Genomic DNA, 55,795 nt, shown 5'->3' with positions numbered 1-55,795 from the left:
AGGAGCAGCTGAGCTACGAGGAGTACAACGCGTTCAAGGCGTGGCTCATCAAGGTCGGGGAAGACGGCGAATGGCCGCTCTTCCTCGACGTGTGGCTCGAGCACTCCGTCGAAGAGGTCGCCAATGCCGACCGGGAGGGGTCGAAGGGGACGATCGAAGGGCCGTACTACCTCGGCGGCTCACCGGAGCTGGAGTGGAACGGCACGATCCCGATGCGCGAGGACGAACCGGGGACACCGCTCGTCTTCAAGGGCCAGGTCACCGCGGTCGACGGCACTCCACTGCCGGGGGCGAAGCTCGAGCTCTGGCATGCCGACAATCTCGGCTTCTATTCGCAGTTCGCGCCGGGACTGCCGGAGTGGAACCTGCGGGGGACGTTCACGGCCAATGACAACGGCGAGTACGAGATCCACACGATCCGGCCCGCGCCCTATCAGATCCCCACCGACGGGGCCTGCGGCCAGCTCATCGCGGCCGCCGGGTGGCATGCGTGGCGGCCGGCTCACCTGCACTTCAAGGTGCATGCGCCGGACCACCAGCTCATCACCTCGCAGCTCTACTTCCCCGGCGATCCGCACAACGACGACGACATCGCCTCGGCGGTCAAGCCCGAGCTCCTCCTCGATCCGCAGCCGAACCCCGACGGCGAGGGAGAGGTCACCGTCTACGACTTCGTCCTCGATCCCGCCTGAGGACTCCTCGCGCGCTGAGCTGACGGTCGCCTCGGCGGGGAATATCGCCGAGGCGGCCGTCAGCGTCTAGAAGCGCGTGATGATCGAGCGGATGACCTCGCCCTTCCTCAGCTTGTCGTAGGCCTCGTCGACGTCGTCGATGGAGATCTCCTGGCTGATGAGCCCGTCGAGGTTGAGCCGCCCCTGCATGTAGAGGTCGGCGTACATCGGGATGTCGCGTTTGAGGTTCGTCGATCCCATGCTCACGCCCTGCACACTGGCATGGCTGACGAGGGCGGCGAGCGAGGTGTCGAGGGTGACCGTGGCATCGGGCTTGGCGATGCCGATGAGGTAGGCGTGCCCGCCGACGCGGCGCAGCGCGATCGCCTGCTCCTGGGTGGCCGGCAGTCCGATGACCTCGAACGCGTGGTCGACCCCTCCCCCGGTGAGCTCCCTGACGGTCTCGACGGCGTCGACCTGTGAGGAGTTGATGACCTCGGTGGCGCCGAAGCTCTTCGCGACCTCGAGCTTCGCGTCGATGATGTCGATGGCGATGACGTGCGTGGCTCCGGCCAGGAGCGCGCCGGAGATGACGTTGAGCCCCACCCCGCCGGTGCCGATGACGGCCACGGAATCGCCGACGCGCACACCGGCGGTGTTGATCGCCGATCCGGCCCCGGTGACGACCGCGCACCCGATGATCGCCGCCTGCGGGAACGGGAGATCGTCGCGGACGACGGCGAGCTGGTTCTCGTGGACGAGCGCCTGGGAGGCGAAGCCGCCGAGACCCCACCCCGAGGCGATCGCCGTGCCGTCCTCGGCGCTCAGGCGCGACGGCTCGTTAGGTCCGCGCACCGTCGCCTGCGGGTTCGGGCACTCGTAGGTGCGCCCGGACAGGCACGTCGTGCACACCCCGCAGAACTGGATGAGGCAGCCGACGACGTGGTCGCCGACTTCGATCGTCGTGACCTCGGATCCGACCGCCTCGACGACGCCGGCGATCTCATGGCCGAACACGGCGGGAAAGGGGAAGCCGTAGCCGCTCTCGACGATGTGGAGGTCGGAATGGCAGAGACCCGACGCCCTGACATCGATGAGGACCTCGCGCTCGCGCGGTTCGTCGATGTCGACGTCCCGCGTGGTGAACGGTGAGCCGACTCCCTCGGACACAGATGCTCGCATGGTTGCTCCTTTGCAATCGTGGCGGTGATCGAACCGGTGGCGATGACGTCCGCCGGTTCGCGGTGACCAGCCGACGATCACGCAGGCAGAGCAGTGACACAACGGTCGGCACCCGATTTTGAGCGTACGCCCGATCAGGGTCAGTGTCGATGAATTGCCGGTGATCAGTCGGTGCGCGGCCCCTGCCGCGGGGCGATGGGCTGGCCGGGCCGACCGAGGACTTACTACCGATCAGTCGTTCTGTTCGGTAGGATGTGTGGCGCCGGTCACCATACGGGCACCCCGTCCTGGTCGACCCCCGCGGCTCCACCGAAGCCCGGGCGGTCGGCTGTTCGCGCACTCTCACCGCCGAGATCCACGACAGAACAGGAATGCAGACCTATGAGCACACGTCGACCGACAATGACTCCGCCCCTGCGACGACTGACCACGATGGGCACCGCCGCAGTCGCCGGCCTCGCGCTGGCGGTGGGCACGATCGCGACCCCGGCCCACGCCGCCGACCCCGTTCCGACGACGGACGCCGAAGCCGAACGCCTCAATGACGAGCGGGCCGCCGAGGATCCCGCCGAACTCGATCGCAGCAGCGTTCCCGCCGGAGTGAGCGTCGAACAGGCACGGTCGGTCGTCGAATCCTCCGACGAGATCACCGTCGCCGATGTCGAATACGCGGCCGCCGTCGAGGAGCTCCCGGCTTCCGGTGTTCCCGCGGACTTCTATGAGACTCCCGCCACGCTGCCGGAGGAGAACGGCGCAGTCGTCAGGCAGGCCGAATCCGACTTCTACCTCGACCCCGTCCGGCTCATCAGGCACAACGCGGAGACGACGACGTTCATGTACCGCACCACCGACGAACGCGGCACTGCCCGTGCCGCCACCGCCACCCTGCTCAGCCCCGCGAACTCCGACGGCCCGGCGCAGGACGCCGTCGTCATCGCCCCGGGCACGCAGGGCACTGCCGACAAGTGCGCTCCCAGCCGACAGCTGAGCATGGGCACGGAGTACGAGGGCATCGGGGTGACCTCGGCGCTGGCCGCCGACCGTCCGGTCATCGTCGTCGACTACATCGGACTCGGCACCGAGGGTCCGCACCGCTACCTCAACCGCGTCGAAGAGGGCCGAGCCGTGCTCGACGCCGCCCGCGCCGTCCAACAGGTCGAGGGAAGCGGCATCGATGCGGAGACGCAGCTGCAGCTGCGCGGCTATTCCCAGGGCGGGCAGGCGACGGCGGCGGCCCTCGAACTCGCCGCTGAGTGGGCTCCCGAGCTCAATCTCACCTCCGCCTCGGCGGGGGCCGCTCCGACCGACCTCAACGACGCTGTCGGCAGCCTCTCGGGCGTCTACACGGGTTTCCTCCTCTTCGGGGCGGATTCGTTCGCGGAGCAGGCGGGCATCGACCTCAGCGAGCACCTCAACGAGAAGGGCCAGGAGACGGTCGAACGCGCCGCAGGCCAGTGCACGGTCGAAGCCGTTCTCACCAACGCCTTCGTCGACACGAGCACGCTGACGAAGAACGGCGGGGACTTCCAGCAGCTCGTCGAGGAGGAGTTCACCGCAGTCCTCGACGAGCAGCGGTTGGGCACGGCGGCGATCCCGGACATTCCCGTCCTCGTCAACCACAGCCGCCTCGACGACGTCGTGCCCTTCGCGCAGGGCCGGGGGCTCGCCGCGGCCTGGTGCGATGCGGGCAGGTCGGTGACCTTCGCCGACAATCTCGCGCCCACGCACATCGGCGGGTACCTCGCCTCGCTGCCGCGCGTCGAGGCGTTCACGTCGACGACCTTCGCCGGTCGGTCACCGCTCAACAGCTGCTGGCGGCTCTGATCCCGCGGGCTCAGCCGAGCATCCGAGCCGGCCGGAGGCTCGGCTACGCTCCATGACGTAGGAGAGGATCATCGACACGAGTGTGGCGACGACGACGGAGTTGAAGGCGAACGCGACGATGACGTTGGTGCGCACGAGTCTCCACCCGGCGCGGGTGATGGCTCGGCCCGGCAGCGCCGCCGTCATCGTCGAGGTGAGCACGGAGAACGTCAGGTAGTCGCTGAAGGCCCGATCCTCTTCCATGTCGAACTCGAGGTGGCGTGCCGCCTGGCTTCCGCCGTCCCGCAGGTCGAGGCGCATGTAGTCGAGGGCGAACGAGTAGACCATGACCGCCCACGAGGCGATGACGTTGGCGACGCCGAGGGCACCGGCGATGACGGTCTCCACGCTCGATCCGAGGGTGACGAGGTAGACGTTGAGCATGATGGCGACGAAGGCGGCGACGAGCGTCCACGACACGGCACCGCCGCCGCCGAAGAGGATCGACGTCCAGCGGCGCCTGCGTGCGATGGCCCAGCGCGAGTGGACGGTGAGCTCCGTCTCCGTGAGGTCCTGCAGTCCGGCATGGGTCCAGAGGAGGTAGACCAGCGCGTACACCGGCCACGCGACGAGGAAGACGGCGATGAGTCGCTGCGTCGCATCGACGAAACCGGCTGAATCGGCGCCGAAAGGGGAGAATCCGAGACCGACGATGACGACGACCCCGACGAGCAGTGCGGGGATCATGCTCACCGATGAGCGCGTGTCATCGGAGATCGTGATGATCTGGCTGTGGCGGGGTCGCAGGCGCAGGACGGCTCCGGTTCACTCGATGTCGGCTGGTCACCTCACCCTAGTCGACCAGCGCCCGGTGGTTCCGTCGGGCGAGCACCCCGGGTCGCGTCCGAACGCAGGGCGTCAGGCGGTGGCGAGGAGACGCTGCAGGGCGAATTCGTAGATCCCGGCGGTGGCATCAGGGTCGATTGCGCCCTCGACTGCGAGGCCGTTCGAGAGGGCGAGGATGACGACCGCAAGCTCTTCGGCCTCAGCGATGCCGGCGGCGCTCAGTTCCGCGGCGATCGCCTCGCGCAGCTGACGCCTGCTCGCCTCGAGGTCGGCGGCGCCGGTGCCGCCCTCGCGCATCGCCGAGGCCCAGAACTCGAGGAACGCCCGGTGCCAGGTCGGGTCGTCGGTGGTGAAGCGCGCCAGCCGCGTCGCGAGCCCGCGGGCGAAATCCGGGGAGTCCGGCTCCCCGGCCGCGCGGGCGGCGGTGACGATCGAGGAGATCCGCTCGGCCGTCCGCGCCTTGAGCACCTCGAAGAACAGCTGGTCCTTGCTGCCGAAGCTCGAGTAGACCGCGCCCTTCGTCAGCCCTGCCGCCCCCGCGACCTCATCGACCGAAGCCTGCGTGAAGCCCCGGGCGGAGAAGACGTCGGCGGCTGCGGCGAGTACCCGGGTGCGGGTCTGCTCGCGGGTCGGGCGCTGTCGCTGACGCGCAGTCGAGGAAGTGGTCTTCGCCATGCCCTCGACAGTACCACTGGTATTGGATACCAATGGTATGCAATACTGACGGTATCGAACTCGGGAGAACGGACACGCATCATGTCAGCGCACGCCTTCGTCACCGGAGCCGCCGGTTTCCTCGGTCGCCACCTCGTCGAGCGCCTCGTCGACGACGGGTGGTACGTCACCGCCTTCTGCCGCCCAGAGGACCGGTCCGACCTGCTGCCGCCGGGAGCCGACGTCCATCTCGGCAACCTCCTCGACCCACCGTCGCTGCAGGCCGCGCTCACCGGGCTGCGGCACCCGGTCGTCTTCCACCTCGCCGGCAACACCACGACGTGGTCCCGTCACGCGCAGGCACAGTTCCGCGACAACGTCGACGGCACCCGCGAGCTCCTCGCCGCCGCCGAGCGCGCCGGGGCCAGACGGCTCGTGGCGACCTCGTCGATCTCCGCCTACGGGTATCAGCCCGGCGTCCGCCTCGTCGAGTCCTCGGCGTCGAACGTCGCCGTCAAGGGCGACAACTACGGGAAGAGCAAACGGGCCGCCGAAGAGCTCATCACGGCGGCTGACCGTGACGGACGGCTGTCGACCGTCATCCTCAACCCCGTCAACATCATCGGCAGCTACGATGCCGCGAACTGGTCCCGGCAGCTCATCCTGCCGCTCGCTTCCGATCGCCTGCGGGTCGTCCCACCGGGGGCGGCGACGTGGATCTCGGTGCACGATGTCGTCGCCGCCCACCTCGCCGCCGTCGACGCCCCGGTCGAGGGCGGCAACATCATCCTCGGCGGAGTCGAAGCCGGCTTCCTCGAGGTGGTGCAGACGATCGCCTGGCTGCTCGGCAGACCTGCGCCCACCCGCGCCACTCCCGCCTCGGTGATGGCCGCACTCTTCGCCGCCAGTCAGGCCAAAGCCGCCCTGACGCGAACCGAACCCGAACTCAGCCTGGCGAAATATCGGCGGGCGACGGGAAACCTCCTCGTCGACGATTCGCTTGCCCGCACGACCCTCGGACTGGGACGCACCTCGCTGACGACGATGCTCGCCGAGACCATCGCCTGGCTTCGCACCGTCGGTCTGCTCACGGACGCCGGGCGCGCAGCGGTGCGACCGCCTCGGCGCCGGTGACCGCTCACCGCCCCTGATTCATCGGTCGGCAGAGATGCATCGGTCGGTAGAGCTATAAGGAAGCCTGGTGGTCCGATGCGCGGCCCGTACACTGACGACCATGAGCGCCGATGTCATCATCCTCGCCGGACCTCCCGGAGCCGGGAAGTCGACGACGGCCCGCGCCCTGGCGCACGATTTCCCACGGTCCGTCCACCTGCACACCGACGACTTCTGGCATTTCATCGCCTCCGGTGCCATCCCGCCCTACCTGCCGGAGTCCGAGGCGCAGAACCACACGGTCATGGAGGTCATCGTCCACGCTGCCGCGATCTACGCGCGGGGCGACTACACCGTCATCGTCGATGGGATCGTCGGACCATGGATGCTCGATCACTTCCGGGTTCTCACCCGGCACCCTGATCCTCTGCCCGTCCACTACCTCGTCCTCCGGCCGAGCCGAGAGGTCGCGCTCGACCGCGCCACCGCGCGCACCGGCCCCGATGACCTCACCGACGAGGAGCCGATCACGACGATGTGGGATCAGTTCAGCCACCTCGGCGAGCTGGAGGACCACGTCATCGACAGCAGCATTCAGACCTCGGCGCAGACGCTCGCCGCCGCCCGCCACGCCGTGGAGACGGCGACGTTCCGCCTGCGGTGACGACACCGCCCCTGGCTCACCCGGCCTCGACCCAGTCGCGCAGTTTCGTCAGCCCTTCGATGATGTCGTCCTCGCCGATGCCCGAGTAGGCGAGCCGGATGTACTTCTGCTCCTCCCCCGGCTGCGGGCGACCGAAGTGCTCGCGGGTGCAGAACGAGACCCCGGTGTCGTGGAGGGCCTGGGTGGAGAAGTCGGAGAGGGTCGCGATCCCCTTGCTCGCCATCGCCTCGGTGACGTCGGGGAAGATGTAGAACGTCGATTCCGGCACGGCGACCTCCATGCCGGGGATCGCGTTGATGAGCGAGCACGCGGCGTCGCGGCGGGCGCGGAGCACGTCGAGCATCTCCGCGACCGGCTCCTGCGGTCCCTGCAGCGCCGAGATCCCCGCCCACTGGACGTAGTGGGTCGTGCACGATTCGTCGTTCGTGTTCATCGTCGAGATCGCCTCGGCGACCTCCTTCGGGGCCACCGCGCACCCGAGCCGGGACCCGGTCATCGCGAACTTCTTCGAGAACGTGTAGAGGATGACGGTGCGCTCGCGCATCCCCGGCAGGGCGGCGATCGACGCGGACTCACCGCCGTAGCGCATCTCGAAGTACGCCTCATCGGAGAGCACCCAGAGGTCATGCTCGGCGGCGATCTGCGCGATCGCCTCCCGCTCCCCCGGCGTCGACTCCGCGGAGATGGGATTCTGCAGATCGTTGTAGATGATCGCCACCGTCGTCTCGTCGATCGAGGCCCGCAGATGGTCGAGGTCGATGGCGAACCCGTCGGCGGTCGGCACGTACCGGTACGGCAGCGCCCGCCCGCCGAGGTATTCGATCTGCGACTCATAGATCGGGAACCCGGGATTCGGGTAGAGCACGGACCGACCGGGATCCATGACCGCCTGGAGGAACTTCGTGATGACCGGCTTGCCCCCGGTGGTCACGACCACCTCGGCGGGATCGATGTCGAGACCGCGCCGGGACCCGATGTCCTCCGCGAGCGCGGCCCGCAGCTCGGGGATCCCGGGCCCCGGACAGTACCCGGTCCTGCCGTCCGTGATCGCCCGGTTCATCGCCTCGACGATGTGCGGGGCCATCGGAAAATCGAGATCGCCGAGGTGGAACGGATAGACCCGATTCCCCTGCGCCTTCCAATCGGCGGCGGCCTGGGCGACCCGGAAAGCGGTCTCCGTGCCGAGGTCATTCAGTCGCTGGGCAGTCTTCATCGGCGGCTCCTTCGAACGCCCGCTCCCCGGCAGCGGTGCCGCAGGGAACGGTGGTGCAGCTGGTGGGAGGCGACGCTTTCCGCGCGGAGCGGTGGGCGGCGTCTTCCTCACACGATAGACGACCGCGTCAAGGGGTCCTGCTCCGGCTCACTCTGTGACGCCGATGAAGACCTTCCGCGTCGGTTCGAGCGTCACCCAGCGCCCGGCGAAGCCCTGCGGGATCGTGAACGCCTCACCAGGGCCGTACTCGAAGCGCTGGGCGCCGTCGCGGCTCTCGACGGCGACCCGACCGGAGACGATGACGCAGAACTCCCGGTACGGCCACGAGTCGAATTCGACCCAGCCGGGTTCGCCCGCCCAGCGTCCGGCGACGCTGGTCGGCCCGGTCTCGACCCGGAACTCCGTCTCCGTCCACCCCTCGGAGTGGGCGTCGTAGTCGGCGAGGTCGGGGATGACGACCCGGTCGGCCGCCTCGGTGAGCGTCTGGACGGTGGTGGTCATGAGGTCTCCTTCTCCGATGCGGTGTGGTCGGCGGCGGGGTGGGCGGCGCCGGTGGTCCCGGCGGCGATGAAGCGGTCGAGGACGTTGCGGGTGATCGTCGTGACGAAGGGGTCGTTCGCGGCCAGGCCGTAGGGCCAGTCGGTCGTGCCGGCGCAGTAGACCTCGCCGTCGCCGCGGGTGAATGCGGCCATCATCGCCGAGCCGTAGCCGTTGCCCTGGTGGTGCGGGGGCGGGCCGTCGGGGTAGATGCCGGCGAAGAGATCGGCGAGTTCGGCCGCGGGTGCCCCGATCGGCACGCGTCCGCCCCACCGGTCCTCCCCGCCGGAGACCGCGGGGGCCATCGCGATGATCTCGAGGTTCTCCGGCGCCCCGTCCTCGCCGGTGGCATACGGGAGGCCGTGACGGAACGTGTAGTCGCAGCCGTCGACCTCGAAGGCCGCGATGCACAGGGGCGCTTGGCCGAACACGTCGCCGTAGTAGAGGTCGGTGCCGGCCAGCGACCAGTGGTTCTCCCGGTAGACGGTGAAGCCGCCGCTGCCGCGGGGCACCGCCGAGCCGTACCGGATGTACGCGCCGCCGAGCCCGGTCAGGCCCATCGTCGCCGCCCCCGGCCGGCCGATCGCCGGGGCATCCCACGCCGTCGTCAGCCGGCTCGGGTCGGTCTCGGCGATCGGGTCGGCCGTCGGGTCCTTGAAGCACGTCTGCACGCCCTCATCGAGGTCGAGGCGGACCTGCCACACGTAGTTGCCGCCGAACCGGGCGACGTGGCCGCCGGAGTCGACGTAGGCGTCGAGGGTGTCGCGCATCTCCCACGACCAGTACTCATCGTGGCCGACGATGACGACGCAGCCGTACCCGTCGAGCACGTCGGGTTCCGCGTGGAGTTCGACCTGGGTGATGTGACCGACCCGGTAGCCCTGGTCCTCGGCCCACACCGTGAACGGACGCTCGTAGTTCGCCCAGCCGGCGTCGTTGTGGTGGCGGGAGTACCCGCGCTGCCACGCCCATTCGTACGTCGGATGCCGCGGCTCCCAGCCGATCGGCACGCTGACGTCGAGGTGGGCGTTGCGGGGTGCGCCGACCGGTTTGCGCAGCATGCCGCGGGCGATCGGGCGCCGCATCGACGAGTACGGGGAGGGGATGTCGTTGCGGTCGCCGTCGGGCAGCCCCCGGTAGTGGTTGCCGCCGCCCCAGTCGTTGTAGGCGAGCAACGTCGAGGTGGCGTGGACGAGGAGGACGTCGACGTCGGCGGGACCGGCCGGGCGGACGATGAAGAAGGACTCCTGCTCGACGTCGCGACCGTGGTCGTCGGTCGTGGAGAAGACGACGAGGTAGTACCCGGGAGCGAAGTCCGCGCTCAGGTCGACCTGCAGCGAGCTCGACCACCCGCACCCGCTCGCGTAGGCGTCTGCGGGGGTCTCCTGCCGCGTTCCCGGCAGGCCGGTGGCGGTGAAGACGGTTTCGGGGCGGGCGCCGTCGCGGATGATCGCGACGTCGAAGGCCTCCGCCGTCGTGTGCACCCGGAGGTCGACGGTCTCTCCGGACCGGTAGGCGAACCGGTCGCTGTAGCCCCAGAGTTCGGTGGTGCCGGGGTATTCGCCGGGGCGTTCGATGAGCCCTCTCGGGGTCGACCAGGCGTAGTCGAGGCGTGCGCTCATGGGGTGGGGTCCTTTCGGTCGGGGTGGGGGTCGGGGCTGGAGTCAGGGTTGGAGGTGTCGGAGTCGATCGCGGCGTCGGCACCGAGGGTCGCCAGCGTCGCCCGGGCCGCGTCGATCCGGCTGGCCCGGAGGAGACCCCAGGCCGCGGCGAGGACGAGCGGGGCGATGACGCAGGCGTTGCCGGCCGGGCCGAGTCCGGTGAGGGCGCCCATCTGGGAGATGAGGAGGATGAGCGCGAGGGTGAGGAGGACAGCGGAGGCGAGCGGGGCGATCATCCGGTTCCACGCCCGCTCTCGACCGCCTCGGCGGCGGAAGAAGACGACGACGGAGAGCGAGGTGAGGATCTGCAGGAGGAGGACGGCGATGATCGTCGGCGTGTTCGTCCAGGTGACGATCTGCGTGTAGGGGTCGGCGCCGACGGCGGCGAAGAGGCAGAGGACGATGAGGACGAGGCCGGTCTGGACGAAGTTCGCCGTCAGCGGGCTTCCCGAGGACGCGAGCCGGGACAGGCCGGCGGGCATGAGGCCGCCGCGGCCGAGGTTGACGAGGTAACGGGACGAGGTGTTCTGCAGTGCGATCACTCCTGCGAAGAAGCTCGTGACGACGAGCACGAGCATAATCGGCGTGATCGCCGTGCCGACGAATTCGTCATTGAGTGAGAACACGAGCTGGGAGGGATCGCCGGTGAGCAGGGAGGTGATGCGGGACTGCCCGGCAGCCTGGAGGATCACCCAGGCGCCGACGGTGTAGCCGAGGAAGAGGACGGTCACGGCGAGGTAGGTGGCGCGGGGGATCGTGCGGTTGGGGTTGCGGGTCTCGGTCCGGTAGACCGTCGTCTGCTCGAAGCCGACGAACGCGACGAAGGTGAGGACGAAGACGCCGGGCAGGGCCGCACTCACCCATTTCTCCGGCGCGAAGGCGGTGAGCGTCAGCCCCTCGTGACCGCCCTGGACGAGGACGGCGACGGCGAAGATCGCGAGGATCGCCGCCTCGGCGACGAGGAGGACGGCGACGGTCATCGCGCCGACCCCGACCCGGCGCAGGCCGAGGATGAGCACGGCGCCGGTGATGACGAGGGCGATCGGCAGCCACGGGACCGCCAGACCGGTGAACCCCTCGATCGTCAGGGACGCGAAGACCGACGCCGAGGCGGTGAATCCGATCTGTCCGCCGAGGTAGCCGACGTAGGCGACCATTCCCGCCACTGACCCGGTGCGGGCGCCGAGGCCGGCGGCGATGTACGTGAGGAAGGCCCCGCCGCCGGGCACGTGGCGGGCGATCGTCGTGTAGCCGACGGCGAAGAGGAGGTAGACGAGACCGGGGTAGAAGAAGCCGAGGACGACTGCGTCCCCGCCGGCGAGCATGCCGAGGGGCACGAAGCCGGCGAGGATCGTCAGCGGCGCGGCGGCCGCAAGGACGAAGAAGACAAGTCCGGGAGTGCCGATGCCGCGAGTGCGGACAGTCGGGTTCGGTGCCGTGTCGGCGGGAGGGAGAGCCACGGTGCGTCCCTTCGGAAGGAGATGGGGTGCGGGGCGCGGCGCTGCGCCCGGCGAATTAACCTATCAGTCGATAGGTTAAACGACAATCTATCACTCGATAGATTCCCTGGGAAGAGCCGTTAGGCTGAGTCGAGACGACGACCACGAGAGGACGGCGATGGCGCGGCCGACGAATGCGAGCAGCACCGGCGACACGAGGGAGCGCATCCTGCGCGAAGCGGCCCGCCTCTTCTCCGAGCTCGGCTTTCAGGGGGCGAGCACGCGGGCGATCACCGAGGCGGTCGGCATCCGGCAGCCCTCGCTCTTCCACTACTTCGCGGGCAAGGAGGCGATCGGCCACGAGCTCATCGTGGCCCGCGTGTCGGCCTCGCCCCTGCTCAGCGGGGGATTCGCACGGTCCGCCGACGATCCGGCCGTCGACCTCTTCCGACTCTTCCGCGACGAGATGGCCATCGAGCTCGGCGGGGAGTTCGACACGCGCTGGCTCTTCCGCCTGCCGCCGGCGCTCGGTGAGAAGTTCCCCGCCTGGGGTGCCGCCGTCGACGTCGCCCGGCGACGATGGACGCGGTCCTCCGGGACGGCATCGCCGCCGGCCAGTTCATCGCCGAGGACCCCGACGCCGTCCTCGAGCTCTTCGACGCCGTGGCCAACGAAGCGATGTTCTGGCCCCACGACACCCCCGACGTCCCTCCTGAGACGATCGCGAAGGTGCAGCTCCGCCTTGTCATCTCCGACCCGCAGACGATCGCCGAGGTGGTCGCCCGGGCGGGTGGGATGTCGGGCGGGCCTGCGCGCGGGTCGGGGTCGCCCGACTGAGGTCGCCGGACGATTCTCCGCGGCTCAGGGGCGAGCGCCTCAGCCGCGCAGGCGCCTGAGGTCGGCGAGGTAGGGATTGCGGGCTCGCGCCTCAGCGATCTCCGCGGCGCTGATCACGGTGACGGCGACGCCGGCACCGCGGTCGAGGAGATCGACAATGCGGCCGTTGGGGTTGACGAGGCAGCTGTGGGCGGTGAAGCCCTCGCCGCTGTGGTTGGCATAGGCGATCGCGAGACCGTTCTCGAGGGCGCGCGGGCACGAGCAGCGTCGAGGTCTGTGTCGGCGAGAACGCGAGGGCCGGGTCCCGGGGCTCGTCACCGGAGGATGAGGGCACGGCGGTCGGCACGAGCAGCACCTCGGCCCCCGCCTCGGCGAGTGCGCGGGCGAATTCCGGGTACTCGATGTCGTAGCAGATGCCCATGCCGAAGCGCATGCCCCGCCAGTCGACGAGGTCGCCGCAGCGGGCGGCCGGCGTGAAGAACTCGCGTTCGATGTCGAAGAGGTGACGCTTGTGGACCCGGGCGAGCTCGGTGCCGGAGTCGTCGAGGAACGACGCCGCGATGAACCGACGGGCACCGACCTCGTCGACGCTTGAGGCGACGAGCGCGACCCCGAGGTCACCGGCGATGGCGGCGAGGCCCTCCCGCACCCGGACCCCATCGTGGGTCCAGGCCCGGGCAGGGTCGTAGCCGGTGGCGAAGAGCTCGGGCGTGACCACCACCTCGGCGCCGAGGTCCCGTGCCTCTGCGACCCCGCGCCGCAATGTCGACAGATTGCCGTCGATGTCGTCGATGCGGGCGGCCGCCTGGACGATCCCGATCGCCACCGCCGGACCCGCGCCGGCCGGACCCGAACTGGCCGCACGTTCCGGTGTGCGCTGTTCGCTCATGGAGCATCCCCTCCTCCGCGCGGAAGTTTTCCTCCCGACACCATTGACGGCACCTTCGCCGGTCAGTGACAATTGTAAACCAAATCGGATTTGGTTTATTGGCCGTCCGGTTCGTCGAGCGCATCGCAGCCGCTGCCCTCGACCCGACCACCGAAAGCCCGAGGAGTCACCGATGACACCGCACAGCGAGTTCGCGTCCACCATGGCCGCGAACGGCACTTCACCCGCCGTCGCCGAGGAGATCGAGCGCAGAATCGCGATCGTCGAATCCACCGAGGCGGCCGATCCCTCGCGTCTGCCGCTGTCGGCGACAGAGCTCACCGTCTACACCGGGTCGGCCGTCGCCGCCTGCCTCATCGGCCTGCTGGTGGTGGCGCTGTGAACGGGGCACCGGATCACACGGTCGGCGCCGCGACGGCCGACGAGGACCCGGTCAGCCGCGAACTGCAGCAGGAGCGCATCTACGGCACGTTCCCGCTGCTGAAATCCGAGCGGACCTGGTCGGGCTGGGACTTCACGTGGGTGAACACAGCACTGGCGATCGCCACGTGGGCGTTCCTCGTCGGCGGCTCGACCGCCCTGCTCGTCGGATTCGCCGACGGTGTCGCGGCGATGATCATCGGCAACGCGATCGGCCTGTGCTTCATGGTGCTCGCCTCCGTGCCGGCCTCCCAGCGCTACGGCTCCGAGCAGTACACACTGCTGCGCGGCGCGTTCGGCGTCGTCGGAGTCGGCCTCATCGTCTTCACGATCATCCTCGTCACCGAGATGGGCTGGTCCTCGCTGCTGGCGGTCATGGCCGGGCGCGCGACGAGCCAGGTCGCGGGCACACTCGTCGGAGCGGAGTTCGATCAGTACGGGCCGCTCGTGACGATCGGCGGCCTCGTCGCCATCGGCATCGCATGGTTCGTCCTCTCCCGCGGTCCGGTGACGATCGGGAAGTTCAACAAGTTCGTCGCCCCGGGGCTCGCGATCATCACCGTCGTCATGATGATCGTCCTCGTGGCGACCACCTCGTGGGACACCCTGCGGGACGCGTCCCGCTGGCGCCGTTCGACGATCCGACGCTCAACTTCATGGTCGCCGTCGAGTTCAACGTCGGCGTCGGGGTCTCGTGGTACCCGGTCATGGGCTCGCTCGCGCGGATGACGAAGAGCCGCCGAGCAGCCGTCTGGCCCGCCTTCGGCGCCCTGTTCTTCGCCACCCTCATCGCCCAGGCCGTCGGGATGGCCGCAGCCCTGACGATCGGCGATTCCGATCCGACGTACTGGATGGTGCCGCTGGGCGGGCCGATCCTCGGGGTCGCGGTCCTCGCGTTCATCGGGTTCGCCAACATCACGTCGATGTCCTCGATCGTCTATTCGACGATCCTCGCGATCCGCCAGTCCGCCGGTCACGCGCTGAGACGGGTGCCGTGGAAGGCGCTCACGGCGGCGTTCTTCGTCCTGCCCGCGATCATGACGTTCTTCCCCCAGTTCATGTACGAGCAGTTCATGGTGTTCGTGTCGTTCTCCGGCGCGTTCCTCACCGCGATCTGCGGCGTCGCACTCGCCGACTACTTCGTCCTCCGCCGCCAGCACATCGACCTGCGCGAGCTCCACCTCGGCGGGCACGGCCGACTCTACGCGTACACGGGCGGGGTCAACTGGGCGGGCATCGTCGCCGTGATCGCCGGCGCCGCGTTCTACGTCTGGCTCTACAACCCCGTCACGCTCGAGACCGCCCCGGCGTTCTCGGTCATCACCGCCGCCCTGCCCGCCGCATTCGTCGCCGGCCTCATCTACCTCCTCATCTTCCGGGTCGCCTACGCCTCCCGGCATCCGGCCCGCTGAGGACCGACCGCCTCGGCGAGCCTTCCAGCCCACTGCACCGCGCACCATCACCAAGGAGAGACATGCCCACCGCTTCACGTGCCGCCATCCACACCGCCGGACCCGACCTCACCATCGCCGAGGTGGTCGTCCGCGACCCCGGCCCCGGCCAGGTCCTCGTCAAGCTCGGCGCCTCGGGGGTGTGCGGCTCCGACCGGCACGTCCTCGACGGCGACTGGAACCTGCCGAGTCCCACCGTCATGGGCCACGAGGGAGCCGGCACCGTCGTCGCCACCGGCGAGGGCGTGACCGACCTCACCGTCGGCGACCACGTCGTCCTCAGCTGGTTCTACCCCTGCCTGCACTGCGCGGCCTGCCGCGCCGGCCGCATGTGGGTGTGCACGGGCAGCGGCGCCTCGGCCGGACTCCTGCCCGACGGGACGACGGCGTTCGCGCAGGACGACGCCCCCGTCTACCCGTACCTCGCCGTCGGGTCGATGAGCGAGTACACCGTCGTCGCGCAGCAGGCGGCGGTGAAGATCCCCGACGACGTCCCCTTCGACGTCGCCGCCCTCATCGGCTGCTCGATCGCCACCGGCTTCGGCGCCGTTGTCAACGACGCCGCGGTCGAACCCGGCCGCTCGGCGCTCGTCATCGGCGCCGGCGGGGTGGGACTGAGCATCATCATGTCCCTCGCGCTGGCCGGAGCGAACCCGATCATCGCCGCCGACATCTCCGACGAGGCGCTCGCACTCGCGTCATCGTTCGGCGCCACGCACACGCTGACGTCGGGACCCGACCTCGCCGCCGAGGTCGCCGCGCTCACCGGGACCGGCGTCGACTACGCGTTCGAGGCGATCGGCCGGCGCCAGACGATCGAGCAGATGCCCGAGTGCCTGATGCCCGGCGGCACCGCCGTCGTCGTCGGCCTGCCCCCGGAGGACGATCCGGTCTCCGTCGACGCCCTGCTCCTGGCCGAGGAGGGCAAGCGGATCGTCGGCTCGAACTACGGATCGACGGTTCCCGGCCGCGACTTCCCGCTGCTCGCCGAGCTCTACCGCGCGGGGAAGCTGCCGATCGACCGCCTCATCACCGATCGGGTCGGCCTCGACGAGGCCAATGCGGCCTTCGACGCGATGCGCGCGGGAGCCCAGGGCCGCACGGTCATCGTCCACTGACCGCCTCCTGACGGGAGGGGATGCGCGACGCTCTGAGAGAATGACGCCATGGCGCGACCGAGCAAGAACATCCTCTCCCCCAGCATCATCGCCGAGGCGGCCCTGACGATGGTCGAGCGCGATCACGATTTCACGATTCCCGGGATCGCGAAGGAGCTCGGGGTCAACCCGTCATCGCTCTACCACCACGTCCGGGGCGGTCGCGACGAGATCATCAACCTCATGCGCGAGGCGCTCTACGGTCGCATCGACCTGCGTGCGGCGACCGCGGAGGGCGCCCCGTGGCAGGACCGGCTGCGGGCGTGGATCCGCAGCTACCGGGCGAACATGGCGAAGCTGCCCGCCGCGATGCCGCTGCTCGTCGGCTCCCCGGTCGACGACCTGCCGACGCTGCGGATCTACGAGGTCGCGTTCGCGATCCTCGACGAGATCGGCATCCCCGCCGAGGACCAAGTCGACGTCGTCTCGATGCTCGACGCGGTCGTCCTCGGATCGGCGCTCGATCGCGGTGCCCCGGTGCCAATGTGGCAGCCGGGCGATCATGCGGTCCCGCACCTGCAGCGTGCGGCGCCGTTCGGGGATGACGACGACCGTTCGGCCAGGGGTCTCGAGCTCGCGATCACCGGTGTCGTCGCCGCGATCGAATCCCTCATCGCCGAGGCGGCCTGAGGCTCGGCGCCGTCCGCAGCCTGAGGGTCGGCGTCAGCCTCGTCCGCGAGCAGGGCTCGGCGTCACCCCTCGTTCGGGGCGATGAACATCTTCCGCAGCGGGGCCTTATCGATGTACCACCGCGTCTTCATCCCCGCGGTCAGGCGGACGAGGGAGCCGGGTGCCAGCACGACCGGCTCCTGCGCGGGGTCGTCGAATTCGATGCGACCGGCACCGGAGATGACGAGGAAGACCTCGTCGCCCTCGACATCGCGCATCGCGCCCGGGCTCATCTCCCACAGTCCGTAGTCGACGTCGCCGATCGTCCCGAGCTCGGCGAACGCCGTCGTCGTTTCCGCGGCGGGCGGCGTTGCCTCTCCGCCCGGCGCGACAGCCTCGGCGGGGTCGAGGCGCTGCCACTCCTCGATCGGCTCGTGGTCGAGAGGGTAGGTGGTCGTGTCGATCGGCTCCGTTGCGCTCATGCGCCCAGTGTAGCGAGCGGAACCGGAACGCGAGCACGGAATCCGGAGCCGCCTCGGCGATTTCATGATCCTGCACGAGAACGAACGACTGTTTACAGCAGGACTGGTCATGGGATAGAACTGAATCCGTACGCTCGCAGCGGGCGGGCGCACTCGATCAGGAGAGCTCCATTGACCTACCTCAACGGTGAGGCGTCGTTCTGGCTGGCGCAGTCGCCGGCCGCGCCCATCCCCACCCCACTCCCCTCTGCCAAGCAGGACCTCGTCATCGTCGGCGGCGGCATGACCGGGCTGTGGTCGGCCTACTGCGCCCGCCAGGCCCACCCCGACTGGGCGATCACGGTCATCGAAGCGAAGACCGTCGGCTACGGCGCCTCGGGCCGCAACGGCGGGTGGCTCTCCACACTCATGCCCGGCAATCGGGCCCGCTTCGCCGAGGCGGTCGACCGCGCCGTCATCGACGACCCGGACGGCCTGGTCGGCTCGGCCCGGCGGACCGGCGTCGAGAGCGTCCGGGCCTTCCAGTCCGCGCTCTTCGACTCGATCGACGAGGTCCTCGACGTGCTCGAGACCGAGGGCATCGACGCCGAGGCGGTGCGCGGCGGGCACATCGACGTCGCCCAGTCCGCGGCCGGGATGGCCCGCCTCCACGACCTCGTCGAGGGCAACCGCCGGTTCGGCTACGGGCCCGAGGACATGCACGTCCTCGACGCCGCCGAGACGCGGGCGAGGATCAACGTCGACAACGCGCAGGGCAGCGTCTTCGTGCCCGGCACCGCGCGCATCGACCCGGCGCTCCTCACCGAAGGACTCGCCCGCGTCCTCCGCGAGCGCGGCGTGACGATCTGCGAGGGCACGCGGGCCCGGCACATCGGCACCGGCCTCGTGTCGACCGAACGCGGCCCGGTCAGCGGGGAGACGATCTTCGTCTGCCTCGAAGGGTATTCGGACACCGTCGCCGGTGACCTGCCCGGCCTCGAAGGCCGCCAGGTCATTCCCGTGTTCTCCTCGATGATCGCCACCGAGCCGCTGCCGGCCGAGACGTGGGAGCAGATCGGCTGGGAGGGCCGGGAGTGCCTCGGCGATGCCGCCCACACCTTCATCTACGCCCAGCGCACCGCCGATGATCGGATCGCCCTCGGCGGCCGGGGTGCGCCGTATGCGTTCGGCTCGGGCCTGCCCGGTGATGGACGGGTCCCCGCCGAGGTGGTCGACCTGCTCCGCACGCGGCTGTCCTCGCTCTTCCCGACGCTCGACGTCGAGGTCGCCCACGCGTGGCGGGGTGCGCTCGGGGTGACGCGCGACTGGTGCGCCGGGATCTTCTTCGACCCCGCACAGCGCATCGGCGTGGCGCGCGGGTATGCCGGACACGGGGTGACGGCGACGCATCTGGCGGCGAAGACGCTCCTCGACCGGGCGGCCGGCACGCCGACGCCGCTGACCGCCCTGCCGTGGAACGATCACGTCTCGGGGCAGTGGGAGCCCGAGCCGATCCGGTGGCTCGGCATCCGGTCGATGTACAAGATCTTCAACCTCGCCGATGAGTGGGAGCGCATCACCGACGCGCAGCGGACGAGCCTCCTCGCCCGCTTCGGCGCGCGGCTCGCCGGCCTCGCAGAGTAGGCCGGGCTCCTCCGACTTCAGGTCGTTCCAGACAGAGAATCCGACGGAAAATCTGACCATTTCGACCTGGAGTTCCTCGGGTTCGCGAGTTCGCGGGCCGTGCTGCTGTCACGCGGCCGGGCTGCGATCTGCCAGACTCAGTGAGAGGGCAGCGACGATGAAGGAGTGCGACCATGACGACCCCGGACCACCAGCGCATCTCGCCGATGGCGCAGACGTACCCGGCCTCGGACATCCGCAGGATGTTCAACCTCGCGCTCGATCACCCCGACGCCGTCAAGCTCACCGTCGGCGAACCGGACTTCCCCACGCCGGAGCACATCAAAGCCGCCGGCATCCGGGCGATCGAGAACAATGAGACCCGCTACGTCGCCAATGCCGGGATCCCGGGGCTGCGCGAGGCGATCGCGGAGAAGTACGCGGCCCGCTGGGGACGGCCGGTCGGCGTCGAGAACGTCATGGTCACCTTCGGGGCGATGGAGGCGCTCACCCTCTCCCTCGATGCCACGGTCTCGCCCGGGCAGGAGGTCATCATCGCCGATCCGAGCTTCCCGAACTACCGCGGTCAGATCCACCGCCTCGGCGCGGTTGCCGTGCCCGTGCCCGTGCGCGAGGACAGCGGCTTCAAGGTCCGCGCCGAGGATGTCCGGGCCGCCATCACCGAGCGGACCGCGGCGATCATCCTCAACTCCCCGTCGAATCCGCTCGGCTCGGTCATCGATCGAGCCGATCTCGAGGGAATCGTCGACCTCGCCGAGGAGTTCGGGTTCACGATCATCTCCGATGAGGTCTACGACGAGATCGTCTTCGACGATGCGACGTTCACCTCGATCGCCGAGGTGCGGCCCGGGTTCGACCGGCACCTCGTCATCGGCAGCTTCTCGAAGACCTATGCGATGACGGGGTGGCGGTGCGGGTTCGTCATCGCCCCTGCCGATCTCATCGCACCGATGCCGCTGCTCCAGGAGGGGCTGACCTCGAGTCTGCCGGGCTTCGTCCAGGAGGCGGCGATCGCCGCGCTCACCGGCCCGCAGTCGGTGGTGGGAGAGATGGTCGAGTCGTATGCGCAGCGCCGTGACCTCATCGTCGACGAGGTCAACGCCATCGACGGGATGAGCGTGCTGCGCCCCGAGGCGACGTTCTACGCGTTCGCCAACGTCAAGGACTGGGGTCTGAGTTCGTGGGACGTCGCGCTCGAACTGCTCAGGCACCACGGGCTCGCCACAATTCCCGGGTCGGCGTTCGGCCCCGCCGGTGAGGGATATCTGCGGCTGACGTTCGCCGTGTCCCCGGAGACGATCAAGGAGGCGTGCCGACGCCTCGCGGACTTCGCTGCCACGCGGTGACGTGGCGGTCCGGTGGCCCGCTGGCACTGTGACTTCAACCGGCTGAGAACGCACCAGGGGCGAGTGCACTTAAGTGCACTCGCCCCTGCGCTGCCCGGACCGCCGCGGTTGACACGGCGCGACCGGGACGGTGCCCGGTGTGCGATCACCGGAGCCAGGACGCACTGATCAGAGATCAGCGCCCGCCATTCAGCGACGGTCGGTGACGTCCTTCGCGGTGTCCTTGAGCTTCTCACCGGCCTGCTTGGTGCCGGCGGCGGCCTGGTCGGCCTTGCCCTCGGCCTGCATCTGCTCGTTGTTGATGAGCTTGCCGGTGGCGTCCTTGGCCTTGCCCTTGAGCTCCTGGGCCTTGTTGTCGAACTTGTCCTTCGCACTCATGGCGATTTCCTTTCGTTGTTCCAACAGGTGATCCGGAAGAGACCGGATCGTGGTCAGGCAGCGTTCTTGCTGCGGTTCTTGATGATCAGTCCCCAGATGAACGAGAACACGATCGCGCCGATGACGGCGATGAAGAACGAACCCCACGACCAGGGATCCGAGAAGACTGCGCCGATTCCCTTGCCGCCGAAGAGGCCGAAGAGAAGTCCACCGACGAAGGCGCCGATGACACCGAGGATGATGGTGCTGATCCAGCCACCACCCTGCTTGCCGGGCAGAATGAGCTTCGCGAGCGCTCCCGCGAGCAGTCCGACGATGATCCAGCCGATGACAACCATGTTTCCATCCTTCTCTCTAGGGAACGGAGCCTGCAGACCGGCAGGCCTGCTTGGTTCCATTCCACCTGTACAGACGCAGTGACACTACAAACCTCACGCACATTTTTCAAGGATTTTTCCCGGAGTTTCACCCAGGTGAACTTGCCGTGTCGGATCACGCGGTCGGGCGTTTCCCGGCGCGTGCCCCGCGATCACTGGGCAGGCGGCCGTCGAGGTCAGGCCGTCGATGCCGTCAGATCGGGTCGACATCGATGTCGTCGATCTCGCCGCGGCGGTGGTTCCGCGATCGGGTCAGGTCGCCGAGGCGAGCGCCGCGTTCCAGCTTCCGTAGAACTTCCGCACCGCGGCAGCCGAGGGCACCTCGCCCTTGTGCGCCGTCGCGTACTCCCCGTACTCCTTGTACGTGGCGCCGACGCCGCGGGATTCGCAGTCGGCGACGAACGCGGCGATCGCCCGATCGTAGGCAGCGGCGTCGAAGCGCAGCTGCCCCTTCGCCCGGCCCGTGCTGCTCGTCGCCAGTCCCGCCGCCGTGAGCGCATCGTTCCACGATCCGAACCGCTGCACGGCGGTCTGACTCGTCGGCGGCCAGAGGCTCGCGCCCTTGCCCGAGCCGATCCCGAGGTGGCGCAGCAGTGCGGTGCGCTCGGCGTCGTAGCGTGCCGCGGTCAGACCGGGCTTCGCGACACGACGGCGGATGGAGCCGATCGCCTCGGCCACCTCGGTGACGGTGCGAGCGACGAGTGCCGCGTCGTCGGGGAACTGGGCGGACAGCGTCGCCTCCACCTCGGCGAGGATCGTCTCATCCGGCGCATCGAGCCCTCCGGTGGTGCCCGCCGGTCCAGGGTCGGTCGATGCCGTGTCGGTCGTGCGCGCGGTCGCGAGCAGCAGGGCCCCGAGCACCGCAGGGGTGGGGGTGTGGGATCTGTCGCGCGCTGCATCCGTCATCCCCACCATCCTACGGGGCGGCTCAGACGTCGAGATCTCGGAGGACGAATCGCTGGATCTTCCCGCTCGGCGTCTTCGGCAGCTCGTCGACGATGTGGACTCGGCGCGGGTACGCATGTGCGCCGTACGTGGTGCGCACGGCGTTCTGCAGCCGCGCGACGAGATCGTCGGCGTCGGCGGACTCCCCGAGGACGACGAATGCCTCGATGACCTCGCCGCGGACCTCGTCCGGGCGCCCGACGACGGCAGCCTCGACGACGGCGTCGTCGGTGACGAGGATGCTCTCGATGTCGAACGGGGCGATTCGGTAGCCGGCGGCCAGGATGATGTCGTCGTCACGGGAGGCGAAGAAGAAGTCCGGTCCCTCCGCGCGGCCCATATCCCCGGTGAAGTACCACCGGCGGTCGGGCGTGAAGCGCTCCGCCGTCTGGCGCGGGGCGTCGACGTAGCCGGTGAACCACATCAGCGGGCTGTCCTCGACCGAGAGGGTGATCGATCCGCCGGTCGTGCCGGCGACGAACCCGGGCAGCGCCTGCCCCATCGACCGGTCGGCGACCGTGGAGCGCAGGCGCTCGTCCCACGCGTTGCCGATGGCCATACCCTGCTCGGTCTGTCCCCAGTGGTCGCGCACCGTCACCCCGAGCGCCCCCGGTGCCCAGTCGACGACGTCTGCCGTAAGCGGCTCTCCCGCCGAGGAGGCTGCACGCAGGGGTGCGGCAGCGGTGATGCCCGTCTTCTTCAAAGCCCGGTAGATGGTGGGCGCGGCCGCGAGGTTCGACACCTGCAGCTCGTCGAGCAGGCGCCCGGTCGTCGCGGGATCGAAGCCGCCGGCGAAGAGGATGTTGGGCACACCGATCGCGAGCGGTCCGACGATGCCGTAGTAGAGGCCGTAGGCCCAGCCGGGATCGGCCGCGTTCCAGAACACGTCGCCTCGGTGACGCCGAGACCGTAGCGCATGTAGGCGACGAACGCGGCGAGCGCGGAGCCCGGCACCCCCACGGCCTTGGGAGTGCCCGTGGTGCCGGAGGTGTAGAGCTGGAGGAACAGACCATCCCCGCCGATCGCCTCGGCGGAGTCGAGCGGTTCACGCGCAGCGATCGCCCGGTCGAGGTCGGCACCCGTCCCGAGCACGGGAACATCGATGCCCTCGAGTTTGGGCTGCTGGGCGGCGTCGGCGACGATGAGCACGGCATCGGCCCCGGTCACTCGGGTCGCGATCGCCGGTCCGGCGAAGGCGGTGAACAGGGGGACTTCGACCGCGCCGAGGCGCCAGAGTGCCATGAGGACGATCGGCAGCTGCCGCGTCTTCTCCATGAGGACGCCGACTCGCGATCCGCGTCCGACGCCGAGTTCGCGGAGCAGCGCGGCGAGGCGTTTTGAGCGATCGGCGAGTTCGCCGAAAGTGAGGCGGTAGGGGTCGAGCCGCTCGTCGACGCAGACGAACGCGGTGTCGGCTGCCGGGCGACTGTCACAGAGCACCTCGGCGAGGCAGAGATCGGCGCCCGCGAACCGGCGGCGCAGCTCCTCGACCTCGGCCACGATGTCGGGATGGTCCTGCCACGGGGCAGGCGCCACCGCGACGTCCTCGTCCACCTGCCCGGTCGTCATTGCCTCGTTCATTGCGCTCTCCTCAGTATCGGTCGTCATCGTCCTGTCTCGACGGCACCGTGGTACCGTGCGCCGGTGAAGCGAGAGTTTGATGTGAGACTAGGCAATGCGCGCATCGTTGACTACCCTCCGAAGTGGGCAGTGGCTGCTGCCGAGGCGATGGAGCGAGAACGGGGCGGCGATGAGCACGGAGCACGACGAGCGCATTCGACGGTCGCTCGATCGCGTGCGCACCGGCACCGGTGTCGACCTCGCCTTCGGTGGGGTGGTCGACGACTCCCGCGGTCTGCTCCTCTCCCATTTCTTCGGGCCCACCGTCGGTGCGCTTCCAGGTGTCACGCTGACCTACGATGCGGGGCTCGGCGGTCGCACGGTCGCCCTGCGGCGGCCTCTGGCCGTGGCCGACTATGTCGCCTCGGAAGCGATCTCCCACCACTACGACGGGGTGATCCGGGCTGAGCGTCTGCGGGCGATCGCTGCGGCCCCGGTCGTCGTCGACCGTGAGACTACCGTCGTTCTCTATGCCGCGTTCCGCAGCGACGCCGTCATCGCCGACCGCATCCTCTCGACCTTGACCGACGAAGCCCGCGAACTCGAGCACGCGCTCATCGTCGCCCGTGCGCAGCGGCTCGAGTGCGACGCCGAGGCGGCCCGCACTCTGCTCACCCGGATCCGCGCCGTTCATGGGGAGCTGCGGACACTCAGTGCCGCGGTCACCGACGGTCGCCTGCGCCGGGAGCTGCGCGAGATCGCCGAGGGTCTCGCGATGCCGGAGAAGCGTGAGCCGACGGTGCCGGTGTCGCTGACCGAGCGGGAGACCGATGTCCTCGCGCTCGTGGCGACGGGCATGACGAACCGGGAGGTCGCCGAGGCGCTCGGTCTCACCGTGCTCACCGTCAAGGCGTATATGAAGGCGCTCATGGCGAAGCTCAATGCCCGCACCCGGTACGCCGCGGTCATCGAGGCGCAGGAGACGGGCCTGCTGCCGTAGAAGCGGCCCCGTGTCAGGCCGGGGTGAGAGGATGGGCTCGTGCCTACCGATCGTCCGACTTCGCCGCAGCCTCGGCGGTCTGAGAGCGTCCACACCGATTGGCGCACGACGTTCGCCTCCTTCGCCGAGGTGAAGCCGCAGGACCACACGCCCGTGGCCCTCGGATTCGAGCTCATCGAGGTCGTGCCCCGCACGTGGTACGAACCGCGGCGCTCGGTGCTGCTGACGCGGACTGCCGTGAGTCCGCGGGCGAACCCGACCTTGGCGATCCGTCCGCTCGTCCTCAGCGAGTCCGGGAACTGGGTGAAGAAGTCGCTGACGTGGCGCACGATCGACCGCATGACGACGCAGTTCGGGGTCGACCCGCGCCACCAGGAGTGGTTCTCCCAGCTCGCGGGCCTGCGCACCCGCGACAAGACCGACTTCACGCCCGACGGTGCGCCGTACCACCTCGGCGATTTCCACACCCCGCTGATCTGGGACATCTTCGCCCACGGGGCCGAACTCGGGATCGCATTCGTCGGCGTCAACCAGGGCATGGACGTCCGCATCGGGCGGAGTGCCCACGCCCTCATCGACGTCGCCCGGGTGCCCGGTCGTCTCCGCGTCCAACCGCAGGTGACGATCGATGAGCGCGAATTCGCCACGGGGTTGGCCAAGCCGATCTGGACGCACGGATTCTTCGGCGTCGACACCCGCTCCGGCTTCACCGTCACCCTCGCCCCGGCGGCGGCGCCGACGACCGCCTCGGCGATGCCGGTCTTCTCCTCCCCCGGCCCGATCACTATTCCCGCCGCCGAGGCCGAGGAGTTCTTCGCGGAGTACTACCCGCTGATGCGCACCTCCGCGCAGGTCGTGAGCTCCGATGATTCCGTGACGTTTCCGCACTTCAGGGACCCCCGTCTCGTTCTCTTCCTCACCTTCGGGACCGCGGACAGGCTGAGCGTGCGCTGGTACTGGGAGTACTCGGGGCCGCGTCGCAGGCTCCCGGTCCGGCCGGTCGACCGCCTCGGCGACAACCGCCTCGGCGACGAGCGTCGGGACCACGAGCACGAAGCCGCGGTCCTTGCCGAGGTGAGCACCCACCTCGCCCGGTTCGCGCTGACCGACCCTGGGGCCGAGTTCCCCACCACCCCGACCGACGTCGACCTCGACGACGCCGACACCGCGGATTTCGTCGCGAACATCCTCCCCGGCCTCGAGGAGATCGACCATGTCACGGTCATCACCCGCGGCAGGCGGCAGCCGTACCGTGAGCTCGGCGGCGATCCGAGCGTGAAGATCACGTCGGTCGAGTCGGAGAAGAACGACTGGTTCGACCTCGGCTTCCAGATCACCGTGGGCGGCACGCCGATCCCCTTCGCCAAGCTCTTCACCGCGCTCGCGAAGGGGGCGAAGAAGATCAAGGTCGTCGACGACACGTTCCTCACCCTCGACCGGCCCGTCTTCGACCGGATCAAGGCCCTCCTCGCCGAGGCGGACCTCATCCCCGAATGGGAACCGGGCGCCCCGAAGATCAGTCGCCTCCACGTCGGTCTGTGGTCGGAGTTCGAGGACCTCGCCGACGAGGCCGAACCCGCCGTGACCTGGCGGGAGTCCGCGCGGGCCCTCACCGAGCTCGACCGGCTTCCCGCCACCCCGGTGCCGCACCTGAACGGGGTCACCCTCCGGCCGTATCAGGTGCAGGGGTTCCGCTGGCTCGCACTGCTGCACCGGTGCCGCCTCGGCGGGATCCTCGCCGACGACATGGGGCTCGGCAAGACCCTGCAGACGCTCGCGCTCATCGCCCATGCGCGTCGCAAGGCCGCCGGCACGGAGCCGCCGTTCCTCGTCGTCGCCCCCACCTCGGTGGTCCCGGTCTGGGCTCAGGAGGCCGGGATGCACACCCCTGACCTCGATGTCCGCGTCGTCGGTGAGTCGACGAAGAAGCGGGGCACGTCCGTCGCCGAGGCGGCCGCCGGTGCCGATGTCATCGTCGTCTCGTACGCGATCCTCCGCCTCGATGAGGACGAGATCGCCGGCCTGGAGTGGGCGGGGCTCGTCCTCGATGAGGCGCAGTTCGTCAAGAACGCGTCCTCGCAGGTCCACCAGGCGGCGAAGGCGGTGCGGGCACCGTTCCGCCTCGCGCTCACGGGCACGCCGTTGGAGAATTCGCTGCGCGACGTCTGGTCGCTGCTCGCGATCACCGCGCCCGGTCTCTTCCCCTCGCCGCACCGGTTCGAGGAGGAGTACGTGCGGCCGATCGAAGGCGGGGAGAATCCGGGGCGGATGCAGCGTCTGCAGCGACGGATCAGGCCGTTCATGATGCGCCGGACGAAGGACCTCGTCGCCGCCGATCTGCCGGAGAAGCAGGAGCAGGTCATCACCGTCGAGCTCTCGGCCGCGCACCGGAAGCTCTACGATCGGATCCTGCAGAAGGAGCGGAAGAAGATCCTCGGCTTCATCGAATCCGACTACGACCGGCAGCGGTTCATCGTCTTCCGGTCACTGACCCTGCTGCGGATGCTCGCGCTCGATCCGCGCATCGTCGATGCCGAGCACGCCGAGGTGCCCTCGAGCAAGCTCACTGCGCTCCTCGACCACCTCGACGAGGTCATTGCCGAAGGGCATCGGTCGATCGTGTTCAGTCAGTTCACGTCGTTCCTCGATCATGTCGCCGAGGAGCTCGATCGTCGCGGTGTCCCCTCCGTCATGCTCGATGGGTCGACCCGCAATCGCGCCGAGGTCGTCGAATCGTTCCGCGCGGGGGCGGCGCCGGTGTTCCTCATCAGTCTCAAGGCCGGCGGGTTCGGTCTCACCCTCACCGAGGCGGACTACGTCTTCCTCATGGATCCGTGGTGGAATCCGGCGGCGGAGAATCAGGCGATCGACCGTGCGCATCGCATCGGGCAGACGAAGCACGTCATCGTCTACCGCTATGTCACCGAGGGCACGATCGAGGAGAAGGTGCTCGGGCTGCAGCGGAAGAAGGCGGAGCTCTTCGATTCGCTGATGAGTGAAGGCGACGAGGCGAGGTCCGGGCCGGCGTCGGGCTCGGGGGCGTCGGGGCCGGCGGCGTTGCTAGGCGGGCCGTCGGGCGGGGACGGGCAGGCGTTCAGCCGGGAGATCACCGCAGACGACATCCGGGATCTCTTCGACGGGTGAGGGTCAGGAGGGAACATCGTGCGAACTTCAGCGCTTGAGCAGACGGCCGATGATCTCCGGAACACGAACCGTCACAGCATTCCAGAAGACCTCGTTGTTCATTGGCGCATACCCGGCGTGGGCAGCAATGTTCCGGGTCGCCCTGATCGCGGTGACCTCCATCGGGGTCAACTCGTCAAGCCACGGAGCGAATTCTGCACGTTCAGTCAATGAGGCCAGACGAATGATCACCATACTCGCGACATCGTAGGACGGCGCACCATCGACGAACTCATGGCGCGGGGTCGAGGCGACGGCCTGTGCGCGTTGGAGGATTCGAGTCAGCTCCTCCCGAATGCTCTCACGGTCGAAGTTCGGATTATTCCGTCGGCTGCGGCGCCGCCCGGCCGAGTAATCATCCCTGGACGAGTCGGAGCCGGTCATACCGGAACCGCCTCACGCAACACGTCCCAGCCCGGTGGCACGGGCCCGTTGTCGACGACGACGTCAACGGGGAAGCCGGTGATCTGGCGGACCCGCTCACCGAAATACGCCAGATCGAACAGGTCCACCCCATCGTCGGCGGAGACGACGAGGTCGATATCGCTGTCATAGCCGTCTTCGTTGCGTGCCACCGACCCGAACACCCTGACGTTGCGCAGGCCGAGTTCCGCCGCGATGTCCCGAACCTGACTGACGACACGTTCGAGCGCGAGCGCCGGTCGATAGTCAGCTGCCTGCAGGATCCGTTCGAGCGTCTCCGGAGAGATCTTCCGACTGCCCGATTCGATCTGGGCAATCGTCGGCTGACGCATACCAGCGCGTTCGGCGAGCTCTGCCTGCGTCAACCCAGCGTCGAGCCGAGCAGTCCGGATGAGATCGCGTGCGTCGTCGGAGTCGAACCGTCCCATGAAGCCAATATAGCTACATGCTATAGAGCAATTCCAGCCATTCTGGAAGATGTGTGCTCAGACATCCGTCAGCGGCACGAGCGGCTTCTCCCCGGGAGCCGACGGGGTGAGGACGACCTCCTGGACCATGGGGTTCTCCTCGAGGTGACGTTCGACGGTGCGCAAGCGCACCGCGAGCTGGCTCTCCTTCGCATCGCCGACGAGGTCGACGGCGGCGACGACGTAGACCTTGCCCGAGCCGACGAATTCGACGTGGAGGTAGGTGACCTCGACGATGTCCTCGTCCTCGAGGAGGGCGCGGAGGATCATGTCGCGGATGCGCGGGGTGACGTTCTCGCCGACGAGGTAGCGGCGGTTGCGGTCGATGAGGACGATCGCGACGATGCCGAGGAGGATGCCGACGAGGATCGAACCGATCGCGTCGAAGGCGGCGATGCCGGTGATCTGGTGGAGGAACATGGCGAGGAACGCGATGACGAGTCCGATGAGGGCCGCGGCATCCTCGGCGAAGACCGCCCGCAGCGTCGGGTTGGAGCCCTTGAGCACATAGCGGAGGACCGGCTGCCGCAGCTCCGCGGCCCGGCCTCTGGCCTGGCGCACCGACTGCAGGAAGGAGAATCCTTCGAGGACGAACGAGATCGCGAGCACAATGTACCCGACGAGATAGTTGCTGTCGTTGGATTCGTGGGAGAACAGCGACTGGAACCCGTGCCAGATCGAGACGGCGGAGCCGACCGTGAAGATGCCGAACGCCGCGAACATCGACCACACGTAGGCCTCGCGTCCGAAGCCGAGGGGATGTTTGGCATCGGCGGGGCGGGAGGATTTGCGTTCGGCGATGAGGAGGAACACTTCGTTGCCGGCATCGGCCCAGGAGTGGGCCGCCTCGGCGACGAGGGCTGCCGACCCGGTCATGCCGGCGGCGATCGTCTTCGCGATCGCGACGGCGAGGTTCGCCGCGAAGGCGATGATGACGGTGAGCCAGCTGCCGCCGGCGGCCTTGTGGGCCTCCGTGTCGACGCCGCCCGTGCTCGCGGTCATGCCCGAACCTCGAGGAGGGACACAGCCTGGACAGCAGGGCTCCCTGCGGGCGAACTCGTCATGGCAGCGTCCTCTCGGTGGGCGGTCGAACCGTTGGGGACCAGCTTACGTCCGACCGCCTCGGCGGAGGGGCTGTTTCACGTCAACGACGCTTGCCGGTCTGGTCGGATGATGCGACTTCACTCGACTACTGTTGGATTACCCCAGCCGAAGAGGACTCACGCATGACTGCACCCGCCGATTTCGTTCATCCGTTCGCGCAGGTCGCGCTGACGAACATCACGCAGGACTATCCCTACGCGGCGCATCACGTGGCGAACAGCCTCGCCGACATCGTGCCCGCGAGCGAGAAGCACCCCGCGTTCGCGAACTCGTTCGACTGGCACTCGAGCGTTCACATGCACTATCTGCTCGTCAAACTCCTCGACACCGAGGCGGCGCAGGACGCGCCGTGGCGCGACGAGGCGATCGAGCTGCTGCAGCTGCACCTCAGTGCCGTGAAACTCACTGCGGAGGCCGCGTTCCTGCGTGACCATCCGGGGTGGGAACGGCCGTACGGATGGGCGTGGGCGGTCGAACTCGTCGAGGCGCTGCGGATCAGCTCGGACCCGCAGCTGCGGGACTTGACTGAGGGCGCGCAAATTCTCGCGGACACGGTGTTCGATCTCGTGGTCGCGTGGCTGCCCAATGTTCCAGAGCCTGTTCGGCACGGGGTGCATTCCAACACAGCGTTCGGCCTGCGTCGGATCCTCCTCGGCGCTCGCGCACAGGGCCGTCGGAACGTCGTCGAGGTCATCGCAGGTGCGACGCGACGCTTCTATGCCGAGGACAAGGACTGGAACTTCCGTCAGGAGCGCAGCGGTCAGGACTTCCTCTCGGCAGGACTGTGTGAAGCTGACCTGATGTCGGAGATCCTCACCGAGGATGAGCTCGCCGTGTGGCTGCCGGCGTTCCTCTCGGAGCTGTCCCCCGAATCGCCCGCGCTCTCACCGGTCGAGGTGCTCGACCCCACCGACGGCCAGCAGAGCCACCTCTATGGCTTGGGGTTGTCGGTCGCGGCATCGATCATGCGCCTCGCCCCACAGCTCGAGAAGATCGCCCAACGCCATGACAGGTCCGACCTCGATTCTCTGGCCAAAGGCATGCTGACCCGTGTCGATGCGCTCATGGCACCGGGGTTTGAGGCTGCCGTGTCCGATGAGTACATGTCGTCGCACTGGGTGGCTACGTTCGCGTGGGAGGCACTCGAGCTGCGGGAGCGGTAACAGAGTCATTTCATGGCTTGAGCGCCTGCTCGCTCTCCCACTCTTCGAAAAGATCATCAATGGACAAGGTGTGCCACTGACGACCAATGCAATAGTGGAGGGTGCTGCCGTTGCAACTGACCACTTCCCCGCGATGGTTCGATGACGACCGCTTATCGATCAACAGCTCGCCGACACTCTGCCAAAGGCCACCTTCAACGACCCCGAGGATGACGGAAATCGAACTCGAAGACACACTCCCGACGAGAGCCCACCGCTCGGCTCCGAATGAGTGAAGCACCCATTCAGGTTCCAACGGACCGAAGAATCGCTGAGTCTGGTCGGGCCAGATGGGTTTCCCTCGTTCAGAGGAGATGATCAGAGAGCTGTTGCGGTCCCAGAATTGCACCGCGTCACCGGACACCGTGAGCTGAGAAGGCAAATAGCCGGATCCGTCTCCGACGTCCATTCGTTCGAGATTCGGTGTATACATTGCGAGCCCAAGCACCGCGCCAAGATCATCTGTGAAGTATCGGTCGTAGGCGACGAGCATTGCTTCGTTGTCGAGCACGGCCACGTCGATGATCCCCTGGGCGAGTCGCCCAGACGACCGGACGGTTCCATCAGTGTCATAGATGAAGACATTGTCGACATCGCTCGAACACCGGCTGTATCCCAGCAGTCGGCCTTCAGCCAGCGGCCGATACTCGAGCATGACGGCGGTGGTCCAGATCTCCCACTGGGCGACGAGTTCGCCATTGGGGGCATATTGAACGACTACCTCCAAATGAAGGCTGGTTGCCTCTGCCGCTGCGACCCGACGAGCCGCTGGTCGGGTCAACTCGCGTCGTTCCACGGCGTCGCACCAAATTGCAAGGAGCGTTCCCCGCGGTCCCGCAGTGACGTCTACCAGGTCCAGGGACAGCCTCGGATACGGATCACTCATCGGAGGAACTCTCAGACGAATACTCTGGCCGAAGTCGACGCGCACTCGATCGAAGCTCACTGCGGCTCACCGCGATCTTCTGACGCAATATCAGGCAACCTCGGTGGTGTGGTTCTGATGCTGTCGTTGAATAAGTCGTTCAGTGAGAGCGAATACCATCGTTGGCCGACCCAGACGTTGACTGAAGAAGCGTCACATTCGACTTGGGTGCGTTCAAGTGCTGAAGCCAATGGAAGGACGATAGATCCTTTCGAGTATGGTTTCCACTCGCCAACGCAATCGCCCCATCCCAGCGTCACCTCAATTTCTTTTGAGGAGACGTCGCCCCCGTCTTGCGGAGCGTCGTCGACGATTCCCCATTGGGAACGCACAGGATCATGAAGTATCCATCCTGAGGCGTCGGGCGGATGGCTCAACCAACTTCTAGTCGCCGAACAATATGGGGCATCGTGCTCATTATCGTAGAAGACCACGTCGTCACCGAGCACGGACATGGGTCCAGCGTAGACCTGGGCATCCTCGCCCGCTCTCCACTGAAGCTCGAGGTCGGCCGAAAACCGCTCGAGGCCGTAGTCGTCTCGCCAGTGATCGCCTTCTTCGACCCGATCGTGAGCAATCCAGATAGCTCCGTTCACCGTTGTGCGAACATCGGTGACCTCCACCCCGATTGAATCCAACGAAACAATTGCACCATGACGGTTGTAAATCAACGCGTTCTTCTGCGCGTGCTCGTAATACGCTGAGTACCCAGAGAAAGCGAGAAGGTGACCATCAGGCAGTACACGGTAGGACGCACCTACCACCGGATTCGGAATGTCCCATACTTGGACAACCCCAGCCTCCTTGTCCTGGAGAGTGACGGTGACTGGATCGGCCGCAGGCCGAAGATGTCCGGCTGCGACATCCGCAGGAGGCGCATCAAAACCGTCGCCCGTGCCCGCGAACCACGTACACAGCGCACGCGAATCGACTCCAAGAGTCACGTCGATCAACTCGGCGCCGGGTCTCGGTGGCGACAGCCGGGTGTAACCCAGCAACTCGGAGGCCGGCCGAAACCTGTATTCGTCCATAGCTCCATCGTTGCATTCGGCATGGACACGGCGGACGAGCAGGAAGTTTCACGTCCACTGAACGCGTCCCTGCACACGGCATGTGTGTAGCGGCAATCAGAAAAGTCGCTCGGGCAATACTGAGCTTTGCGCTTCGGATTGATCTCGAGAATCGGAATGATCCCCGACACGAATCGAACCGCCCTGTGTCAAGTAGTCATACAAAGCCGACTCCACTGGAGACTCCATGTCCAAATTCATAGTGACGACGTTGAGTGCAGAGCCAGGTTCCTCTCCAGGCATGGTGGCCTGCTCAGGATTAGAAGACTTTGCGCGGCCCAAATAGTAAAAATCCGTACCCTCAGCGTCATCCTTTTTAGCGAATAGATGCAACTCAAACTTATTCGATAAAATACTTGCAACATCGGGGCTCTGAAGAGTTTTGCGACTTTTACTAAACCAATGCAGCGTACTCTCGTTAATGAACGTATCGCCGTATGAGGTGCTTGCCGAAATATCGTCATTCTTGTGATAAGTCACAAAAATTGGGCAAGTATTTGTATAGGCGTCAAGCTTGTACCCGAAAATTGTTCCCTGCTCGTTATTCTTCCACTTGAGAAGGCGGCATACATCTTTACGCGAGTACATTTTTCCGAGCTCTAAATACCCGTTCCAATAATAACGATGTCGAGCTAAAAACAACCCCGTCTCGACTAAATCATCAACCTGTGCACTAAATTCGTGCGAACTGTCGAGCAACTCACTGAACCAGGGAGCCAAAGAGATCTCTGAATCTACCCAATCAACGATGGGCGGTCCATACTTCGCACGCTCAGGCGTGGTGAAGAAATCCATATTGAATATTCGTTCGAGTGACGTCAAAGTCAGCGTTTCGGCGTCTACGCCCGCTCGTTTCAAAAGCTCAACGCACGCACCGGCACTTATCGGACTCCGGTCACGAATAAGACTTTCAAGGATCAGAAGTTCGTGAGGCCGCTTACCGTTGAGAAACTCAGCGCTTATGAACGTTAAAGCTTTCGATTGAATTTCAGATGGCCCAACACCGACGGCCTTGAACGCCTGGAGGAGGCTCCAATAATTTCCCCTGGCGCCAGCGAGCACAACAGGATCCACAACATCAAATCGGGCGAAATCAATCAATCTGGGGGTCGTGCCGAGCCGCGACTGTATGTCCCGGAAAGTAGCCTTCAGATTCTTCATGCTATCGAGCTTTGTACTAGCGATTGACTCAAAAATTCGCTCTTTCGCAATTGGGTCAAAATTGACACTCGAGAGCCCCGCAACTACGCCGGCCTCTTGTGCGTCAATCATGTTCTTACGAAGCGATTCCTTGTTGAGGCTGCTATCTCCAAAAAGCGCAATCGGCACCATGTAATTGTTAGCATAATTGCCAATGAAGTCGATTACTATGAGGTGACTCTTCCCGTCAGACTTCCTTAATCCTCGTCCCAGTTGCTGGGTAAATACAATGCTAGACTTCGTTTGCCGAAGCATAATCACCTGGTTAACAGACCGAATGTCGATGCCTTCATTGAACACATCAACAGTGAGGATGTAATCAAGATGGCCCGCCTCAAGTTGATCTACGACCGACTCGCGCAAGGCGACCGGGTCATCCCCAGTCAACGCTCGTGTCCTGAGTAGCTTTCCATGGATCTCACGCTCGTTGAGGAGGCGAGATAGTTCTGTAGCCTCTTCTTTTCGACTGCAGAAAATCAGACCCTTAACGGCGACCCCCGCATGTCCGTAGATTTCAATTGCGTCTACTAGATGAGTGACGCGCTCCTCAGATACGAGATCTCTGAGAACTGATGCGTCGGATATCATCTGCCCGTTCAGTTCGAAGTCCGTGATCCCATAATAATGAAATGGGGCAAGCATATTCTCGTCGAGTGCCTTCTGTAAGCGTATTTCGTATGGCACATTGAAATCGAAGAGACTGTATACATTGAAATCATCGGTTCGTTCTGGAGTGGCTGTTATTCCCAGCATAAAATTGGGCTGAAAATATTCCATGATGTTCCGATGCATCTGCGCGCCAGCGCGATGCACCTCGTCGATCAGTATGTAGTCAAAATGATTCCGGTCCAAATTTTGTAATTTCGCCATGGATCCAAGCGACTGGACAGTGGCGAACACGAACTTCCGGTCTATTTCCTTATACGAACCGACGTACTTTCCGATGTCGTTCGGGCTAAGATCAAGGACTTTCGTGAACTCTTCTATCGCACGATCAAGAATTTGTTCTCGATGAACGACAAAGAGTGTCCTTTCTGGGTTCACTGCTTTAACGTCGAGCGCGGCAAGGATCGTTTTTCCGGTACCCGTGGCCGACACGACGAGCGCCTTTTTCTCGCCCGCAGCACGAACTTTCGCGATCTCCTCCAGGGCTTCTTCTTGCATCGCATTCGGTCGTATTATCTCGTTGGCGTCTGCCGGGGACCCGGTTGAAACGTGGATCGTCTTACGATCTTCAGGCGCCACGTACTGATCTTCATAAGCTTGTATCCACTCACGGGTCAGCGGGACAGATGCACGTAGCTGAGAACCAATTGCCCCATGTAGCTGATCGACAATATCTCCGTCGGGGAGAGCCGAGAACCTTAGATTCCATTCATGATTGGATTTGAGGGCACGCGACGTTAAGTTTGAACTGCCGATTATCGCTGTCGTGCCGAATTCTTGATTGAAGATGAATCCTTTTGGATGAAACCCTTGGTTGTCGTTATCGAATACGTGGGTTTCGACACCAAGATCGGTGAGATTTTCGAGCTCCCGGAATGTTTCTGGGGAGTTGAAGCCTAGGTAGGTAGAGGTGATGATTTTGCCTTGACCATCGAAGTCAATCAGTGCTTGCTTCAGGGATGCAATGGCGTCTGCGCTGACGAATGCAACCGAAAATATGAAGCTCGTCGATCGGCGAAGCTCATCTAAGATCGCCTTATACATCGTATTCGTATCAGTGTTTGATACGAGCACTGGATTAAACAGGCGGTCGGATTCGGCGGATTTGTCGAGAAAGCCGAAGGTTGTGTCGCGCCGAACATGGTCAGGCAAGGCGGGCGTCACCGCTGGGGATCCAATACTTCGAAGTCACTCTTGATTTGATGAACTGCAGGGACGTCTGCCGGTGCCCAAGTCACGGAGTCCAGGTCGCTAACGGGGATCCAGCGAATCTCCGAGTGCTCAGTCAGCTGAGGCGTTCCTTCGATCAACTTCGAGTAGTACGTAGTCAGAGTGACAAACCCAAAGTCGTACTCGTGCCTTGTAGAGGCCACTTGAGCACCTACCTCGACGGTGCAGAGGAGCTCTTCGCGCATTTCACGTACCAGTGCTGCTGGCGGCGTCTCCCCGGCTTCAATCTTCCCACCAGGAAACTCCCACATGCCGGAGAGAGACATTGCGGGGCTACGTTGCGCAGAGAGGACCTTGCCGTCATCGACTACTACCGCGCCAACGACGAATATTTCCTTCTTCATTGCCAGTGCTCCTAGAGATTTGGGTTACGACATGCTCAGCATACTGATGTTGGGTCTCTCAGGGCCTGAAGGTGTACTCGATTCCGCTCTGGATCATCGCGGGGCTGAACGTTTCAAAGAGCCCGCCTCTAGCCGTTCATTGACACAAGTACTTCGTCGGCTGAGTCTGAACGAGGCAATCGTCATGGCGACGGCACCACGAACCAGATCGAAATCGTGCGATTGCTCATCGAAGGCGGCGCCGACGTCACGATCCCCGACGGTGACGACACGTCTCCGCGCGACCTCGCCGCTGATCGCGGCTACACGGAGATCGTCGAACTCATCGAAGCGGCGGACTGATCCATCACCGTCGTTCCCCCGCTGTCACCCCTGCAGTCATCACCGTCACTCCGCCCGGGCCGACAGCTTCGAGCTCGTACCGCCCCTCCTCCGCTTTCCGTCCGACGAGGTGGATCTGCTCGTTGACGAACACCGGCGACTTCGCGGTGAACGCATACCCCGTCACCTCAGTGTTGGGGTGGTTCCGCAGAAACGCGTCGAGGAGGAACGTCGCCGTGAGCGGGCCGTGGACGATGAGTCCGGGGTAGCCCTCCACCCCGGTGACATAGGGGTGGTCGTAGTGGATGCGGTGCGAGTTGAACGTCAGGGCCGAGTACCGGAAGAGCATGACCTCATCGGGTCGCACCGTCCGAACCCAGTCCCATCCCTCCGGCGCCGAGGTGTGCGACCGCGGCGCCGCAGCCGCCGATTCCGCCTGGCTGCGTCCCCCGTCTGGCGTTCCTCCCCGAGGTGCGGTTCCCTCCCGGTAGACGATCGTGTGTCGGTCGATGGTCGCCAGCGTGCCGTCTGCGCTGATTTCGTGCCGGACCACGACGAAGCACAGCGGCCCTCTGCGCCCGGCCTTCTCCGTCACCGATTCGATCGTCGACGTCCGCGCCAGCGCCTGCCCGGGGCGGATCGGGCTGTGGAACTCGAGCGCGCTGCCTGCCCACATCCGCCGCGTCAGTCCCACCGGCGGCATGAACCCGCCGAGCAGCGCATGGCCGTCATCGCCGAGCTCACTCATCGGCACATCGTCCTCGGGGAACTGGAGCCAGTGCCCGAGCGGGAACAGCACCGCCGGCTCGGCCGCTGCCTCGTCCCCGAGCAGCACGGCCAGCCTCCGAGCCCGCTCCCCCGAGGCGACATCCTCCTCGATCTTCGTCCGTCCGACCCACTCCTGGAGATCCACCGTCACACCCGGTTCCTTTCGATGAGCTGCTTGGCGATGACACCCAACTGGATCTCATTCGTCCCCTCCCCGACGATCATCAGCGGCGCGTCCCGGTAGTAGCGTTCGACGTCGAACTCGGTCGAATACCCGTACCCGCCGTGGACGCGGATCGCGTCGAGGGCCACCTCGGCGGCCATCTCCGAGGCGAAGTGCTTCGCCATTCCCGCCTCCATGTCGACTCGCACCCCGGAGTCGAAGGTCCGTGCGGCGTGAAGGACGAGCTGACGAGCGGCCTCGAGCTTCGTCGCCATCTCCGCGAGCCGATTGCCCACCGCCTGATGCCGCCAGATCGGCTTGCCCATCGACTCCCGCTCCTGCGCGTACTTCACGGCGTCATCGAGCGCGGCCTGCGCGACCCCGAGCGAACGCGACGCCACCTGGATGCGGCCGATCTCAAGCCCCTTCATCATCTGCTTGAAGCCGCGGCACTCGGTGTCGCCGAGCAGCTGCGTGCGCGGCTGACGCAGACCGTCGAAGAGGAGCTCGCACGTCTCAACGCCCTTGTATCCGAGCTTCGACAGATCCCTCGAGATCGTGAAGCCCTCGCCCTTCTCGACGAGGATGATCGAGATTCCAGCATGCCGTGGCTCGGCGTGGGAATCGGTCTTGCACAGGAGCGCGATGAGGTCGGAACGGCGGGCGTTGGTGATCCACGTCTTCGAACCCGAAATGACGTAGTCGTCGCCTTCGCGCACCGCCGTCGTCCGGATCGCCTGGAGATCGGAGCCGCCGCCGGGTTCGGTCAGCGCCATCGTCGCGCGCAGCTCCCCCGTCGCCATCCGCGGCAGGTAAGTCTCCTTCTGCGCGTCGGTGCCGAAGTCAGCGATGAGCTTCGCGACGACGGTGTGGCCACCCATCGCCCCAGCCAGCGACATCCACCCGCGCGCGAGCTCCTGAGTGATGAGCGCGTACGCCTCCGTCGAGACCTTCCCCGCACCCCACGCTCAGCGATCGCGAGCCCGAAGATGCCCATGTCCTTCATCGTCTGGATCCACGCCTCGGGATACTCATCGGCGTGCTCGACCCGATTGACGTGCGGTCTGACGTCGTCGTCGATGAACTTCGCAACCGTGTCGATCATCATCTGCTCTTCAGCGCTGACAGCCATAAGACGATTCTCGTCGTTCCGGCCTCAGCGCGCACCACCTCGGCGGATGACGGGACGGCGCCCCACCTCGGCGCGGTCAGCCTTCGCACCGACCACGCACCGCCCACCGCCCTACCCCACGAACCCCGACACGGACTCGATGACCTGGAGGACGGCGAGGAACCCGAAGAGGCCGAGGCACACGGCCAGCAGCACGTTCGACCACCAGCTGTTGCGCAGGGAGACCGGCACCGACGAGCGGTTGAGGATGACGAGGAGGGCGAGCGCGAGCACGGGGAGGATGAACGCGCTGATCGCAGCGTAGACGAGGACGAGGGTGACGGGCCTGCCGAGGCCCATGATGATGAGCGTCGCGACGCTGAGGTAGACGAGGACGACGCGGAACTCGATCGACGTCGCCGCCATCTCGAACCGCGCCTCGTCCTGGTGCGGGTAGCGGCGGAGCACGCGGATGCAGTCGGCGGTGACATAGGCGATGCCGGAGAACCCGCCGAGCACGCTCGTGTAGACGACGGCGAGGAAGCTGAGCAGGAAGATCAGCCGCCCGACATCCCCGATCGAGGCGATGAGACTGTCGGCGATCGCGAAGAGGGCGTCGTTGTCGGCGATCGTGAAGCCCTGACCGTAGAGGATGAACGCGCCCACTGCGCTCATCGCGACGGCGAAGACGAACACGAGACCGTAGCTGATGAGCAGGTCGAGGCGGACGACGGGCTTCCAGTCGGCACTGCGCCACGACTTCTCCCGGATCCAGAACGAGTACGCGAGGATCCCCGTCGCCCCGCCGACCCCGCCGATGAGCGACATCACCGTGATGATCGAGGCCTGCGGGAAGACCGGCACGATCGTCTCCGCAGCGATCTCCTGGGCACCCTGACCTTGGAAGACGGAGAATGCGAGGGCGATGATCCCGAAGAACATGATGATCCCGAAGCCCATCATCGCCTTCTCGACGATGCCGTAGCGGCCGATCCCCACAAGGATCGCCGCGGAGAGGAGGACGACGATCGCCGTCGGCCAGAACGGCAGGACGGGGAAGATCGCCTGGAGGATGTTCGCGCTCACGGCGACGACGCCGGCGCCGAAGAAGAGTCCGACGAGGAGTTCGGCGATGAGGAAGAGCGCGGGGAACAGTCGTCCCCCGAACCGAGTGAGGTGGGAGAGCAGCGACCGGTCACCGCTCATCTGCAGCCGCGACACCGCCTCGGAGAGGACGAACTTCAGGGCGATCCCGACCGTGAAGACCCAGATGAGGGCCAGACCGTACTCGGCCCCGGAGTTCATCGTCGTGATCATGTCCGAGGCCCCGACGCTCGCGAGCGCGAGCACGATCCCCGGTCCGATGAGCCGCAGGCGTGCGGTCAGGTTCACCGGCGCCGAGGCGGTCGCGGGCTCGGTGGTCGACGGCGGTGTCGGTTCGGCTGGCATTCTCTCGTGACTTTCCTCAGGTCGGCACAGATCGGTCGCCCCTCGGCCGGCAATGCGCCGAGGTGCGACCATCAGTGTGCCCGGAGGCGACCGTCGGTGCCCCGACGGTCTCAAAGGCTGAGCGCGTCAGGCGTGCTCAGGTCAGTCTTGCGCGGGTCAGTCGTCCGCGGCCTTCGTCCCGCCGGAGCTCGGCGGCGCCCCGCCCCCGGCGGCGAGCATCGCCGCGAGCTGCTTGCCCCCGACGGTGGGATGGTTGCTCGCGATCGAGATGCGGTTGAACGCGTTGATGAGCGTGACGACCCATTCGATCGCTGAGATCTGCTCCGTGCTCAGATGCTGCCCCACCTCGGCGGCGACCGCTTCGTGGTCGACCGGGACGCTGAGGTCCGTCAGCGACTCCGCGAGGAGGAGGGCCGACCGCTCGACATCACTGAAGATCTCCGCATGCCGCCACGCGGAGAGGATGTCGAGTTTGAGCTGGTCGACCCCGGCCTTCCGCGCAGCGGGCACGTGGATGCTCAGGCACGTGTGGCACCTGTTCATCTGCGACACACGGGAGTTGACGAGCTCGATGAGCGCGACGTCGAGGCCCGCGGCCACCGCCGCCTTCCGGGTCGCCTGCGCAGCGGCGACGGCAGCCTTGTAGATCTCGGGATTGGCCTTGTCGATGAAGGGTCTGTTCGCGTGCATTCCGCTGCGCTCAGGCCTCTTGCTTGACCTGATCGAAATCCGCGCCCGTGGGGTTGCGGATCTTGCCGCCCTCGGCGATGTACTCATCGCCGGACTCCTGCAGCTTCTTGACGAAGAGCGGGCAGATCGCGACGACGGTCTCGCCCTTCTCCCGGGCGTCCTTGAGCGCCTCGTTGACGAGGATCTTCGAGAGTCCGCGGCCGCCGAACTTCGAGTCGACGGTCGTGTGATAGAAGATCCGCTCGTTGGGGTCCTTCGCTCCCACGAGGTAGTGCGCCCGACCGGCGACCTCCCCGTCAGCGACCTTGATGTCGTAGGCGAGACCCGCCTCGTCGAGTTCGACGGTGACGTCTTCTCCGGTGGAGTCCTTGAGTGCATCGTTCATCGTTCTTCTCCTTGTGTCGGTGGTGCGGGGTGGGTGGTCGGCTGGTCTGTGGTCAGGGGATCGGGATGGTGTGGGCGCTCAGCCGCTCAGAACTGCGTCTCCTCGTACGTCTCGTCCTCCCCACCCTGAACCTGGGGCGGCGGGTTCTTCCGGGCCGGGATCGGGGTCTCGGGCAGGTCGGGGGCAGGCAGCCTGCCGAGGCCCTCGGCATTGCGACCGGGCCCGCCGCGACCGACGTATCCCTCGACGACGCCGAAGCGGTCCGAATGGTCCTGCCACTCCTGCCGGTATTCGACGATTTCCTCATGGCTGCGGCCCACGAAGTTCCACCACATGACGATCTCCTCGGTGAACGGCTCTCCGCCGAGGAGGACGAGGCGGGCCGGTGTCCCACCGCGGTTGGCGATGCGCAGCTCATTCAGCCCGACCCCGGTGTAGCCGATCGCGGCGACCGGAAGGGCGACGTTCTCGAGCGCGACGTCGCCGGCGTCGACGAGGAGGCCGTGCTCGAACTCGGGGTTGACCGGCAGATCGATGCTCGCCCCTGGGTTCAGCCGGATCTCCGCGCCGAGGAGGGGCGAATGCGTCGTCACCGGGGACGACTCGCCCCACAGTTCGCCGAGGAAGACGAGGAGCTCCCCGCCGTCGAAGGCTCTGACCTCCGGGGCGTAGTGCTCGAATGCGCGCTCCTTCTGGTGCCGTGAGGAGTCAGGCAGTGCCAGCCACAGCTGGACGCCGTGGAGGGTCGTCGTCTCCTCCGTCGAGACCTCGGAGTGGCAGATGCCGCGACCGGCGGTCATGAGGTTGACCTCGCCGGGCAGCACGAGCCCGGCATTGCCGCCGGAGTCGATGTGCTGGATGGCGCCCTCGAAGAGCCAGCTCACGGTCTGCAGCCCGGTGTGCGGGTGCGGGGCGACGTCCATCCCGCCGGTGCGGGAGACGTCCTCGGGACCGTAGTGGTCGACGAAGCACCACGGACCGATGAGGGAGCGCTGCCGCTGCGGCAGCGTGCGGCGGACGGTCATCGCCCGCGGTCCGCCGAGCGGAACGTCACGGGCGGTGATGATCTCGACAGGAGCCCGGCCCTGCTGATCGCACTGCGGACCCGGCAAGCCACCTGACCGGCAGACCACCTGGTCCGGGCGGGTCTCGACGTTGCTCATGGACACCTCCACTCCTGCCTGCTCCGACAGATCCTCCCCCGCCGAGCGTCGACCCGACCGAGGTTGCCTCTATAGTGCCACCAGGGGTCACATGGTGCGGGACCGGGTCCCACCTCGGCGCGGGAAGGGCGTCGAAGTCGTTGCGATCTCAACAATCCCACACATGTAAGGTTGCGTCCAGAGGCGGCCCGCCGGGCCGAAATCGCAGAGAGGCAGACCCATGCGCACTCCCATTCCCGACTACCTCAACGAGATCCTCGACGACCTGCGCGACGACGACCGCGGCGCCGTCGCGGACTACATCCCCGGACTCGCCTCGGCCGATCCCGACCGTCTGGCCGTCGCCCTGACGACGGTCGAGGGGCGCACGTACGCCGCCGGCGACAGCGACGTCGAGTTCACCATCCAGTCGATGTCGAAGCCCTTCGCCTACGCGGCGGCGCTGACCGACCGGGGCGCGACCTTCGTCGACGGCCGCATCGACATCGAACCCTCGGGTGAGGCGTTCAACGAGCTCTCGCTGGAGACGGGCACCTACCGGCCGAAGAACGCGATGATCAACGCCGGCGCGATCACCGCCCACAGCCTCCTCGTCGGCGAGGGAGCGAGCCGGGATCAGCGGGTCGAACGGGCGCTCGCGTTCTTCTCGACGCTGGCCGGCCGGCAGCTGCGCATCGACGAGACGATCTACGAATCGGAACTCGAGACCGCCGACCGGAACCTGTCGATCGCGCACATGCTCCACAACTACGGAATCATCGAGGACGACGCCCACGAGGCGGTCGAGGGCTACACGGCGCAGTGCTCGATCCTCGTCACGGTCTCCGACATCGCGACGATGGCCGCAACCCTGGCCACCGGCGGAGTCCAACCGGTCACCGGCGAACGGGTGATCGCGAAGCCCGTGGCCCGGCAGACGCTGTCGGCGATGGCGGCGGCGGGCATGTACGACGCGGCCGGCTCGTGGTTCAGCGATGTCGGGATCCCCGCGAAGAGCGGGGTCGCCGGCGGCCTTCTCGGCGCACTGCCCGGCCAGGTCGGACTCGGGGCGTTCTCCCCGCGGCTCGACGAGCACGGCAACAGTGTGCGCGGCGTCGAACTCTTCAGCCGGATGTCCAAGGACATGGGCTTCCACCTCATGGAGGTCGAGACGACGGGATCGCGGGCGCTGCGCGAGATCCGCACGGAGGGGGACACGACAACCGTCGACCTGCAGGGCACCGTGAACTTCAGCGGCGCCGAGGCGATCCTTTACGAACTCGACGGCACCGCCCCGCCGTCGGGCACCGTGGTCGTCGACGTCAGCCGGGTCGACGCGTTCACCGATGTGGGCCGTCGCATGGTGCTCGAGGCGATGCGCCGGCTCACCCTCGACGGACTCGCGGTCGGACTCGTCGACCCCGAGTCGAAGCTGCCCGACCCGGACATGGGCGACGGCAACCGCCCCTTCGACGCCGCCTGAACAGCTGGGACCGCCGCCTGAGGCGCCGGTTTCTCGCGGCGCCTCAGCTTGGCGCGGGTGCGGCGCCGAGGCGCTGGCTCACTCCGGAGCAGTCGCCAGCGGCTTGAGCGGTTTGAGTTTGCTGACGAGCGCGAAGAGCTGATCGGCTTCGGCGTCGGTGAGCCCGGAGAACCCGTCGAGGATGATCTCAGCGTTCGTCTGCGCCGCCTCGTCGCGGAGAGCGAAGCCCTTCTCGGTGAGTTCGACGAGCACCCCGCGCTGGTCCTCGGGATCCGGGGTCTGTGTGACGAGACCGCGGGCTTCGAGCCGGCGGAGCAGACGGCTGAGGGCGCTGCGACTGAGCACCATGAGCTGGAGCAGATCGCGCTGGCGGATCTGCTCGTCCGGCGGAGTGTTGATGAGCGCGTCGAATTCATTGACGGTGAGGTCATGGCGGTCGCGGAAGCCGGCGGAGAATCGCACGATGAAGTCCTGATGCTTCTCCATCATGAGGCGCCAGGCGGCGATCTGGATCGGAGCGATCTTCTTGAGGATCGTGCTCACTGGGGTCGTCTCAGTCATGCTCCACCCCCGACCCGGCAGCTCGGCTCCGGGTCGAGGATCTGTGTCGTGCGCGGACGACGTCCGCCGGCAGGGAGGTGGAGGACACCGGCTGCGAGGCGCGGTGCTGCGACTTTCGAGCGGCATGGGAGGAAGAGAACATAACAACTCCTGCAGACATTCGGGCACGGCACTGTGATGACGAATCGGCAATCCCACTTGCGGATAACCAGCAATCCCGCTTGTGGGGTGAGGATGATGGCGGAGATGAACTCTTCTCAACATTTGTTGCCTCAGCAACATTTTCATTGTTCAATGGAACTGTTCGGCATTCCGACGGGCGTAGTTCCCCGAAGAATTCCGGCAGCCCCACGAGCGAACCCGATGCATCCCCGCACCTTCCCCGCTTTGGGCTGACGTGCGGCGTCCAAACGGGCGCCGCACGTCAGAGTTCTCTCCCAGCATATCCACAGATTCTGCCCTGTCCAGGGAAATGCGTCTGCGCGTGCGCCTCTCACCACGGATTTCTCACAAGACCCCTTCGGTTTCCCCGCAAAGCACCGACCGCCTCGGCGAGGGATGATTCCCCCCACCGAGGCGGTCGTTGACTGCCGTACTCAGCTCCGCGACGCGGATGCCATCGCCTTCCCGGCGCCGGCCTGTGCCCGGGCCTTCCGTCGGGCGAGGAGCCCGAGGATGACGTCGAGGACGAGGAACGCGACGAGGCTGAGGCCGACCAGCGGCAGGAAGAGTCCAATGCCGGCGGCGGCGAGGACGACGAGCGCCACACCCCACCACGGCGCCTGCTTGAGCGCTCCGCGGGCCGGTGCGATCCCGAAGCGGCGCGAGGTATCGTGCTTGGGTCGGCGCTGCCACCACATCGTGTATCCCCACACGACCATCGAGGCGATGCCGAGGGCGAGGACGAAGAGGACGATCTGATTGGGCAGACCGAACAGCGTCCCCATGTGGAGGTCGATGGCCACGCTCGTGAGCATCGCCGCCACCCCGTAGTCGGAGAACTCGACGCGGTCGGTCTCGGCCATCGTCGCCATGTCGTAGGCGACGGACACCGTGCCGGTGTTGTCCGGGTAGTTGTGCTGGTAGCGCTCGACGAGCCACGCGGTGTCCGCATCGGCCGGCGGCACGATCTCGATGTACGACGTCGTGAAGCCGGCGTTCTCGGCCATCGAAGAGATCATGTCGAAGTCCGCCGGGCTCGGGGTGCCGGCCGGGGCCGCCTCGCTGCCCCCGGATGCCGCACCATGGCCGGCATGAGCGCCACCGGCATCTGCCTCGGTACCGGTGTCCTCACTGAGCTCCGTCGACACCGACGGCGTCGTCCAGTTGAGTGCTTCGCGCAGCGCTCCGACGTTCCCGCCGCCGAGCTGGGACCACGTGATCCCGGTGGCGGAGAGGAAGAGCATCCCGACCGCGATCCACACACCCGTCGAGGCGTGCCACGACAGGGTGCGGCGCAGCCCCTTGTGCTTGCGGGACGGCTTGAGCATCGAGCTGATCTTCTTCGCCTTCCGCGCCCGCACGATCCACAGGCACAGGCCCGCGGCGGCGATGATCCCCATCCACGAGGCGGCGAGTTCGCTGTAGTACCGCCCGACGTCGCCGAGGTGGAGGTCGGTGTGGAGGCGGGAGATCCACGTCCGCACCGGCAGGGTGCTCGACGCCGCGTACACGGGAAGGTCGCCCTTCACCTCGGCGGTCGTCGGGTCGACGAAGATCGTCCGGTAGTCGCTCGAGTCGAGCGTCGGGTCCTCGTACATGACCCGGGTCGTCATGCCCGGTTCCGGGGCGGGACGCACGGTGGCGATCGTCTGGCCCTCCCCGATGTAGGCGTTCGCGGATTCGACCTGGTCGGACAGCGGCAGCGCCGGCCCCTCCGTCGAGGCGGTGAGTTCGTCGGCGTAGACGACCCGCTCGATCTGCGGGCTGATCGCGTAGACGGCACCGCTGAGGGCGGCGATGAGGATGAACGGGCCGACGAGGATGCCGGCGTAGAAGTGCAGGCGGCGCAGGAGCGAGGAGAACCACGGCTGCCGGCGGTCGGGAACGGGCCGCCGGGTGGGCGGCTGGGTGGCGGTGCCCGAGTTTTCGGGCAGGGGTGATGACAGTCCTGTCATGGTCAAGCTTTCTGTGTGGAATGGTCGGCGAAGGGCGCATTCGGGCGCGCTTCGCCGGCTCGGCGGCGGTCCCGGGCACGCGCGGCAGCACCGTGGCACAGAGTCAGTCGTGGCACGGCGATGCCACGGCATCGGGCCGGGCGGCCGAGCCGTGGAGGTCAGTGATCAGAAAGCCGGAAGCGGGGGTCCGCGCCTGAGAACCGGTGAGCGCAGGACGCCCAGCGGCGGGGGCACGAAATCGCTGACCGGGACGGCCAGACGGGGGCGCTCGGGCAGCGCGCGAACGGTGCCGAGAGCCGGCACGAGGGCACGGACGACGAGGCGGACGAAGGCGAGCAGCCGCACCGGCAGGGTCTCGGCCCAGTAGATGAGGGCGATCGTCGCGATCGCCGCCACGCAGTGCATGATCGTCATCGGCACGGAGAAGTGCGAATGCATCTGGCTCATCTGCCCCGCCGAGGCGGCCATCTGTCCCGCCATCGCCCCCGAGCCGTCCATGCCCGCATGATCCATGGCCTGGCGTTCGACGGCGGTGGCGCCCATCGCCATCGGGTGCATCGGGGTGAAGACGGAGAAGAGGCCGTGGAAGAGCCCCTGGCTGACGAAGACCGAGGGCACGAGTCGGGCCAGGGTCATCCGCCGCCCGGCGAGGAGCACGCAGACGAGCAGCGAAAGCGCGAGCGGGGCGATGATGCCCATGAGGGTCGGCATCGACCCGCCGCCGAGGATGTGGGAGGTGAGCGCGAGGAAGGTAGCGGCAACCGCGGCGGCAGTGCCCCGCAGGGCGCGCTGGCGGCGCCTGTCCTTCCTCACGCCCACCATTGTCACACGAGCGGGCGGGCCGTTCTCACCCGACTGCCGGGGTGCGATGCCCGGGATGCAAGGCGCATTGGGCTCCGCCTGAGCCTGGTGGCAGAAGCGTCGACTCTGTCATTTCCACAGCGCCTCATTCCCACAGCGCCTCATTCCCACAGCGCAGCTACGGCATCCTTGTACTCTCTGCGCGCGGCAAGCGCCTCCTCCATCGTCACCTCGACGAACCGTGTCTTCGTGCCGGGAGTGGCCCTGGCGACGAGATCCATATCCGCGCTGATGACCGTGGCCACCATCGCATAACCGCCGCCTGAGACGGCGTCACGGTGAAGGACGATCGGCTGCGTGCCGCCGGGGATCTGGATCGAACCCACGGCGTAGCCGGCATCGACGATGTTCGACGGGTCGGAACCCGCGCCGAAGGGCTGCTCGCGCTCGACCCACTCCACTCCGGGCCCCTTGTAGCGCAGGCCGGCCCGGTCAGCGACGGGAGTCAGCTCCCATTCGCCCTCGACGAGGTTGCGCTTGCCCGTCTCCGTCAGTCGGAAATCGTAGAGGCCCATGAGGATGCGCACATCCTGCTGTTTGGCGAACGACGGTCGCGCCGCTTCATCGACGACGGTCCTGCTCGGAGCCTCACCGCTGCCGTCCCCGATCGGCAGCACATCTCCCGCTTCGAGTCTGCGGCCGTTGAAACCGCCCATCTGCCCCAGCGGATAGGTCGACCGTGAGCCGAGCACGACGGGCACATCGACACCACCGTGGACGGCGATGTAGAAGCGAGCCCCGGAGCGCAGCATGCCGAATTCGACGGTGCCCCCGGCGGGAACCTCCACCGTCTGCCATGTCGGTGCGGGTTCGCCGTTGACCGTCACATCGATGTCGCCTCCGGTCACCGCGATCGTGGCGGCCGAGTCGAAGCGCAGGTTCGCACCCATGTAGGTGCATTCGAGGACCGCTTCGTCCGGCGAGTTGCCCACGAGCATATTCGCCGCCTGCGATGAGTAGTTGTCGAGGGACCCCCCTTGCGGCAGTCCGACGTTGTAGTAGCCGAAGCGGCCCCGATCCTGAACTGTCGTCGACAGGCCGGGGGTGAGGACCTCGAAGGTCGCTCGGTCTGAGGGTGTCGTCGCGCTCACTTCAGTGCCTCCAGGAGTTCTGCGTTGTACGCCGGTCCTTCTGCCAGTGCCCGCTCCAGGTCGAAGGTGACCGGAGCCTGCTTGAAGGCATAGGTGTTCGCGTCGACCTCCTTCTGGATCTCGTTGTACTCGGCCTCGTCGATGGGACGGAAGCGCACGATGTCTCCGGGCTTGAAGAAGATCATGAAATCGGCGAAGTCAGGGCCCTTCTGCTCGGGTTCGAAGATCGGCGCCGCGGCCACTCCGAACATCTGGTATCCGCCTGCGCCCCGCACGGAGTAGAGGGCACAGAAGCACCCGCCGTGCCCGATCGTCAGTTTCGGAGTGTCGGTGCGCGGGGCCAAGTACTTCGGGACTTCGAGCTGATGGTCGCGGTCCACCAGCTGATACATGAACGGCAGCCCTGCCACGAAGCCGACCATCGTGACCAGCCACGGCGAGGAGTGGTGGGCCTGGATGAACTCGTCGGCGCCGGCGAAGCCGTTGACGGCGGCCGCATAGTCCAGATCGGTGCCGGACGGGTCCTGGTGGTAGCCCTCACGGAAACGCTCGACCACCTCGGCGGTGAAGGGGTCGGAGTACCAGACGGGGACTTCGACGATGCGCGTCTCCAGCGTCGTCGTGTCGGAATGGATGACCGACTCCTCGACTTCTCTGACGGCCGCCTCGAGCGTGCCCGGGGCGATGACGTCGGGGTCGAACCGGATGAGGAGTGAGGCGTTGGCGGGGCAGAGTTCGACGATCCCGGGCAGCTCTCCTCCGTCGATGCGTTCGGCGAGGGCCCGGGCGATGAGCATCGCCCGGAAGTTGGCCTGCAGGCTCATCTCCTCCGACACCTCGACGAAGAGGAATTCGTCGCCTCCGAACGTGTAGCGGGCTGGTCCGAGTTCAATGGTCGTGGTCATAGCGTCTCCAGGACGATGTCGGCGGATTCCACAAAGGTCGAATAGTGGTCGACGGCGGCGAATTCCTCGCGGGCGACGAGCACGCGCAGCAGGGGCACCGTGGTCTTCACCCCGTCGATCTCCGTGTCGTCGAGCGCGCGCTCCATCTTCGCAATGGCCTGGTCGCGGTCGGGCGCGTGCACGATGAGCTTGGCGAGCATCGAATCGTAGAAGGGGGCGACGACTCCGCCTTCGACGAAGCCGGAGTCGATCCGCACTCCCTCCCCGTCCGGCCATCGCAGTGCGGTGATCGTCCCCGGCGACGGCATGAAGTTGTGTGCGGGGTCTTCCGCGTTGATGCGCACCTCGATCGCGTGCCCGTCGAAGGCGACCTCGTCCTGCGTGACCGACAGTCCGCGGCCCTCGGCGATCCGCAGCTGTTCGGCGACGATGTCGATGCCCGTGACGAATTCGGTGACGGGGTGCTCGACCTGCAGACGAGTGTTCATCTCGATGAAGGCCGCGGTCTCGCGAGCCGGGTCGTAGAGGAACTCGACGGTTCCCGCCCCCTTGTAGCCCGACCGCCGCGCCAACTCGACGGACGACGAGCGGATGAGGTCACGAACGTGGTCGGGCAGTCTCGGCGCCTCTGCCTCTTCGATGACCTTCTGCTGGCGTCGCTGCATCGAGCAGTCACGGTCACCCAAGTGGATGTACCGCTCCCCGTCACCGAGGACCTGGACTTCGACGTGTCGGGCGCGGTCGACGAAGCGCTCCATGTAGAGAGCGTCATCGCCGAATGCCGCGGCGGCCTCTGCCCGGGCGATGTCGATCGTTCCGGACAGCTGCTCTGCCGACTCGACTCGCCGAATGCCGCGGCCGCCTCCGCCTGCCGATGCCTTGACCACGAGCGGATACCCGATCTCCGCAGCGATCGCCGTGACGTCGGCGTCGGCGGCGAGCGCGCCATCGGACCCGGCGAGGGTGGGGACACCGGCGTCGACGGCCGCTGCGCGCGCGCGGCCTTGTTGCCCATCAGGCGGATCGACTCCGGATCGGGTCCGACCCAGATGATCCCGGCGTCGCTGACCATCTGGGCGAAGTCGGCGTTTTCGGAGAGGAAGCCGAAGCCGGGATGAAGTGCGTCGGCACCGGAGTCGCGGGCGGCTTTCAGCACGGCTTCTCCGTTGAGATAGGAAGCGGTGGCCGGTGCGGGACCCACGAGTGCGGTGTCATCGGCCATCCGAGCGGCCAGGGAGTCCGTGTCCGCCTCGCTGACGGCGAGGGTCGTGCGTATTCCGAGTTGTCGGGCGGTGCGAATGATGCGCACCGCGATTTCGCCGCGGTTGGCGATGAATAGGTGGTCCATGAGAGGGTCTCCAGCTCTGGGTGGATGGGAATTCTCGGGCTCGGCCGGGATGGGAACCCGGGCGGACTCAGGCCTCGTCGATGACGGCGATGACGTCGCCCGGGTTGACCGTGCCCTCGTTCTCCACATTGAAGGAGGCGACGGTACCGGCGGTCTCCGCTTTGACCTCGGTGAATTGCTTCATGATCTCGACGATCCCGATCGTCTGTCCCGCTTCGACGGTGTCGCCGATCTCGACGAAGTCGTCCTTTCCGGGGGCGGGCTTCCGGTAGAAGACACCGGGGAGTGGGGAGATGATCTCAGCCATGTCGGTTCCTGCTTTCGTTGTTCTTCACTGGCCGGACGTCAGCGTCCGATTGGGTGGGGAATGTCTGGAGAGGGGTCTGGGAATCTGCGAGGACCGTCAGCGGCTGTCGACATCCTCTTCCTCGGCGGCGTCGATGGCAGCTCTGACTGCCCGAACGACATCGGCGGCATTGGCAGGATCTGAGTGCACGCAGACGCTGTCGAAATCGACGGTGAGCTCCGTTCCGTCGTTGGCGCGGATCGTGCCGTCTGTCATCGCCGAGGTGATCCGCGCAGCGGCCTCGGCAGGGACCGCCGGCTGGGGAGCGCGTTCGATGACGAGTCTGCCCTCGGCGTCGTAGCCGAGGTCGACGTAGATCTCGGCGACGAAAGGGACGCCGAGCTCGTCGCAGACGGTCTTGTGCGCGGTGTTCGCCAATCCGAAGATCGGGACGCCGTGGACGAGCGCGACGCGGGCGACCGCGGCCATGAGCTCGGGGTCGCGGCCGACCATGCCATAGAGTGCCCCGTGGGGTTTGATGTGATTGAGCCGAAGATCGTGTCGGTCGAGGAAGGCCGAGAGCGCGCCGACCTGGTAGGTGACGATGTCCTCGACCTCGTCGGCGCTGAGCACCATCGGTCTGCGCCCGAATCCGGCGAGATCGGGCAGTCCCGGGTGGGCTCCCACCTTCACCTGGTTCTCCGCTGCGAGTTCGACTGTCGTGTTGATGATGTGCGGGTCGGCAGCGTGGAACCCGCATGCCACATTGGCGACGTCGATGAGCGTCATCAGCTCAGGATCGTTGCCGAATGCGTGCAGACCGATTCCTTCGCCGAGATCGGCATTGATTGTCTTCGTCATCGGTGACCTCCTGGCACAACCGTATGGAATCCAAATGTGACCTGCACCACGCCGATGATCAAATTCGCTCCGGATTATTGTGCACTGTGCACAGTCCTCGTAGATTCAGAGCATGAGACTCATCGACCTCATCGCCGACCCCATGCTCCGCCTCGAACTCGCCACCCCGAGTTCACAGGAGCGCCTCCAGACGGCGATCGGCGCCGCTGTGGCCACGGAATCCATTGATCCCGCCGCTTACCTCACGCCGGGCACGCTCGTCCTCACCACCGGAATGGCGCTCAACTTCGACGATGCTCGCATCTGGGACGGCTATGTCGAACGGCTGGTCGCAGCCGGCACGGCGGCGATCGCGTTCGGAGAAGGGAAGCCGCACCAGCAGGTGCCACACGGACTCATCGATGCCGCGGACGCCCGCGGCCTGCCGATTCTGCTCGTCCCGCCCGATGTGCCGTTTCTCCGCCTCCAGAACCTCGTCCTCCGCGCCCTCTCCGAGGACGAGCACCAGGCATCGCACCACGCCTGGTCGATCGCCGAGGAGTGCACGAAGCTGGCGGCCGACGGTCTCGAATTCGCCCCGCTGCTCGAACGCGTAGCGTCTCGCATCGGACATGCTCTGCGCGTGGTCGACGATGAGGACGCCGTCTTCGTGTCCACCGACCGCATGCCCGGCTCGGACCGCGCCGCAGGGAGGAAGTCCGACTCCGCTCCCCTGCTCTCGCTGCCCCTCAACATCGGCGAGGACGAGCAGTGGCACCTGCACTGCCTCGACAGCCTGGGGCCGGGCACAGTGCAGTCGGGGTCTCCGGCTCCGGTGTTCACTCCCGCCACTCTGCGCACCGCACTCACGCCCGCGGCCGCGATCCTGGGAATGGTGCTCGCTCGCAGTCTGAGCATCGGTCTGCCGCGGAGCGAGAAGACCGATGCTCTTCTTGCGGCCCTGCGACAGACGGGCAGCCACGCATCCGCGGAGATCATGACAGCGCTCGCGGACCTCGGCGTCGACAGCACGACGGGCATGCGGATGCTCAGCGTCCGCGCTCGGAGTCCCATTCGCCGTCACCTCCTGACCTGGCGTCTGATGCGGATTCTCCACGATCACGTCGTCGTCTTCCCGGTGGAGACCGAGCGCACCGTCCTGCTCCTGCTGGCCCCGTTCTCCGCGGTGCGATGGTCGGCGTCGAAGACGACCGATCCGCCTCGGAACGGCTCTGAAATCACGCCGCAGCGGGCCTGCCTGCCGCCCGCAACGGCGTGAGGCAGGGGCATCCGACACCCATCTCGACGAACTCGTCGAGGCGGTGAATGCGGAAGCCGGAGACAGCGTGCTCGTCAGCGAAGCCGTGCGTCACACCTCGGCGCTGTCACTGTTCGTCGGCCTCCACGTCGATCCGGCGAGCCCTGACGACGATGCGCCTGAGCATGCCGCCCCTGCGCCGCCCTCACACCGAGGGTCTGCCGGAGTTCGCTTCCTCGGCCCGCCACGACTGAGCGACCTCGGCCTCCTCGTGCCGCCCGCCCATTCCACGGCCATCGCCGAGGCAGTGCTCGGTCCGATTCGCGGGCGCAGAGACGAAACCGCTCTGCTCGACGCTCTGGCGGCGTTCGTCGATTCGCCGTCCGTGGCTCGGGCGGCCGCTCGGCTCGGCGTCCATCGGAACACAGCCCGCTCACACCGCAGAGAGCTCGAGGATGCACTCGGGATGGATCTGGCGAACGGGGAGGATCGCAGCATCTGCGCAGTGGCACTGTCGCTGATGCCCTGACGCGTCGACGTCCGCGCAACCCCCGGGGTCTTGCGTCCGGCAAATAATCCTATAGGATCTTTGAAATAGGAACTGGTTCGAAGGGGAGCTCGTGGCCCGATTGTTCAATGACCCGAATGACTTCGTCGCCGACATGTCACGCGGACTCAGCCTCGCCGCCGCGCGCTGGGTGCGTGCGGTGCCCGGCGGGGTCGTGCGCTCGACCCGCGCTCCCGCGCCGACCGTCTCGCTCGTCATCGGCGGCGGCAGCGGACACTTCCCCGCGTTCTCCGGTCTCGTCGGCCACGGCCTCGCCCACGGCGCGGCGATGGGCAACGTCTTCGCCTCCCCGTCGACGAAGCAGATCCTCTCCGTCGCCCGCGCGAGCGACCAGGGCCGCGGCGTCCTCTTCAGCTACGGCAACTACGCCGGCGACGTCCTCAACTTCGACCAGGCCCAGGAGCAGCTGCGCGCCGAGGGCATCGACACCCGCACCGTCGTCGTCACCGACGACATCTTCAGCGCCCCGGCCGACGAGATCGACCGCCGCCGCGGCATCGCCGGGGACCTCGCCGTCTTCAAAGTCGCCGGAGCCGCCGCCGAGGCGGGACTCGACCTCTCCGAGGTCGAACGCCTGGCCGCCTCGGCGAACGACCGCACCCGCTCGATCGGCGTCGCCTTCTCCGGCTGCACCCTGCCCGGCGCCGACGCTCCCCTCTTCACCGTCCCGGACGGCCGCATGGCAGTCGGCCTCGGCATCCACGGGGAACCCGGCATCGACGACGTCCCCCTCCCCACCGCATCGGAGCTCGCCGATCTCCTCGTCACCCGACTCCTCGCCGAGCGCCCGTGACCTCGGGACGGGTCGTGCCCATCCTCAACGGCTTGGGCACCGTGAAATACGAGGAGCTCTACCTCCTCTACGGGCTCATCGACCCGCTCCTGCGCGAGGCCGGACTCGTCATCGTCGACCCCGAGGTCGGCGAGTTCTGCACGAGCTTCGACATGGCCGGCCTCTCCCTCACCCTCGTGTGGCTCGACGACGAACTCGCGCCCCTCTGGGACGCCCCCTGCTCCTCGGCGGCCTTCACCCGCGGCGCCCTCGGCCTCACCCACGAGAGAGTCGAGGACGACGACGCGACGACGGCAGACGCGGGAGATCGAGACGCCGCGGCCCCAGACACCGCCGCGCCCGACACGTCCGCGCCGGCAGCGGCGGCAGGCGGCGATGCCGGCAGTCCCGCCCCACCGCCCGGTCGCGGCGCTCGGCCGGGAGATCGCAGCGGTCCTCACTCGCATCGCCGTGACCGTCGACGACGCCGCGGACGACCTCGGACACCTCGACAGCATCGCCGGCGACGGCGACCACGGGATCGGCATGCAGCGTGGCTCGAAGGCCGCGGCCCTCGAAGCCGAAGCGGCCGCGGCCCACGACCAGTCGGCCGGCGCCGTTCTCCGCGTCGCCGGTGAGGCCTGGGCCGACGTCGGCGGCGGCACCTCCGGCGCCATCTGGGGCCGCATCCTCAACTCCCTCGCCGCAGCCGTCGACGACGACCCCACCCCCGAGGGCGTCGCCGCGGTGCTGGCGACGACCCTTGACGACGTCCGCGCGTTCGGAAGGGTCGAGGTCGGCGACAAGACCCTCGTCGATGCCCTGGCCCCCTTGGCCGACGAATTCGCCGAGGCGGTCGCTGAAGCCGCCGCACCCGTCCGGGACAGCGTCGCCCCGGACAGCACAACCCCGGACACCACCAGCTCGGACAACACCGCCCCAGACAGCACCACGCTCCCGCTCCCTCACGCGCGCGCGCCTCCCGCGCCGCCCATGCCGCCGACC

General features: G+C 66.9%; 55 protein-coding genes and 5 pseudogenes (1 of these 60 cut by a window edge). 23 read left to right on the top strand and 37 right to left on the bottom strand.

What is annotated here, in order from left to right; genetic code table 11:
* A protein-coding gene (gene catA / locus AC2W7K_RS10975; RefSeq protein WP_211978339.1) for a catechol 1,2-dioxygenase crosses the window boundary here: on the top strand, window positions 1-692 show its 3' portion. 178 nt of this gene lie to the left of the window's left edge; 692 of the gene's 870 nt are visible here — the last part of the coding sequence; the start codon falls outside the window, past its left edge; the stop codon is at window positions 690-692.
* Window positions 693-758: 66 nt separating this feature from the next.
* On the opposite strand, the gene AC2W7K_RS10970 is transcribed toward catA, so the two are convergent.
* Window positions 759-1,853: a zinc-binding dehydrogenase gene (locus AC2W7K_RS10970; protein ID WP_486006175.1), complete on the bottom strand. Its 1,095-nt coding sequence runs from the start codon at window positions 1,851-1,853 to the stop codon at window positions 759-761.
* A gap of 432 nt (window positions 1,854-2,285) precedes the next feature.
* On the opposite strand from AC2W7K_RS10970, the gene AC2W7K_RS10965 reads away from it, so the two are divergent.
* Complete coding sequence (locus AC2W7K_RS10965) at window positions 2,286-3,677, top strand: lipase family protein (protein WP_486006174.1); 1,392 nt, start codon at window positions 2,286-2,288, stop codon at window positions 3,675-3,677.
* Here AC2W7K_RS10965 and AC2W7K_RS10960 read toward each other — a convergent pair.
* Together AC2W7K_RS10960 and AC2W7K_RS10955 are read right to left on the bottom strand one after the other, a co-directional pair.
* Complete coding sequence (locus AC2W7K_RS10960; RefSeq protein WP_486006173.1) at window positions 3,648-4,403, bottom strand: DUF1345 domain-containing protein; 756 nt, start codon at window positions 4,401-4,403, stop codon at window positions 3,648-3,650. The genes AC2W7K_RS10965 and AC2W7K_RS10960 overlap by 30 nt on opposite strands.
* Before the next feature lie 171 nt (window positions 4,404-4,574).
* Window positions 4,575-5,177, bottom strand: a complete 603-nt coding sequence (locus tag AC2W7K_RS10955) for a TetR/AcrR family transcriptional regulator (protein WP_486006172.1) — start codon at window positions 5,175-5,177, stop codon at window positions 4,575-4,577.
* An 81-nt stretch (window positions 5,178-5,258) separates the two neighbouring features.
* Here AC2W7K_RS10955 and AC2W7K_RS10950 point away from each other — a divergent pair, with 81 nt between their 5' ends.
* Together AC2W7K_RS10950 and AC2W7K_RS10945 are read left to right on the top strand one after the other, a co-directional pair.
* Window positions 5,259-6,290 carry an NAD-dependent epimerase/dehydratase family protein gene (locus AC2W7K_RS10950; protein WP_486006171.1) on the top strand — a complete coding sequence of 344 codons (1,032 nt, stop codon included), beginning with the start codon at window positions 5,259-5,261 and terminating at the stop codon, window positions 6,288-6,290.
* 100 nt (window positions 6,291-6,390) lie between these two features.
* On the top strand, window positions 6,391-6,933 hold the full coding sequence (locus AC2W7K_RS10945; RefSeq protein WP_486006170.1) for an AAA family ATPase: 543 nt from the start codon (window positions 6,391-6,393) through the stop codon (window positions 6,931-6,933).
* Between the two features lie 16 nt (window positions 6,934-6,949).
* Here AC2W7K_RS10945 and AC2W7K_RS10940 read toward each other — a convergent pair whose 3' ends face one another.
* The 4 genes from AC2W7K_RS10940 to AC2W7K_RS10925 all read right to left on the bottom strand — a co-directional run bounded on the left by AC2W7K_RS10940 (window position 6,950) and on the right by AC2W7K_RS10925 (window position 11,804).
* The gene (locus tag AC2W7K_RS10940) at window positions 6,950-8,146 is read right to left on the bottom strand and encodes a pyridoxal phosphate-dependent aminotransferase (RefSeq protein ID WP_486006169.1); all 1,197 of its coding nucleotides are present in this window, start codon (window positions 8,144-8,146) and stop codon (window positions 6,950-6,952) included.
* 147 nt (window positions 8,147-8,293) lie between these two features.
* Window positions 8,294-8,647 carry a cupin domain-containing protein gene (locus AC2W7K_RS10935; RefSeq protein WP_486006168.1) on the bottom strand — a complete coding sequence of 118 codons (354 nt, stop codon included), beginning with the start codon at window positions 8,645-8,647 and terminating at the stop codon, window positions 8,294-8,296.
* Window positions 8,644-10,305 carry a N,N-dimethylformamidase beta subunit family domain-containing protein gene (locus AC2W7K_RS10930; protein WP_486006167.1) on the bottom strand — a complete coding sequence of 554 codons (1,662 nt, stop codon included), beginning with the start codon at window positions 10,303-10,305 and terminating at the stop codon, window positions 8,644-8,646. The genes AC2W7K_RS10935 and AC2W7K_RS10930 overlap by 4 nt, the downstream gene beginning before the upstream one ends.
* Complete coding sequence (locus AC2W7K_RS10925; RefSeq protein WP_486006166.1) at window positions 10,302-11,804, bottom strand: APC family permease; 1,503 nt, start codon at window positions 11,802-11,804, stop codon at window positions 10,302-10,304. Before AC2W7K_RS10925 ends, AC2W7K_RS10930 begins: the two co-directional genes overlap by 4 nt.
* 157 nt (window positions 11,805-11,961) lie before the next feature.
* Between AC2W7K_RS10925 and AC2W7K_RS10920 the strand changes: the two are divergent.
* Both AC2W7K_RS10920 and AC2W7K_RS10915 read left to right on the top strand, forming a co-directional pair.
* Window positions 11,962-12,126 (top strand): annotated as a pseudogene (locus AC2W7K_RS10920) (TetR/AcrR family transcriptional regulator); the annotation flags it as partial.
* A 236-nt stretch (window positions 12,127-12,362) separates the two neighbouring features.
* The gene (locus AC2W7K_RS10915) at window positions 12,363-12,620 is read left to right on the top strand and encodes a hypothetical protein (protein WP_486006188.1); all 258 of its coding nucleotides are present in this window, start codon (window positions 12,363-12,365) and stop codon (window positions 12,618-12,620) included.
* Between the two features lie 91 nt (window positions 12,621-12,711).
* Here AC2W7K_RS10915 and AC2W7K_RS10910 read toward each other — a convergent pair whose 3' ends face one another.
* Window positions 12,712-13,509, bottom strand: coding sequence for a carbon-nitrogen hydrolase family protein (locus AC2W7K_RS10910; protein WP_486006165.1), 798 nt, complete (start codon window positions 13,507-13,509; stop codon window positions 12,712-12,714).
* 172 nt (window positions 13,510-13,681) lie between these two features.
* On the opposite strand from AC2W7K_RS10910, the gene AC2W7K_RS10905 reads away from it, so the two are divergent.
* The 5 genes from AC2W7K_RS10905 (at window position 13,682) to AC2W7K_RS10885 (ending at window position 17,167) form a co-directional block, all read left to right on the top strand.
* A complete protein-coding gene (locus AC2W7K_RS10905; RefSeq protein WP_198500296.1) occupies window positions 13,682-13,891 on the top strand; it encodes a hypothetical protein in 210 nt (69 codons plus the stop codon).
* Entirely contained in the window at window positions 13,888-14,658 is a 771-nt protein-coding gene (locus AC2W7K_RS10900; protein WP_486006164.1) for a purine-cytosine permease family protein, read from the top strand. Before AC2W7K_RS10905 ends, AC2W7K_RS10900 begins: the two co-directional genes overlap by 4 nt.
* A complete protein-coding gene (locus tag AC2W7K_RS10895; RefSeq protein WP_486006163.1) occupies window positions 14,586-15,341 on the top strand; it encodes a cytosine permease in 756 nt (251 codons plus the stop codon). The genes AC2W7K_RS10900 and AC2W7K_RS10895 overlap by 73 nt, the downstream gene beginning before the upstream one ends.
* 62 nt (window positions 15,342-15,403) lie before the next feature.
* Window positions 15,404-16,498: an alcohol dehydrogenase catalytic domain-containing protein gene (locus tag AC2W7K_RS10890; protein ID WP_486006162.1), complete on the top strand. Its 1,095-nt coding sequence runs from the start codon at window positions 15,404-15,406 to the stop codon at window positions 16,496-16,498.
* A gap of 48 nt (window positions 16,499-16,546) precedes the next feature.
* Entirely contained in the window at window positions 16,547-17,167 is a 621-nt protein-coding gene (locus tag AC2W7K_RS10885; protein ID WP_486006161.1) for a TetR/AcrR family transcriptional regulator C-terminal domain-containing protein, read from the top strand.
* Window positions 17,168-17,229: 62 nt separating this feature from the next.
* On the opposite strand, the gene AC2W7K_RS10880 is transcribed toward AC2W7K_RS10885, so the two are convergent.
* Window positions 17,230-17,628, bottom strand: a complete 399-nt coding sequence (locus AC2W7K_RS10880) for a cupin domain-containing protein (protein WP_486006160.1) — start codon at window positions 17,626-17,628, stop codon at window positions 17,230-17,232.
* 171 nt (window positions 17,629-17,799) lie between these two features.
* On the opposite strand from AC2W7K_RS10880, the gene AC2W7K_RS10875 reads away from it, so the two are divergent.
* Window positions 17,800-19,251, top strand: coding sequence for an NAD(P)/FAD-dependent oxidoreductase (locus AC2W7K_RS10875; RefSeq protein ID WP_486006159.1), 1,452 nt, complete (start codon window positions 17,800-17,802; stop codon window positions 19,249-19,251).
* 173 nt (window positions 19,252-19,424) lie between these two features.
* A complete protein-coding gene (locus AC2W7K_RS10870; protein ID WP_486006158.1) occupies window positions 19,425-20,597 on the top strand; it encodes a pyridoxal phosphate-dependent aminotransferase in 1,173 nt (390 codons plus the stop codon).
* Window positions 20,598-20,786: 189 nt separating this feature from the next.
* Here AC2W7K_RS10870 and AC2W7K_RS10865 read toward each other — a convergent pair whose 3' ends face one another.
* From AC2W7K_RS10865 to AC2W7K_RS10845, 5 genes and pseudogenes are all read right to left on the bottom strand, one after another.
* On the bottom strand, window positions 20,787-20,975 hold the full coding sequence (locus tag AC2W7K_RS10865; protein WP_137826597.1) for a CsbD family protein: 189 nt from the start codon (window positions 20,973-20,975) through the stop codon (window positions 20,787-20,789).
* 53 nt (window positions 20,976-21,028) lie between these two features.
* Window positions 21,029-21,313, bottom strand: coding sequence for a GlsB/YeaQ/YmgE family stress response membrane protein (locus AC2W7K_RS10860; RefSeq protein WP_198500289.1), 285 nt, complete (start codon window positions 21,311-21,313; stop codon window positions 21,029-21,031).
* A gap of 291 nt (window positions 21,314-21,604) precedes the next feature.
* Window positions 21,605-22,258 (bottom strand): homing endonuclease associated repeat-containing protein, encoded by a 654-nt coding sequence (locus AC2W7K_RS10855; RefSeq protein WP_486006157.1) that lies wholly within the window; start codon window positions 22,256-22,258, stop codon window positions 21,605-21,607.
* A gap of 22 nt (window positions 22,259-22,280) precedes the next feature.
* Window positions 22,281-23,183, bottom strand: coding sequence for an AMP-binding enzyme (locus AC2W7K_RS10850; RefSeq protein ID WP_486006156.1), 903 nt, complete (start codon window positions 23,181-23,183; stop codon window positions 22,281-22,283).
* A gap of 89 nt (window positions 23,184-23,272) precedes the next feature.
* Window positions 23,273-23,866: pseudogene (locus tag AC2W7K_RS10845) on the bottom strand (AMP-binding protein); the annotation flags it as partial.
* Between the two features lie 181 nt (window positions 23,867-24,047).
* Here AC2W7K_RS10845 and AC2W7K_RS10840 point away from each other — a divergent pair.
* Together AC2W7K_RS10840 and AC2W7K_RS10835 are read left to right on the top strand one after the other, a co-directional pair.
* Window positions 24,048-24,857: a LuxR C-terminal-related transcriptional regulator gene (locus AC2W7K_RS10840; protein WP_486006155.1), complete on the top strand. Its 810-nt coding sequence runs from the start codon at window positions 24,048-24,050 to the stop codon at window positions 24,855-24,857.
* Between the two features lie 39 nt (window positions 24,858-24,896).
* Window positions 24,897-28,001, top strand: a complete 3,105-nt coding sequence (locus tag AC2W7K_RS10835) for a DEAD/DEAH box helicase (protein ID WP_486006154.1) — start codon at window positions 24,897-24,899, stop codon at window positions 27,999-28,001.
* Window positions 28,002-28,028: 27 nt separating this feature from the next.
* Here AC2W7K_RS10835 and AC2W7K_RS10830 read toward each other — a convergent pair whose 3' ends face one another.
* From AC2W7K_RS10830 to AC2W7K_RS10820, 3 genes are read right to left on the bottom strand one after another with little or no spacing between them, the layout of a single operon-like run.
* Window positions 28,029-28,424 carry an antitoxin gene (locus AC2W7K_RS10830; RefSeq protein WP_486006153.1) on the bottom strand — a complete coding sequence of 132 codons (396 nt, stop codon included), beginning with the start codon at window positions 28,422-28,424 and terminating at the stop codon, window positions 28,029-28,031.
* Window positions 28,421-28,891, bottom strand: a complete 471-nt coding sequence (locus tag AC2W7K_RS10825) for a helix-turn-helix domain-containing protein (RefSeq protein WP_486006152.1) — start codon at window positions 28,889-28,891, stop codon at window positions 28,421-28,423. Before AC2W7K_RS10825 ends, AC2W7K_RS10830 begins: the two co-directional genes overlap by 4 nt.
* 57 nt (window positions 28,892-28,948) lie before the next feature.
* Window positions 28,949-29,932, bottom strand: coding sequence for a cation diffusion facilitator family transporter (locus tag AC2W7K_RS10820; protein ID WP_486006151.1), 984 nt, complete (start codon window positions 29,930-29,932; stop codon window positions 28,949-28,951).
* A gap of 77 nt (window positions 29,933-30,009) precedes the next feature.
* On the opposite strand from AC2W7K_RS10820, the gene AC2W7K_RS10815 reads away from it, so the two are divergent.
* Window positions 30,010-31,197: a DUF2891 family protein gene (locus AC2W7K_RS10815; RefSeq protein ID WP_486006150.1), complete on the top strand. Its 1,188-nt coding sequence runs from the start codon at window positions 30,010-30,012 to the stop codon at window positions 31,195-31,197.
* A gap of 10 nt (window positions 31,198-31,207) precedes the next feature.
* On the opposite strand, the gene AC2W7K_RS10810 is transcribed toward AC2W7K_RS10815, so the two are convergent.
* The 4 genes from AC2W7K_RS10810 to AC2W7K_RS10795 form a co-directional block, all read right to left on the bottom strand.
* On the bottom strand, window positions 31,208-32,032 hold the full coding sequence (locus tag AC2W7K_RS10810) for a hypothetical protein (protein ID WP_486006149.1): 825 nt from the start codon (window positions 32,030-32,032) through the stop codon (window positions 31,208-31,210).
* A 146-nt stretch (window positions 32,033-32,178) separates the two neighbouring features.
* On the bottom strand, window positions 32,179-33,192 hold the full coding sequence (locus tag AC2W7K_RS10805) for a hypothetical protein (protein WP_486006148.1): 1,014 nt from the start codon (window positions 33,190-33,192) through the stop codon (window positions 32,179-32,181).
* A 96-nt stretch (window positions 33,193-33,288) separates the two neighbouring features.
* The gene (locus tag AC2W7K_RS10800; RefSeq protein WP_486006147.1) at window positions 33,289-36,261 is read right to left on the bottom strand and encodes a DUF3427 domain-containing protein; all 2,973 of its coding nucleotides are present in this window, start codon (window positions 36,259-36,261) and stop codon (window positions 33,289-33,291) included.
* Complete coding sequence (locus AC2W7K_RS10795) at window positions 36,258-36,671, bottom strand: (deoxy)nucleoside triphosphate pyrophosphohydrolase (RefSeq protein WP_486006146.1); 414 nt, start codon at window positions 36,669-36,671, stop codon at window positions 36,258-36,260. The genes AC2W7K_RS10800 and AC2W7K_RS10795 overlap by 4 nt, the downstream gene beginning before the upstream one ends.
* Window positions 36,672-36,809: 138 nt before the next feature.
* Here AC2W7K_RS10795 and AC2W7K_RS10790 point away from each other — a divergent pair, with 138 nt between their 5' ends.
* Window positions 36,810-37,013 carry a hypothetical protein gene (locus tag AC2W7K_RS10790; RefSeq protein ID WP_486006186.1) on the top strand — a complete coding sequence of 68 codons (204 nt, stop codon included), beginning with the start codon at window positions 36,810-36,812 and terminating at the stop codon, window positions 37,011-37,013.
* A gap of 4 nt (window positions 37,014-37,017) precedes the next feature.
* Here AC2W7K_RS10790 and AC2W7K_RS10785 read toward each other — a convergent pair whose 3' ends face one another.
* From AC2W7K_RS10785 to AC2W7K_RS10755, 7 genes and pseudogenes are all read right to left on the bottom strand, one after another.
* A complete protein-coding gene (locus tag AC2W7K_RS10785; RefSeq protein ID WP_486006145.1) occupies window positions 37,018-37,911 on the bottom strand; it encodes an HTD2 family dehydratase in 894 nt (297 codons plus the stop codon).
* A complete protein-coding gene (locus AC2W7K_RS10780; RefSeq protein ID WP_486006185.1) occupies window positions 37,908-38,849 on the bottom strand; it encodes an acyl-CoA dehydrogenase family protein in 942 nt (313 codons plus the stop codon). The genes AC2W7K_RS10785 and AC2W7K_RS10780 overlap by 4 nt, the downstream gene beginning before the upstream one ends.
* A 101-nt stretch (window positions 38,850-38,950) precedes the next feature.
* Window positions 38,951-39,028 (bottom strand): annotated as a pseudogene (locus AC2W7K_RS10775) (hypothetical protein); the annotation flags it as partial.
* Window positions 39,029-39,166: 138 nt separating this feature from the next.
* Entirely contained in the window at window positions 39,167-40,483 is a 1,317-nt protein-coding gene (locus AC2W7K_RS10770; RefSeq protein ID WP_486006144.1) for an Nramp family divalent metal transporter, read from the bottom strand.
* Between the two features lie 156 nt (window positions 40,484-40,639).
* Window positions 40,640-41,173 (bottom strand): carboxymuconolactone decarboxylase family protein, encoded by a 534-nt coding sequence (locus tag AC2W7K_RS10765; RefSeq protein WP_198500276.1) that lies wholly within the window; start codon window positions 41,171-41,173, stop codon window positions 40,640-40,642.
* A gap of 10 nt (window positions 41,174-41,183) precedes the next feature.
* Window positions 41,184-41,558 carry a GNAT family N-acetyltransferase gene (locus tag AC2W7K_RS10760; RefSeq protein ID WP_211978366.1) on the bottom strand — a complete coding sequence of 125 codons (375 nt, stop codon included), beginning with the start codon at window positions 41,556-41,558 and terminating at the stop codon, window positions 41,184-41,186.
* An 86-nt stretch (window positions 41,559-41,644) separates the two neighbouring features.
* Entirely contained in the window at window positions 41,645-42,721 is a 1,077-nt protein-coding gene (locus AC2W7K_RS10755) for a pirin family protein (protein WP_486006143.1), read from the bottom strand.
* Window positions 42,722-42,941: 220 nt separating this feature from the next.
* Between AC2W7K_RS10755 and AC2W7K_RS10750 the strand changes: the two genes are divergently transcribed.
* Window positions 42,942-44,183, top strand: a complete 1,242-nt coding sequence (locus AC2W7K_RS10750; protein ID WP_486006142.1) for a glutaminase — start codon at window positions 42,942-42,944, stop codon at window positions 44,181-44,183.
* 78 nt (window positions 44,184-44,261) lie between these two features.
* Here the strand turns inward: AC2W7K_RS10750 and AC2W7K_RS10745 are convergent, their stop codons facing one another.
* From AC2W7K_RS10745 to pxpA, 9 genes and pseudogenes are all read right to left on the bottom strand, one after another.
* A complete protein-coding gene (locus AC2W7K_RS10745) occupies window positions 44,262-44,744 on the bottom strand; it encodes a MarR family winged helix-turn-helix transcriptional regulator (protein ID WP_486006141.1) in 483 nt (160 codons plus the stop codon).
* Between the two features lie 596 nt (window positions 44,745-45,340).
* Window positions 45,341-46,861: a PepSY-associated TM helix domain-containing protein gene (locus AC2W7K_RS10740; RefSeq protein WP_486006140.1), complete on the bottom strand. Its 1,521-nt coding sequence runs from the start codon at window positions 46,859-46,861 to the stop codon at window positions 45,341-45,343.
* Between the two features lie 165 nt (window positions 46,862-47,026).
* Window positions 47,027-47,683 carry a hypothetical protein gene (locus AC2W7K_RS10735; RefSeq protein ID WP_486006139.1) on the bottom strand — a complete coding sequence of 219 codons (657 nt, stop codon included), beginning with the start codon at window positions 47,681-47,683 and terminating at the stop codon, window positions 47,027-47,029.
* Window positions 47,684-47,823: 140 nt separating this feature from the next.
* Window positions 47,824-48,813 carry a 5-oxoprolinase subunit C family protein gene (locus tag AC2W7K_RS10730; protein WP_486006138.1) on the bottom strand — a complete coding sequence of 330 codons (990 nt, stop codon included), beginning with the start codon at window positions 48,811-48,813 and terminating at the stop codon, window positions 47,824-47,826.
* Window positions 48,810-49,718 carry a 5-oxoprolinase subunit B family protein gene (locus AC2W7K_RS10725; protein ID WP_486006137.1) on the bottom strand — a complete coding sequence of 303 codons (909 nt, stop codon included), beginning with the start codon at window positions 49,716-49,718 and terminating at the stop codon, window positions 48,810-48,812. Before AC2W7K_RS10725 ends, AC2W7K_RS10730 begins: the two co-directional genes overlap by 4 nt.
* Window positions 49,715-50,767, bottom strand: coding sequence for an ATP-binding protein (locus tag AC2W7K_RS10720; protein ID WP_486006184.1), 1,053 nt, complete (start codon window positions 50,765-50,767; stop codon window positions 49,715-49,717). The genes AC2W7K_RS10725 and AC2W7K_RS10720 overlap by 4 nt, the downstream gene beginning before the upstream one ends.
* A 32-nt stretch (window positions 50,768-50,799) precedes the next feature.
* Window positions 50,800-51,066, bottom strand: a pseudogene (locus AC2W7K_RS10715) (biotin carboxylase N-terminal domain-containing protein); the annotation flags it as partial.
* 67 nt (window positions 51,067-51,133) lie between these two features.
* Window positions 51,134-51,373, bottom strand: coding sequence for an acetyl-CoA carboxylase (locus AC2W7K_RS10710; RefSeq protein ID WP_198500267.1), 240 nt, complete (start codon window positions 51,371-51,373; stop codon window positions 51,134-51,136).
* 96 nt (window positions 51,374-51,469) lie between these two features.
* On the bottom strand, window positions 51,470-52,213 hold the full coding sequence (gene pxpA / locus AC2W7K_RS10705; protein WP_486006136.1) for a 5-oxoprolinase subunit PxpA: 744 nt from the start codon (window positions 52,211-52,213) through the stop codon (window positions 51,470-51,472).
* 112 nt (window positions 52,214-52,325) lie between these two features.
* Here pxpA and AC2W7K_RS10700 point away from each other — a divergent pair, with 112 nt between their 5' ends.
* The 5 genes and pseudogenes from AC2W7K_RS10700 to AC2W7K_RS10680 all read left to right on the top strand — a co-directional run.
* The gene (locus tag AC2W7K_RS10700) at window positions 52,326-53,471 is read left to right on the top strand and encodes a PucR family transcriptional regulator ligand-binding domain-containing protein (protein ID WP_486006135.1); all 1,146 of its coding nucleotides are present in this window, start codon (window positions 52,326-52,328) and stop codon (window positions 53,469-53,471) included.
* Between the two features lie 43 nt (window positions 53,472-53,514).
* Window positions 53,515-53,979 (top strand): helix-turn-helix domain-containing protein, encoded by a 465-nt coding sequence (locus AC2W7K_RS10695; protein WP_486006134.1) that lies wholly within the window; start codon window positions 53,515-53,517, stop codon window positions 53,977-53,979.
* Window positions 53,980-54,070: 91 nt separating this feature from the next.
* Complete coding sequence (locus tag AC2W7K_RS10690; protein WP_486006133.1) at window positions 54,071-54,811, top strand: dihydroxyacetone kinase subunit DhaK; 741 nt, start codon at window positions 54,071-54,073, stop codon at window positions 54,809-54,811.
* Window positions 54,808-54,981: pseudogene (locus AC2W7K_RS10685) on the top strand (dihydroxyacetone kinase subunit DhaK); the annotation flags it as partial. The gene AC2W7K_RS10690 and the pseudogene AC2W7K_RS10685, both read left to right, overlap by 4 nt.
* Window positions 54,982-55,186: 205 nt before the next feature.
* Window positions 55,187-55,795, top strand: a 609-nt coding sequence (locus tag AC2W7K_RS10680) for a DAK2 domain-containing protein (protein WP_486006132.1), incomplete at its 3' end; no start/stop codon positions are given.

The sequence above is a fragment of the Brevibacterium sp. LAARM2_SD2 genome, from assembly GCF_057364785.1.
This window is presented reverse-complemented; position numbering and strand designations above follow the sequence as displayed.

Coding starts and splice junctions, on each gene's coding strand:
- AC2W7K_RS10820 (WP_486006151.1), bottom strand. CDS start 29,932: ATGACCGCGAGCACGGGCGGCGTCGACACGGAGGCCCACAAGGCCGCC.
- AC2W7K_RS10760 (WP_211978366.1), bottom strand. CDS start 41,558: ATGAACGATGCACTCAAGGACTCCACCGGAGAAGACGTCACCGTCGAA.
- AC2W7K_RS10905 (WP_198500296.1), top strand. CDS start 13,682: ATGACACCGCACAGCGAGTTCGCGTCCACCATGGCCGCGAACGGCACT.
- AC2W7K_RS10795 (WP_486006146.1), bottom strand. CDS start 36,671: ATGAAGAAGGAAATATTCGTCGTTGGCGCGGTAGTAGTCGATGACGGC.
- AC2W7K_RS10885 (WP_486006161.1), top strand. CDS start 16,547: ATGGCGCGACCGAGCAAGAACATCCTCTCCCCCAGCATCATCGCCGAG.
- AC2W7K_RS10955 (WP_486006172.1), bottom strand. CDS start 5,177: ATGGCGAAGACCACTTCCTCGACTGCGCGTCAGCGACAGCGCCCGACC.
- AC2W7K_RS10855 (WP_486006157.1), bottom strand. CDS start 22,258: ATGACGGATGCAGCGCGCGACAGATCCCACACCCCCACCCCTGCGGTG.
- AC2W7K_RS10750 (WP_486006142.1), top strand. CDS start 42,942: ATGCGCACTCCCATTCCCGACTACCTCAACGAGATCCTCGACGACCTG.
- AC2W7K_RS10935 (WP_486006168.1), bottom strand. CDS start 8,647: ATGACCACCACCGTCCAGACGCTCACCGAGGCGGCCGACCGGGTCGTC.
- AC2W7K_RS10745 (WP_486006141.1), bottom strand. CDS start 44,744: ATGACTGAGACGACCCCAGTGAGCACGATCCTCAAGAAGATCGCTCCG.
- AC2W7K_RS10895 (WP_486006163.1), top strand. CDS start 14,586: ATGGTCGCCGTCGAGTTCAACGTCGGCGTCGGGGTCTCGTGGTACCCG.
- AC2W7K_RS10950 (WP_486006171.1), top strand. CDS start 5,259: ATGTCAGCGCACGCCTTCGTCACCGGAGCCGCCGGTTTCCTCGGTCGC.
- AC2W7K_RS10965 (WP_486006174.1), top strand. CDS start 2,286: ATGGGCACCGCCGCAGTCGCCGGCCTCGCGCTGGCGGTGGGCACGATC.
- AC2W7K_RS10890 (WP_486006162.1), top strand. CDS start 15,404: ATGCCCACCGCTTCACGTGCCGCCATCCACACCGCCGGACCCGACCTC.
- AC2W7K_RS10880 (WP_486006160.1), bottom strand. CDS start 17,628: ATGAGCGCAACGGAGCCGATCGACACGACCACCTACCCTCTCGACCAC.
- AC2W7K_RS10830 (WP_486006153.1), bottom strand. CDS start 28,424: ATGACCGGCTCCGACTCGTCCAGGGATGATTACTCGGCCGGGCGGCGC.
- AC2W7K_RS10825 (WP_486006152.1), bottom strand. CDS start 28,891: ATGGGACGGTTCGACTCCGACGACGCACGCGATCTCATCCGGACTGCT.
- pxpA (WP_486006136.1), bottom strand. CDS start 52,213: ATGACGAAGACAATCAATGCCGATCTCGGCGAAGGAATCGGTCTGCAC.
- AC2W7K_RS10910 (WP_486006165.1), bottom strand. CDS start 13,509: ATGAGCGAACAGCGCACACCGGAACGTGCGGCCAGTTCGGGTCCGGCC.
- AC2W7K_RS10700 (WP_486006135.1), top strand. CDS start 52,326: ATGAGACTCATCGACCTCATCGCCGACCCCATGCTCCGCCTCGAACTC.
- AC2W7K_RS10960 (WP_486006173.1), bottom strand. CDS start 4,403: ATGATCCCCGCACTGCTCGTCGGGGTCGTCGTCATCGTCGGTCTCGGA.
- AC2W7K_RS10930 (WP_486006167.1), bottom strand. CDS start 10,305: ATGAGCGCACGCCTCGACTACGCCTGGTCGACCCCGAGAGGGCTCATC.
- AC2W7K_RS10740 (WP_486006140.1), bottom strand. CDS start 46,861: ATGACAGGACTGTCATCACCCCTGCCCGAAAACTCGGGCACCGCCACC.
- AC2W7K_RS10805 (WP_486006148.1), bottom strand. CDS start 33,192: ATGGACGAATACAGGTTTCGGCCGGCCTCCGAGTTGCTGGGTTACACC.
- AC2W7K_RS10765 (WP_198500276.1), bottom strand. CDS start 41,173: ATGCACGCGAACAGACCCTTCATCGACAAGGCCAATCCCGAGATCTAC.
- AC2W7K_RS10870 (WP_486006158.1), top strand. CDS start 19,425: ATGACGACCCCGGACCACCAGCGCATCTCGCCGATGGCGCAGACGTAC.
- AC2W7K_RS10755 (WP_486006143.1), bottom strand. CDS start 42,721: ATGAGCAACGTCGAGACCCGCCCGGACCAGGTGGTCTGCCGGTCAGGT.
- AC2W7K_RS10710 (WP_198500267.1), bottom strand. CDS start 51,373: ATGGCTGAGATCATCTCCCCACTCCCCGGTGTCTTCTACCGGAAGCCC.
- AC2W7K_RS10970 (WP_486006175.1), bottom strand. CDS start 1,853: ATGCGAGCATCTGTGTCCGAGGGAGTCGGCTCACCGTTCACCACGCGG.
- AC2W7K_RS10770 (WP_486006144.1), bottom strand. CDS start 40,483: ATGCCAGCCGAACCGACACCGCCGTCGACCACCGAGCCCGCGACCGCC.
- AC2W7K_RS10840 (WP_486006155.1), top strand. CDS start 24,048: ATGAGCACGGAGCACGACGAGCGCATTCGACGGTCGCTCGATCGCGTG.
- AC2W7K_RS10860 (WP_198500289.1), bottom strand. CDS start 21,313: ATGGTTGTCATCGGCTGGATCATCGTCGGACTGCTCGCGGGAGCGCTC.
- AC2W7K_RS10915 (WP_486006188.1), top strand. CDS start 12,363: ATGGACGCGGTCCTCCGGGACGGCATCGCCGCCGGCCAGTTCATCGCC.
- AC2W7K_RS10945 (WP_486006170.1), top strand. CDS start 6,391: ATGAGCGCCGATGTCATCATCCTCGCCGGACCTCCCGGAGCCGGGAAG.
- AC2W7K_RS10735 (WP_486006139.1), bottom strand. CDS start 47,683: ATGGTGGGCGTGAGGAAGGACAGGCGCCGCCAGCGCGCCCTGCGGGGC.
- AC2W7K_RS10940 (WP_486006169.1), bottom strand. CDS start 8,146: ATGAAGACTGCCCAGCGACTGAATGACCTCGGCACGGAGACCGCTTTC.
- AC2W7K_RS10725 (WP_486006137.1), bottom strand. CDS start 49,718: ATGACCACGACCATTGAACTCGGACCAGCCCGCTACACGTTCGGAGGC.
- AC2W7K_RS10865 (WP_137826597.1), bottom strand. CDS start 20,975: ATGAGTGCGAAGGACAAGTTCGACAACAAGGCCCAGGAGCTCAAGGGC.